Annotated in this window: 51 protein-coding genes and 1 pseudogene (1 of these 52 cut by a window edge); 22 read left to right on the top strand and 30 right to left on the bottom strand. The window is 73.1% G+C overall.

What is annotated here, in order from left to right; genetic code table 11:
• Both sdhA and CXR04_RS12710 read left to right on the top strand, forming a co-directional pair.
• Positions 1–1,514: the 3' portion of a succinate dehydrogenase flavoprotein subunit gene (gene sdhA / locus CXR04_RS12715; protein WP_101422033.1), read on the top strand. 247 nt of this gene lie to the left of the window's left edge; the window shows 1,514 of its 1,761 coding nt (coding positions 248–1,761); its start codon lies off the left edge, out of view; the stop codon is at positions 1,512–1,514.
• A complete protein-coding gene (locus CXR04_RS12710) occupies positions 1,514–2,281 on the top strand; it encodes a succinate dehydrogenase iron-sulfur subunit (RefSeq protein ID WP_101422031.1) in 768 nt (255 codons plus the stop codon). Before sdhA ends, CXR04_RS12710 begins: the two co-directional genes overlap by 1 nt.
• A 56-nt stretch (positions 2,282–2,337) precedes the next feature.
• On the opposite strand, the gene CXR04_RS12705 is transcribed toward CXR04_RS12710, so the two are convergent.
• The 8 genes from CXR04_RS12705 to CXR04_RS12670 form a co-directional block, all read right to left on the bottom strand.
• Positions 2,338–3,237: a hypothetical protein gene (locus CXR04_RS12705; protein ID WP_324841650.1), complete on the bottom strand. Its 900-nt coding sequence runs from the start codon at positions 3,235–3,237 to the stop codon at positions 2,338–2,340.
• Positions 3,238–3,423: 186 nt separating this feature from the next.
• On the bottom strand, positions 3,424–4,701 hold the full coding sequence (locus tag CXR04_RS12700) for a thymidine phosphorylase (protein WP_101422028.1): 1,278 nt from the start codon (positions 4,699–4,701) through the stop codon (positions 3,424–3,426).
• Complete coding sequence (locus CXR04_RS12695) at positions 4,701–5,144, bottom strand: cytidine deaminase (RefSeq protein ID WP_101422026.1); 444 nt, start codon at positions 5,142–5,144, stop codon at positions 4,701–4,703. The genes CXR04_RS12700 and CXR04_RS12695 overlap by 1 nt, the downstream gene beginning before the upstream one ends.
• The gene (locus tag CXR04_RS12690) at positions 5,141–6,424 is read right to left on the bottom strand and encodes an ABC transporter permease (RefSeq protein WP_101422024.1); all 1,284 of its coding nucleotides are present in this window, start codon (positions 6,422–6,424) and stop codon (positions 5,141–5,143) included. Before CXR04_RS12690 ends, CXR04_RS12695 begins: the two co-directional genes overlap by 4 nt.
• A 73-nt stretch (positions 6,425–6,497) precedes the next feature.
• On the bottom strand, positions 6,498–7,601 hold the full coding sequence (locus CXR04_RS12685; protein ID WP_101422022.1) for an ABC transporter permease: 1,104 nt from the start codon (positions 7,599–7,601) through the stop codon (positions 6,498–6,500).
• On the bottom strand, positions 7,598–9,262 hold the full coding sequence (locus tag CXR04_RS12680; protein WP_101422020.1) for an ABC transporter ATP-binding protein: 1,665 nt from the start codon (positions 9,260–9,262) through the stop codon (positions 7,598–7,600). Before CXR04_RS12680 ends, CXR04_RS12685 begins: the two co-directional genes overlap by 4 nt.
• A 179-nt stretch (positions 9,263–9,441) precedes the next feature.
• Entirely contained in the window at positions 9,442–10,461 is a 1,020-nt protein-coding gene (locus tag CXR04_RS12675) for a BMP family lipoprotein (RefSeq protein ID WP_101422018.1), read from the bottom strand.
• A gap of 100 nt (positions 10,462–10,561) precedes the next feature.
• Complete coding sequence (locus tag CXR04_RS12670) at positions 10,562–11,962, bottom strand: MFS transporter (protein ID WP_101422016.1); 1,401 nt, start codon at positions 11,960–11,962, stop codon at positions 10,562–10,564.
• Between the two features lie 182 nt (positions 11,963–12,144).
• On the opposite strand from CXR04_RS12670, the gene CXR04_RS12665 reads away from it, so the two are divergent.
• The gene (locus CXR04_RS12665; protein WP_101422014.1) at positions 12,145–13,032 is read left to right on the top strand and encodes a LysR family transcriptional regulator; all 888 of its coding nucleotides are present in this window, start codon (positions 12,145–12,147) and stop codon (positions 13,030–13,032) included.
• Positions 13,033–13,047: 15 nt separating this feature from the next.
• On the opposite strand, the gene CXR04_RS12660 is transcribed toward CXR04_RS12665, so the two are convergent.
• Positions 13,048–13,788, bottom strand: a complete 741-nt coding sequence (locus CXR04_RS12660) for an alpha/beta hydrolase (RefSeq protein ID WP_101422013.1) — start codon at positions 13,786–13,788, stop codon at positions 13,048–13,050.
• A 545-nt stretch (positions 13,789–14,333) separates the two neighbouring features.
• Here CXR04_RS12660 and CXR04_RS12655 point away from each other — a divergent pair.
• Positions 14,334–15,464, top strand: a complete 1,131-nt coding sequence (locus CXR04_RS12655) for an adenosine deaminase (RefSeq protein WP_101422011.1) — start codon at positions 14,334–14,336, stop codon at positions 15,462–15,464.
• 180 nt (positions 15,465–15,644) lie between these two features.
• Positions 15,645–15,908, top strand: a complete 264-nt coding sequence (locus tag CXR04_RS12650; protein WP_101422009.1) for a hypothetical protein — start codon at positions 15,645–15,647, stop codon at positions 15,906–15,908.
• Positions 15,909–15,984: 76 nt separating this feature from the next.
• Here the strand turns inward: CXR04_RS12650 and CXR04_RS12645 are convergent, their stop codons facing one another.
• From CXR04_RS12645 to CXR04_RS12620, 6 genes are all read right to left on the bottom strand, one after another.
• Positions 15,985–16,188: a PspC domain-containing protein gene (locus CXR04_RS12645; protein ID WP_101422006.1), complete on the bottom strand. Its 204-nt coding sequence runs from the start codon at positions 16,186–16,188 to the stop codon at positions 15,985–15,987.
• Between the two features lie 91 nt (positions 16,189–16,279).
• A complete protein-coding gene (locus CXR04_RS12640) occupies positions 16,280–16,840 on the bottom strand; it encodes a VanZ family protein (protein WP_442802372.1) in 561 nt (186 codons plus the stop codon).
• Between the two features lie 124 nt (positions 16,841–16,964).
• Positions 16,965–17,882, bottom strand: coding sequence for a DUF6891 domain-containing protein (locus CXR04_RS12635; protein WP_101422003.1), 918 nt, complete (start codon positions 17,880–17,882; stop codon positions 16,965–16,967).
• A 74-nt stretch (positions 17,883–17,956) separates the two neighbouring features.
• Positions 17,957–18,481 (bottom strand): hypothetical protein, encoded by a 525-nt coding sequence (locus CXR04_RS12630; protein WP_101426336.1) that lies wholly within the window; start codon positions 18,479–18,481, stop codon positions 17,957–17,959.
• A gap of 65 nt (positions 18,482–18,546) precedes the next feature.
• The gene (locus CXR04_RS12625) at positions 18,547–20,094 is read right to left on the bottom strand and encodes a sensor histidine kinase (protein ID WP_101422001.1); all 1,548 of its coding nucleotides are present in this window, start codon (positions 20,092–20,094) and stop codon (positions 18,547–18,549) included.
• Positions 20,091–20,768 carry a response regulator transcription factor gene (locus CXR04_RS12620; protein ID WP_027771656.1) on the bottom strand — a complete coding sequence of 226 codons (678 nt, stop codon included), beginning with the start codon at positions 20,766–20,768 and terminating at the stop codon, positions 20,091–20,093. The genes CXR04_RS12625 and CXR04_RS12620 overlap by 4 nt, the downstream gene beginning before the upstream one ends.
• A gap of 211 nt (positions 20,769–20,979) precedes the next feature.
• On the opposite strand from CXR04_RS12620, the gene CXR04_RS12615 reads away from it, so the two are divergent.
• The gene (locus CXR04_RS12615; protein ID WP_199850452.1) at positions 20,980–21,849 is read left to right on the top strand and encodes a SigE family RNA polymerase sigma factor; all 870 of its coding nucleotides are present in this window, start codon (positions 20,980–20,982) and stop codon (positions 21,847–21,849) included.
• 221 nt (positions 21,850–22,070) lie between these two features.
• On the opposite strand, the gene CXR04_RS12610 is transcribed toward CXR04_RS12615, so the two are convergent.
• From CXR04_RS12610 to deoC, 3 genes are read right to left on the bottom strand one after another with little or no spacing between them, the layout of a single operon-like run.
• A complete protein-coding gene (locus CXR04_RS12610; RefSeq protein WP_101421997.1) occupies positions 22,071–22,967 on the bottom strand; it encodes an aldehyde dehydrogenase family protein in 897 nt (298 codons plus the stop codon).
• On the bottom strand, positions 22,964–24,406 hold the full coding sequence (locus CXR04_RS12605; protein ID WP_101421995.1) for an aldehyde dehydrogenase family protein: 1,443 nt from the start codon (positions 24,404–24,406) through the stop codon (positions 22,964–22,966). Before CXR04_RS12605 ends, CXR04_RS12610 begins: the two co-directional genes overlap by 4 nt.
• Positions 24,407–24,422: 16 nt before the next feature.
• Positions 24,423–25,391 (bottom strand): deoxyribose-phosphate aldolase, encoded by a 969-nt coding sequence (gene deoC, locus CXR04_RS12600; RefSeq protein ID WP_199850628.1) that lies wholly within the window; start codon positions 25,389–25,391, stop codon positions 24,423–24,425.
• A gap of 128 nt (positions 25,392–25,519) precedes the next feature.
• On the opposite strand from deoC, the gene CXR04_RS12595 reads away from it, so the two are divergent.
• Both CXR04_RS12595 and CXR04_RS12590 read left to right on the top strand, forming a co-directional pair.
• A complete protein-coding gene (locus CXR04_RS12595) occupies positions 25,520–26,203 on the top strand; it encodes a PH domain-containing protein (protein ID WP_101421993.1) in 684 nt (227 codons plus the stop codon).
• 246 nt (positions 26,204–26,449) lie between these two features.
• Positions 26,450–26,736 (top strand): annotated as a pseudogene (locus CXR04_RS12590) (Txe/YoeB family addiction module toxin).
• Positions 26,737–26,775: 39 nt separating this feature from the next.
• Here CXR04_RS12590 and CXR04_RS12585 read toward each other — a convergent pair.
• Both CXR04_RS12585 and CXR04_RS12580 read right to left on the bottom strand, forming a co-directional pair.
• Positions 26,776–28,479 (bottom strand): phospho-sugar mutase, encoded by a 1,704-nt coding sequence (locus CXR04_RS12585; protein ID WP_101421991.1) that lies wholly within the window; start codon positions 28,477–28,479, stop codon positions 26,776–26,778.
• Between the two features lie 116 nt (positions 28,480–28,595).
• Complete coding sequence (locus tag CXR04_RS12580; RefSeq protein ID WP_101421989.1) at positions 28,596–29,402, bottom strand: purine-nucleoside phosphorylase; 807 nt, start codon at positions 29,400–29,402, stop codon at positions 28,596–28,598.
• 99 nt (positions 29,403–29,501) lie between these two features.
• On the opposite strand from CXR04_RS12580, the gene CXR04_RS12575 reads away from it, so the two are divergent.
• Together CXR04_RS12575 and CXR04_RS12570 are read left to right on the top strand one after the other, a co-directional pair.
• Complete coding sequence (locus CXR04_RS12575; protein WP_101421987.1) at positions 29,502–30,953, top strand: NAD(P)H-quinone dehydrogenase; 1,452 nt, start codon at positions 29,502–29,504, stop codon at positions 30,951–30,953.
• 220 nt (positions 30,954–31,173) lie between these two features.
• A complete protein-coding gene (locus CXR04_RS12570) occupies positions 31,174–32,184 on the top strand; it encodes a DeoR/GlpR family DNA-binding transcription regulator (protein ID WP_234380749.1) in 1,011 nt (336 codons plus the stop codon).
• 552 nt (positions 32,185–32,736) lie between these two features.
• On the opposite strand, the gene CXR04_RS12565 is transcribed toward CXR04_RS12570, so the two are convergent.
• Positions 32,737–33,315, bottom strand: a complete 579-nt coding sequence (locus CXR04_RS12565) for a TetR/AcrR family transcriptional regulator (RefSeq protein WP_101421985.1) — start codon at positions 33,313–33,315, stop codon at positions 32,737–32,739.
• A gap of 117 nt (positions 33,316–33,432) precedes the next feature.
• Here CXR04_RS12565 and CXR04_RS12560 point away from each other — a divergent pair, with 117 nt between their 5' ends.
• Entirely contained in the window at positions 33,433–34,863 is a 1,431-nt protein-coding gene (locus tag CXR04_RS12560; RefSeq protein WP_101421983.1) for an MFS transporter, read from the top strand.
• Positions 34,864–34,915: 52 nt separating this feature from the next.
• Here the strand turns inward: CXR04_RS12560 and CXR04_RS12555 are convergent, their stop codons facing one another.
• Positions 34,916–36,673, bottom strand: coding sequence for an acetyl/propionyl/methylcrotonyl-CoA carboxylase subunit alpha (locus tag CXR04_RS12555; RefSeq protein ID WP_101421981.1), 1,758 nt, complete (start codon positions 36,671–36,673; stop codon positions 34,916–34,918).
• 408 nt (positions 36,674–37,081) lie between these two features.
• Here CXR04_RS12555 and CXR04_RS12550 point away from each other — a divergent pair, with 408 nt between their 5' ends.
• Positions 37,082–37,513: a hypothetical protein gene (locus CXR04_RS12550; RefSeq protein ID WP_199850450.1), complete on the top strand. Its 432-nt coding sequence runs from the start codon at positions 37,082–37,084 to the stop codon at positions 37,511–37,513.
• A gap of 55 nt (positions 37,514–37,568) precedes the next feature.
• Here CXR04_RS12550 and CXR04_RS12545 read toward each other — a convergent pair whose 3' ends face one another.
• The 4 genes from CXR04_RS12545 to CXR04_RS12535 all read right to left on the bottom strand — a co-directional run bounded on the left by CXR04_RS12545 (position 37,569) and on the right by CXR04_RS12535 (position 40,358).
• On the bottom strand, positions 37,569–38,177 hold the full coding sequence (locus CXR04_RS12545) for a Maf family protein (RefSeq protein WP_101421979.1): 609 nt from the start codon (positions 38,175–38,177) through the stop codon (positions 37,569–37,571).
• 123 nt (positions 38,178–38,300) lie between these two features.
• Positions 38,301–38,447, bottom strand: coding sequence for a morphogenic membrane protein MmpB (gene mmpB / locus CXR04_RS35185; protein ID WP_199850449.1), 147 nt, complete (start codon positions 38,445–38,447; stop codon positions 38,301–38,303).
• A 72-nt stretch (positions 38,448–38,519) separates the two neighbouring features.
• Positions 38,520–38,732, bottom strand: coding sequence for an acyl-CoA carboxylase epsilon subunit (locus CXR04_RS12540; protein WP_101421977.1), 213 nt, complete (start codon positions 38,730–38,732; stop codon positions 38,520–38,522).
• A 24-nt stretch (positions 38,733–38,756) separates the two neighbouring features.
• Entirely contained in the window at positions 38,757–40,358 is a 1,602-nt protein-coding gene (locus CXR04_RS12535; protein ID WP_101426333.1) for an acyl-CoA carboxylase subunit beta, read from the bottom strand.
• A gap of 235 nt (positions 40,359–40,593) precedes the next feature.
• On the opposite strand from CXR04_RS12535, the gene CXR04_RS12530 reads away from it, so the two are divergent.
• Both CXR04_RS12530 and CXR04_RS12525 read left to right on the top strand, forming a co-directional pair.
• Positions 40,594–41,460 (top strand): biotin--[acetyl-CoA-carboxylase] ligase, encoded by an 867-nt coding sequence (locus CXR04_RS12530; protein ID WP_101421975.1) that lies wholly within the window; start codon positions 40,594–40,596, stop codon positions 41,458–41,460.
• A gap of 189 nt (positions 41,461–41,649) precedes the next feature.
• Entirely contained in the window at positions 41,650–42,777 is a 1,128-nt protein-coding gene (locus CXR04_RS12525) for an adenylate/guanylate cyclase domain-containing protein (protein ID WP_442802371.1), read from the top strand.
• Positions 42,778–42,872: 95 nt separating this feature from the next.
• On the opposite strand, the gene CXR04_RS12520 is transcribed toward CXR04_RS12525, so the two are convergent.
• Complete coding sequence (locus CXR04_RS12520; RefSeq protein WP_101421971.1) at positions 42,873–43,976, bottom strand: GGDEF domain-containing protein; 1,104 nt, start codon at positions 43,974–43,976, stop codon at positions 42,873–42,875.
• Between the two features lie 81 nt (positions 43,977–44,057).
• A complete protein-coding gene (locus tag CXR04_RS12515; RefSeq protein WP_101421967.1) occupies positions 44,058–44,837 on the bottom strand; it encodes an enoyl-CoA hydratase/isomerase family protein in 780 nt (259 codons plus the stop codon).
• Between the two features lie 174 nt (positions 44,838–45,011).
• Between CXR04_RS12515 and hutH the strand changes: the two genes are divergently transcribed.
• From hutH to CXR04_RS12495, 4 genes are all read left to right on the top strand, one after another.
• On the top strand, positions 45,012–46,577 hold the full coding sequence (hutH, locus tag CXR04_RS12510) for a histidine ammonia-lyase (RefSeq protein WP_101421965.1): 1,566 nt from the start codon (positions 45,012–45,014) through the stop codon (positions 46,575–46,577).
• A gap of 177 nt (positions 46,578–46,754) precedes the next feature.
• Positions 46,755–48,026, top strand: a complete 1,272-nt coding sequence (locus tag CXR04_RS12505; RefSeq protein ID WP_101421963.1) for a L,D-transpeptidase — start codon at positions 46,755–46,757, stop codon at positions 48,024–48,026.
• Between the two features lie 273 nt (positions 48,027–48,299).
• The gene (locus CXR04_RS12500; protein WP_101421960.1) at positions 48,300–49,760 is read left to right on the top strand and encodes an ABC transporter permease; all 1,461 of its coding nucleotides are present in this window, start codon (positions 48,300–48,302) and stop codon (positions 49,758–49,760) included.
• 48 nt (positions 49,761–49,808) lie between these two features.
• The gene (locus CXR04_RS12495; RefSeq protein ID WP_047017729.1) at positions 49,809–50,492 is read left to right on the top strand and encodes an ABC transporter ATP-binding protein; all 684 of its coding nucleotides are present in this window, start codon (positions 49,809–49,811) and stop codon (positions 50,490–50,492) included.
• 117 nt (positions 50,493–50,609) lie between these two features.
• On the opposite strand, the gene CXR04_RS12490 is transcribed toward CXR04_RS12495, so the two are convergent.
• Positions 50,610–51,287 carry a hypothetical protein gene (locus CXR04_RS12490; protein WP_101421958.1) on the bottom strand — a complete coding sequence of 226 codons (678 nt, stop codon included), beginning with the start codon at positions 51,285–51,287 and terminating at the stop codon, positions 50,610–50,612.
• Positions 51,288–51,487: 200 nt separating this feature from the next.
• Between CXR04_RS12490 and CXR04_RS12485 the strand changes: the two genes are divergently transcribed.
• Entirely contained in the window at positions 51,488–52,387 is a 900-nt protein-coding gene (locus CXR04_RS12485; RefSeq protein ID WP_101421956.1) for a TIGR03560 family F420-dependent LLM class oxidoreductase, read from the top strand.
• Between the two features lie 60 nt (positions 52,388–52,447).
• On the opposite strand, the gene CXR04_RS12480 is transcribed toward CXR04_RS12485, so the two are convergent.
• Positions 52,448–53,209 carry a class I SAM-dependent methyltransferase gene (locus CXR04_RS12480; RefSeq protein ID WP_101421954.1) on the bottom strand — a complete coding sequence of 254 codons (762 nt, stop codon included), beginning with the start codon at positions 53,207–53,209 and terminating at the stop codon, positions 52,448–52,450.
• 99 nt (positions 53,210–53,308) lie between these two features.
• Between CXR04_RS12480 and CXR04_RS12475 the strand changes: the two genes are divergently transcribed.
• From CXR04_RS12475 to gap, 3 genes are all read left to right on the top strand, one after another.
• Positions 53,309–54,133: an AraC family transcriptional regulator gene (locus CXR04_RS12475; protein WP_234380200.1), complete on the top strand. Its 825-nt coding sequence runs from the start codon at positions 53,309–53,311 to the stop codon at positions 54,131–54,133.
• A gap of 32 nt (positions 54,134–54,165) precedes the next feature.
• The gene (locus tag CXR04_RS12470) at positions 54,166–55,122 is read left to right on the top strand and encodes a GlxA family transcriptional regulator (protein ID WP_101421953.1); all 957 of its coding nucleotides are present in this window, start codon (positions 54,166–54,168) and stop codon (positions 55,120–55,122) included.
• 140 nt (positions 55,123–55,262) lie between these two features.
• A complete protein-coding gene (gene gap / locus CXR04_RS12465) occupies positions 55,263–56,261 on the top strand; it encodes a type I glyceraldehyde-3-phosphate dehydrogenase (RefSeq protein ID WP_101421951.1) in 999 nt (332 codons plus the stop codon).
• Positions 56,262–56,270: the final 9 nt, after the last annotated feature.

Here is a 56,270-nt window from a genome sequence, read left to right as displayed (position 1 = left end):
AGATCCTGGCGAAGGAGGCCATCGACGCGGTCCTCGACCTGGAGAAGATGGGTCTGCCCTTCAACCGCACCCCGCAGGGCCGCATCGACCAGCGGCGCTTCGGCGGCCACTCGCGCAACCACGGCGAGGCGCCGGTGCGGCGCGCGTGCTACGCGGCGGACCGTACCGGCCACATGATCCTCCAGACGCTCTACCAGAACTGTGTGAAGGAAGGCGTGGAGTTCTTCAACGAGTTCTACGTCCTCGACCAGCTCATCGTCGAGGATCCCGAGACCGGACTGAAGCGGTCCGCGGGCGTGGTCGCGTACGAGCTGGCGACCGGCGAGATCCACGTCTTCCAGGCCAAGGCCGTCGTCTACGCCTCGGGCGGCAACGGCAAGTTCTTCAAGGTCACCTCCAACGCCCACACCCTGACCGGCGACGGGCAGGCGTCGGTGTTCCGGCGCGGGCTGCCGCTGGAGGACATGGAGTTCTTCCAGTTCCACCCGACGGGCATCTGGCGCATGGGCATCCTCCTCACCGAGGGCGCGCGCGGCGAGGGCGGCATCCTGCGCAACAAGGACGGCGAGCGCTTCATGGAGAAGTACGCGCCCGTCATGAAGGACCTCGCCTCGCGCGACGTCGTCTCCCGCGCGATCTACACCGAGATCCGCGAGGGCCGCGGCTGCGGCCCCGGGGGCGACCACGTCTATCTGGACCTCACGCACCTGCCGCCGGAGCAACTGGACGCGAAGCTCCCGGACATCACGGAGTTCGCGCGTACGTACCTGGGGATCGAGCCGTACACCGACCCGATCCCGATCCAGCCGACCGCGCACTACGCGATGGGCGGCATCCCCACCAACGTCCGCGGCGAGGTGCTGGCGGACAACACCACGGTCGTCCCCGGGCTGTACGCGGCCGGGGAGGTCGCCTGCGTCTCCGTACACGGCGCCAACCGGCTGGGCACCAACTCGCTGCTCGACATCAACGTCTTCGGCCGCCGCGCCGGCATCGCCGCGGCGGAGTACGCGGCCACCGCGGACCACGTCGAACTCCCGGAGGACCCGGAGGTGTTCGTGGTCGGCGAGGTGGAGCGGCTGCGCGACTCGGCGGGCAAGGAGCGGGTGGCGGAACTGCGGCGCGAGCTGCAGGAGACGATGGACAAGAACGTGATGGTCTTCCGCACGGAGCAGACCATCAAGGAGGCCGTCGAGAAGCTCGCGGAGCTGCGGGCGCGCTACAAGAACGTGGGCATCCAGGACAAGGGCCGGCGGTTCAACACCGACCTGCTGGAGGCGATCGAGCTGGGCAACCTGCTCGACCTGGCCGAGGTCATGGCGATCTCCGCGCTCGCCCGCAAGGAGTCCCGCGGTGGCCACTACCGCGAGGACTACCCGAACCGCGACGACGTCAACTTCATGCGCCACACCATGGCGTACCGCGAGGTCGGTGACGACGGCGCGGAGACCGTCCGGCTCGACTACAAGCCGGTCGTGCAGACCCGCTACCAGCCCATGGAGCGTAAGTACTGATGGCAACACCCGTGTTGGACAAGGTCGAAGACGAGTCCCCCGAGCCGGCGGCCTCCCCGTACATCACCGCGACGTTCCGCATCCGCAGGTTCAACCCGGAGGCGGCGGCGGAGTCGTACTGGGAGGACTTCCAGGTCGAGATCGACCCGAAGGAGCGGGTCCTCGACGCGCTGCACAAGATCAAGTGGGACATGGACGGCACCCTGACCTTCCGCCGCTCCTGCGCCCACGGCATCTGCGGCTCCGACGCGATGCGCATCAACGGCCGCAACCGGCTGGCGTGCAAGACCCTGATCAAGGACCTCGCGCCCGAGAAGCCGATCCTGGTGGAGCCGATAAAGGGCCTGACGGTGCAGAAGGACCTGATCGTCGACATGGAGCCCTTCTTCCAGGCGTACCGCGACGTGATGCCCTTCCTGGTCACCCACGGCAACGAACCCACCCGCGAGCGCCTCCAGTCGGCGGCGGACCGCGAGCGCTTCGACGACACCACGAAGTGCATCCTGTGCGCGGCCTGCACCAGCTCCTGCCCGGTGTTCTGGAACGACGGCCAGTACTTCGGCCCGGCGGCGATCGTGAACGCCCACCGCTTCATCTTCGACAGCCGGGACGAGGCGGGCGAGCAGCGCCTGGAGATCCTCAACGACAAGGACGGCGTGTGGCGCTGCCGCACGACGTTCAACTGCACGGACGCGTGCCCCCGCGGCATCGAGGTGACGAAGGCGATCGCGGAGGTCAAGCGCGCCCTGATCACCCGCCGCTTCTAGCCGGCACGGGAGGCCGGTGTCCGTAACGGACGGCACGGCCTCCCGCGGGTACGGCGTCAGTCAGGCTGCGGGTCGGCGAAGACTTCGTCGGCGGTGGCGGCGGTGATGCCACGGTCGAACCAGAGGTCGAGGAGTTCCGGCTCGTCGCAGGCGGTGATGCGCAGGCGGGCGTCGTCGGACAGGGGAATGCCCCGTACCTCCAGCAGCCGGATCAGCTTCTCCGTCCCCTCTGCCACCCGGCCCTGCCTGTGGCCTTCCTCGAGCCCGACCGAACGGCCTTCCTCCCGGCCCCGCTTCCGCCCTTGCGCACGGCCTTCCACCCGGCCTTCTTCGCGGCCTTCGACGCGGCCCTCCTCACGCAGGCCCTCGGCGACGAAGCCGCGGAAGGAAAACAGACCGGTCTCCATCAGGTTCCTCCAGATTCCGGCGGCCGGGGTGCCCCCCAGTCCGCTGGCAGCCAGTTCGGCGCAGATCGTGCGGCTCTCGTCATCGGTCTTGTGCAGGGCTTCTGCCAGGACCTTCAGTATGGCACCCGCATCCGGGTCATTGCTGTGCGTAATGGCTGAGAAGACCGCGAACGGCACGTCTGCCGCCGCCCGTTCGTACTCGGTGATCTTCGGGACGTTGTGCGGCCCCAGCACCAGTGGGGTGAGCGTGAGGTTCGGGTGGGTCGGGTGGCCGATGCGGAAGGGGCGGGAGGCCCAGTGGGCGGTGGCGCGGTCGCGGCAGACGACGAGGAGGATCGGCTGGCAGCCGTATCTGTTGCGGAGGTAGCTGAGGTAGTACGCCCAGCTATCCGGCTTGTCCGGGTCCCGCTTCGTCTGTGCCTCGACCAGCAGCAGGTACGGATCGCCGTCGGGGAACTCCAGCCGTAGCAGCGTGTCCACGTGGCGTTCTACCGGGCGTACCTCCGTGAGGTCGCTGTCGATCGCCGTGACCACCGCCTCGTCCGGCACCGGGAGATCCAGCAACCTGAAGGCGCTCGTGAATAACTCCGGGATCTGCTGGAAGGCCCGGTGGTGCGTCTCGTGTGGGGAGTTGACCATGGGCGTGACGCTAGTCGGGCTTGTCGAATATGCCATAGGCATATCTGTTATTTCACTCACGCGAGTGAGTGACCCCAGGTCTGTTGACGCCCCGGGTCAGTCCAGCCGGTCCAGGATCAGGGGGCTGCGCTCCACCGTCGCTCCCGGAGGGGCCACGTCGTACGCGGACTCCAGGGCCTCCAGGGCGTCCGGGAAGCGGTCCGGGGTGTCCGTGTGCAGGGTCAGCACGGGCTGGCCCGCCGTCACCACCGTGCCCGGCTTCGCGTGGAGTTCCACGCCCGCGCCCGCCTGCACCGGGTCCTCCTTGCGGGCCCGGCCCGCGCCCAGGCGCCAGGCCGCCAGGCCCACCGCATAGGCGTCGAGGCGGGTGAGGACCCCCGTCGCCGGGGCCGTGATCTGGTGGGTCTCGCGGGCGGTGGGCAGCGGGGCCGACGCGTCGCCGCCCTGGGCGGCGATCATGCGGCGCCACACGTCCATCGCCGAGCCGTCCGCCAGCGCCGCCGCCGGGTCCGCGTCCGGCAGGCCCGCCGCCGTCAGCATCTCCCTGGCCAGCGCCAGCGTCAGCTCCACCACGTCCGCGGGACCGCCGCCCGCCAGCACCTCCACCGACTCGCGGACCTCCAGCGCGTTGCCCGCCGTCAGCCCCAGCGGCGTCGACATGTCGGTGAGCAGCGCCACGGTGCGCAGCCCGTGGTCGTTGCCCAGGCCGACCATCGTCGCGGCCAGTTCGCGCGCCCGGTCCAGGTCCTTCATGAACGCGCCCGAGCCGACCTTCACGTCCAGCACCAGCGCGCCCGTGCCCTCGGCGATCTTCTTCGACATGATCGAGGACGCGATGAGCGGGATGGACTCCACCGTCCCGGTCACGTCCCGCAGCGCGTACAGCTTGCGGTCCGCCGGCGCCAGGCCCGTGCCCGGGGCGCAGATCACCGCGCCGACGTCGCGCAGGGTCGCCATCATCTCGTCGTTCGACAGCGAGGCCCGCCAGCCCGGGACGGACTCCAGCTTGTCGAGCGTGCCGCCGGTGTGCCCGAGGCCCCGTCCCGACAACTGCGGCACCGCCGCCCCGCAGGCGGCGACAAGCGGTGCCAGCGGCAGCGTGATCTTGTCGCCGATGCCGCCCGTCGAGTGCTTGTCGGCCGTCGGGCGCGGCAGCGCGGTGAAGTCCATCCGCTCGCCGGAGGCGATCATCGCCGCGGTCCAGCGGGCGATCTCGTCCCGGTCCATGCCGTTGAGCAGTATCGCCATGGCCAGCGCGGACATCTGCTCGTCGGCGACCTCGCCGCGGGTGTACGCCGCCACGACCCAGTCGATCTGCTCGTCGGAGAGCCGTTCGCGGTCGCGCTTGGCGCGGATGACGGAGATGGCGTCCATCAGTTCTGCGATCCTCCGCTCTCGGAGTGCTGGGAACCGTTCATCCTGCTCAGCTCGAACGGACCGAAGGCGTCCGGCAGCAGTTCGGCCAGCGGCCGGATGCCGGCCGGGGTGTCGAGCAGCAGGTCGGGCCCGCCGTGCTCGCTGAGCAACTGGCGGCAGCGGCCGCACGGCAGGATGAGCTGCTCCTCACCGTTGACGCAGGTGAAGTGGGTGAGCCGGCCGCCCCCGCCGGCGTGCAGCGCGGACACCAGGCCGCACTCGGCGCACAGCGTGACACCGTAGGAGGCGTTCTCCACGTTGCAGCCGACCACCGTACGGCCGTCGTCCACGAGCGCCGCGGCGCCCACGGGGTACCGCGAGTACGGGGCGTACGCCCGGGACATCGCGTCCCGCGCCGCGCGCCGCAGCGCCTCCCACCGCTCGTCGTCCTGCGACGTCACGTGCTCTCTCCCTTTCGGTAGCGCTTGCCGATCCACTTCGGCACCCGCAGCCGCTGTGCGAACACCGCCAGCACCACCAGTGTGGTCACGTACGGCGTGGCTTCCACGACCTCGCGCGGCACCGTGTCGGTCGTCGCGTACAGCAGCCCGAGGAGCACCGCCGCGACCCCGGCGGCTATGGCGGCCCGGGCGCTGCCGCGCACGTACTTCCACACCGCGTACGCCGCCAGCAGCACCGCCAGCAGCAGGAACAGCGCGTGCACGGCCTCGCCGCCGCCGCGCAGTTGCAGGCTGTCGGTGAAGCCGAAGAGCCCGGCCGCCATCGCCGTACCGCCCGGGCGCCAGTTGCCGAAGATCATCGACGCCAGGCCGATGTAGCCGCGGCCGCCGGTCTGGCCCTCCAGATAGATGTGGGTGAACGTGACCAGGAACGCCCCGCCGAGCCCGGCGAGCGCGCCGGAGACGGCCAGCGCCGCGTACTTGTACAGGTAGACGTTCACGCCCAGCGACTCCGCGGCCACCGGGTTCTCGCCGCAGGACCGCAGCCGCAGCCCGAACGCCGAGCGCCACAGCACGTAGTACGTGAGCACGAAGAGCGCGGCCGCGATGAGGATCAGGTACGACACGTCGTGGGTGAGCCCGCGCAGGATCCCGGCGGTGTCGGAGAGGAAGAACCAGTGTTTGTCCTCCAGATCCCCGAGCCAGTCGGAGAGTCCTGGGACCGAGAACGTATGCATGTCGTCGACTTGGGGCGACTGCTTGTCCGTGCCGCCCGCCGACAGCGCGTCCCCGTCGGCGAAGAAGATCTTCGCCATGTACTGGGTGGTGCCCAGCGCGAGGATGTTGATCGCGACACCCGACACGATGTGGTCGACGCCGAACGTGACCGTCGCCATCGCGTGCACGAGGCCGCCCAGCGCCCCGCCGATCACCCCGGCCAGTGCGCCCGCCCACGGGCCGTGCTGCCAGCCGATCCAGCCGGCGAAGAACGTGCCGAGGATCATCATGCCTTCGAGGCCGATGTTGATCACACCGGACCGCTCCGCCCACAGCCCGCCGAGGCCGGCCAGGCCGATCGGCACGGCCAGCGCGAGCGCGCCGCCGATCTGCGCGGAGGCGGTGAGGTTGGTGGTGTCGGTGATGGCGCGTACCGCGGACAGCAGCAGCAGTCCGGCGGCGACGAGCAGGAGGACCTGCGGCATGCCGAGCCGCCGCTTGCCGCCGTCCTTCGGCGGGCGCTTCGCGGGCGCGGCGGCGCCCGTCCTGGTCACCGTGCTCATGCGCCAGCCTCGCTTCGCTCGGCGGGCCGTGAGCACAGCGCGCACCTTTGAATGATTCGCTCGCTCCGCTCGTTCATGCGCCCACCTCCGCCTTCTCGGTCTTACGTGCCTGGGCCAGCTCCTCGCCGACGCGGCGCTGCTGGTCCCGCAGCGCCCAGCGGCGGACCACCTCGTAGGCGATGACGACGCAGAGCACGATGATGCCCTTGATGACCTCGACGATCTTCTGGTCGTAGCCCTCGAATTCGAGCTGCGTGCCGGTGCGCTCCAGGAAGGCCCACAGCAGCGCGCCGAGCGCGATGCCGACGGGGTGGTTGCGGCCGAGGAGGGCGATGGCGATGCCGGTGAAGCCGACGCCGAGCGGGAAGTCGGTGCCGTAGTTGTACGACTCGCCGAGCAGCGTCGGCATCCCGACCAGCCCCGCGACGGCACCGGAGAGCACCATGCTCGTGACGATCATGCGCTTGACGTCCACGCCGCTCGCGGCGGCGGCCGTCTCCGACTGGCCGACGCTGCGCAGGTCGAAGCCGAAGCGGGTGCGGTTGAGGACGAACCAGTAGAGGAAGCCGGCGAGCACGGCGAAGACCACGAAGCCGTTGATGTCCCCGACCGAGGTCTCGATCATGAAGATGTGGCTGGAGGACGGGATGTCGGGGGTGTGGGTGAGGTTCCCGTCCTTCTCGCCGAGGCGGCCCGCGGTGAGGTAGTAGCCGATGACGGCGCCGGCGATCGAGTTGAGCATGATCGTCGTGATGACCTCGCTGACGCCGCGGGTGGTGCGCAGCACGCCCGCGATGCCGGCCCAGATCGCGCCGACGCCCATGGCGACCAGGATGATCAGCGGGATCTGGATGATGCCGGGCAGCGACAGCGCGCCGCCGACGGCCGCGGCGAAGAAGGCCGCGATGCGGTACTGGCCGTCGACGCCGATGTTGAAGAGGTTCATCCGGAAGCCGATGGCCACGGCCAGCGCGGAGAGGAAGAACATCGTCGACTTGTTGACGATGTAGATGGCGCTCCGGTCGGTCGTGCCGAACTCGATCATGACCTGGTAGGCCCGGAACGGGTCCTTCCCGGAGATCAGGATGATCAGCGAGGTCAGCACCAGCGCGGCGAAGACCGCGAGCACCGGGGCGCCGACCGCCGTGATCAGCTTGTCCCTGTCGAGCCGTTTCATCGCGTACGGCCTCCGCCCTGCCCGTCGTCGCTGCCGCTCCCGGTGCCCCGCGGGTGCGGCACGGCGTCCCGTACCGCCGTGTCGTCCTCCAGGTGCCCGCTCGCCGCGCCCGTCATCGCACTGCCCAGCTCCTCCGGCGTGATCGCCGCCGGGTCCGCGTCGGCCACCAGCCGCCCGCGGTACATCACCCGCAGCGTGTCCGACAGACCGATCAACTCGTCCAGGTCCGCGGAGATCAGCAGCACCGCGAGCCCCTCGCGGCGGGCCGCGCGGATCTGCTCCCAGATGTCCGCCTGCGCGCCCACGTCCACGCCGCGCGTGGGGTGGGCGGCGATGAGCAGCTTGGGCGAGTGGCTCATCTCCCGGCCGACGATCAGCTTCTGCTGGTTGCCGCCGGAGAGCGAGGCGGCGGTCACGTCGATGCCGGGGGTGCGGACGTCGTACTCCTCGACGATCCGCTTGGTGTCCTTGCGGGCCGCGGCGGCGTCGATGAGCACGCCGCGGCTGTTGGGGGGTTCCGTGGTGTGGCCGAGGATGCGGTTCTCCCACAGCGGGGCCTCCAGCAGCAGGCCGTGCCGCTGGCGGTCCTCGGGGATGTAGCCGATGCCGCCCTCGCGGCGCTTGCGGGTGGCGGCGTGGCTGATGTCCGCGCCGTCCAGCACGATGCTGCCGGTGTCCGGGTGGCGCAGCCCCATGATGGCCTCGACCAGCTCGGACTGGCCGTTGCCCTCCACGCCGGCGATGCCCAGCACCTCGCCCTTGTGGATGGTGAAGGAGATGCGGTCCAGCACCTCGCGCGGTACGCCGTCGGCGTCGACGGCCGACAGGTGCAGGTCGCTGACCCGCAGCATGGGTATGTCCGTGACCGTTGACTCGCGGGTCTCGGGGGTCGGCAGCTCGCTGCCCACCATCAGCTCCGCGAGCTGCTTGGACGTGACGTCCGCGGGCTTCACGGCGGCGACCGTCGTGCCGCGGCGGATGACGGTGATGTCGTCGGCGACGGCGAGGACTTCGCCGAGCTTGTGCGAGATGAACAGCACGGTCAGGCCCTCGGCCTTCAGCCCGCGCAGGTTGTCGAAGAGCGCGTCGACCTCCTGCGGGACGAGGACCGCGGTGGGCTCGTCGAGGATGAGCGTACGGGCGCCGCGGTAGAGGACCTTGAGGATCTCGACCCGCTGCCGGTCGGCGACGCCGAGGTCCTCGACCAGGACGTCGGGGCGGATGCCGAGGCCGTACGCGTCCGACAGCTCCTTGATCTTCGCCCGCGCCCGGTCGCCGATGCCGTGCAGCTTCTCGCTGCCCAGGACGGTGTTCTCCAGCACGGTGAGGTTGTCGGCGAGCATGAAGTGCTGGTGCACCATGCCGATGCCGCGCGCGATGGCGTCGGCGGGGCTGGCGAACGCGACCTCCGTGCCGTCGAGCGTGATGGTGCCCTCGTCCGGCTTCTGCATGCCGTAGAGGATCTTCATCAGGGTCGACTTGCCCGCGCCGTTCTCGCCGACGAGGGCGTGCACGGTGCCGCGGCGCACGGTGATGTCGATGTCGTGGTTGGCGACGACGCCGGGAAAGCGTTTCGTGATGCCGTGGAGTTCGACGGCGGCGGCGCCGGCGGGTGGGTCCGCTGCCGTGGAGCTGCTGCTGGGGGCTGTGATGGCGCACACTCCTCGTCGAGGGCGGTGGATGCGGGGCGGCGGACGTACCGAAGCGCCGTGCGGACGGCGCGAGTTACGTGACGCGAGTTACGCATATCACGCTACGCGCGTAGTCCGGAGGCAGATGCGCGGGGTCCGGTGGACGGCCGACTCGCACCGCCCTCCGGACCCCGTCACACGTACCGTGCTCAGGGAGTGTCGCTGACCTTGATCTCGCCGTCGGCGATCTTCTGCTTGGCCGCGTCGATGTCGGCCTTGATGTCGTCTATGAACCCGCCGGAGGTGGCCAGGCTCACACCGTCGTCCTTGAGCGCGAAGGTCTGGTCGCCGGTGAGCGGCTTCTCGTCCTGGACGCTCTTGATCACGTCGTAGACGGCCACGTCGACGTTCTTGACCACGGACGTCATGATCGCGTCCTTGTAGTCCGCCAGGGCCTTGTCGCGGTGCTGGTCGGAGTCGACGCCTATCGCCCACGCGCCGTCCTGCGCGGCCACGGCCTCGATCGAGCCCGTGCCCGACAGGCCCGCGGCGCTGTAGATGACGTCCGCGTCGGAGTCGAGCATGCCCTCGGCGATGCCCTTGGCGCGCAGCGGGTCCTGGAAGCCCTTGAGGTCGCTCTCGTAGAGGTACTTCACGTCGATCTCGACGTCCGGCTTGGTTTCCTTGACGCCCTGGACGAAGCCGGCCTCGAACTTCTTGATCAGGTTGTTGTGCACGCCGCCTATGAAGCCGACCTTGCCGGTCTTGCTCTTCGTGGCGGCGGCCACGCCCGCCAGGTACGAGCCCTCGTGCTCGGCGAAGGTGACGCCGGCCACGTTCTTCCCCTGGGACGCCTCGTCGATCACGGCGAAGGTGGTGTCGGGGAAGTCCTTGGCGACCTTGTTGACCGACTTGCCGTAGGCGAAGCCGACCCCGATCACCGGGTTGTAGCCGGCCTCGGCGAGGGAGGTGAGCCGCTGCTCGCGGTCGGCCTCGGTCTCACCGTCGCGGGCGGTCAGCTCCTTGCCGCCGAGGTCGAACTCCTTCTTGGCCTTGTCGTACCCGCGGGCCGCCGACTCGTTGAAGGAGGCGTCACTGCGGCCGCCGACGTCGAAGGCGAGACCGACGCCCTTGTCGCTGCTGCCGCTGTCGCTGCTGCACGCAGCACTGGTGAAAGCGAGGGCCGCGGTTGCCACGCCCGCGGCGGCGATCTTGGTTACCCGGCGCAAGAGGACTTCCCCTTCGTCTTGGCGAAGCGCCTCTTTCCGGCGCTGCTTCGGGGGCATCGTAACGCGCGTAGAACAAGCTGAACCTCCGGCAACGAACCCGTTACCGGATCGTCTCCGCGCCGGTGCTTTCGACGGTGCGCGCGAGCCCGGCACGTATCGGCTGACCTGTCGGTTCACGGGGTACGGGGCGGGTTGCGGGGGCCGGTGCGCGCCCGCTTGCGCGGGGCTCCTGCCGGGCCCGCTCGCGCGCTGCCGTGCGGGTCGCCGCGGTGGCCAGCAGGGTGGCGCGAATGGTGATGCCCGTGACGCCGGTGAGGGCCGCGAGACCGAGGACGACGACCCCGCCCCAGCCGACCGCGTGGAAGGCGATCGCGCCGGCGGTGGCGCCCGCGCTGTTCCCGACGTAGTACGCGACCTGGTAGAGCGCCGACGCCTGCGCCTTGCCGGTCTTCGCCGCGTGGCTGACGGACGCGGAGGCGACCGCGTGCCCGGCGAAGAAGCCCGCGGTGAGCAGCACCAGACCGGTCAGCACGGCGGCCAGGGAGTCGCCGATCGTCAGCAGCAGTCCCGCGGCGGTGGTGCCGGCGGCGGCGTACAGGGTGCCGCGGCGGCCGAGGCGGGCGACGAGCCGGCCGGCGGCGGCCGAGGAGCCGGTGCCGACGAGGTAGATGACGAAGACCGAGCCGATGAGGCCCGCGGACAGGCCGAAGGGCTCGCCCGCCAGCCGGTAGCCGATCATCGTGTACACCGAGCCGAAGACGGTCATGAACAGCAGCCCGATCGCGTACAGCCGGCGCATCAGCCCGTCGGACAGATGGCCGCGTACGGTGCGCGCGAGCGCCCGCGGCGCCAGCGGCGCGGCGGTGAAGTGCCGGGCGCGCGGCAGGAGTACGCGGAACGCGACCGCGCAGAGCAGCGAGAGCGCGGCGACGGTGGCCAGCGCCGCGCGCCAGCCCCAGGCATCCGCCGTCCAGCCGGTGAGGATCCGGCCGGCCATGCCGCCGATGCTGTTGCCCGCGACGAAGAGCCCCACGGCGCCGATCACCGCCCGGGCCCGTACCTCGTCGGCGATGAAGGCGATGGCCGACGCCGGGATCCCGGCGATCGCCACGCCCTGGAGCGTACGCAGCGCGATGAGCGCACCGAGGTCGGGCGCGAAGGGCATCGCCAGACCCAGCAGCACGGCCGCCGCCAGCGACCAGGTCATCGTGCGCTGCCGGCCGAACCGCTCGGAGACGGCGCTCAGCGGCAGCACGGCGAGCGCCAGGGCGGCGGTGGTGGCGGAGACGGTCCAACTGGCCGCGCCCGGGCTGACGCCGAGGTCGGCGGAGATGGCGGGCAGCAGGGCCTGGGTGGAGAAGAGGAGGGTGAAGGTGGCGACGCCGGCGGCGAACAGGGCGAGGAGCACGCGGCGGTAGCCGCGCTCGCCGGGGGCGTGCTTGGCGGGCACGTGGGTGGGGGCGCTCACATGGGGCGTAAGCGCCCCGGTATCGGAGGGCATGCGTCGAACGTACGGCGGGCACGCTCATGCGTCCAATGCGGAAAACAGCGATAATCGATGCTGTGGTGAATGAGCAGAGGTCGCGGGGGTCGTTGTCACGGTCCCGTCATCAGGAAGACATCTCGGCCACGGCTGGCCCCGGTGCCGCGGGCGCGCCGGGGGCGCCGGGGGAGTGGGGCGCGGTGCTCGCGCCCCGGCTCGCGCAGTTCGCCGCGGTCGCGCGCGAGGAGCACGTCACGCGCGCCGCCCGCGCGCTCGGCGTCCCGCAGCCGACGCTGAGCCGCGCGATGGTACGGCTCGAAGCGGACCTGGGCGTCGCGCTTTTCGCCCGCCGCGGCCGCACGCTGTCGCTGACGACCGCGGGCCGCGACTTCCTCGCGTACGCGGAGCGCGCGCTGGCGGAGGTGGCCCGCGGCGCCGAGGCCGTACGCGCCGACGCGCACCCCGAGACGGGCAAGGTCGCCTTCGGCTTCCTGCACACGCTCGGCTCGGAGACCGTGCCGGGGCTGCTGCGGGAGTTCCGCAAGGACCACCCGCGGGTGCGCTTCGCACTGGTGCAGAACTACGGCGAGTGGATGCTGCAGCGGCTGCGGGCGGGCGAGCTGGATCTGTGCCTGACCTCGCCGGTGCCGGACGCGCCGGACCTGGAGGCGCGGCGGCTCGACGAGCAGCGGCTGCGGATCGTGGTGCCGGACGACCACCGGCTCGCGGGGCGGCGGCGGATCCGGCTGGTGGAGGTGGCGGAGGACCCGTTCGTGACGCTGGAACCGGGCTACGGGATGCGGCGGATGCTGGAGGAACTGTGCACGGAGGCGGGGTTCGTGCCGCGGATCGCGTTCGAGGGAGAGGAGGCGGAGACGATCCGCGGGCTGGTGGCGGCGGGTCTGGGGGTGGCGCTGCTGCCGCCGCCCGCGGTGCCGCGGCCGGGGGTGGTGGAGGTGGACGTCACGGCGCCGCGGGCGGTGCGGGAGATCGGCGTGGCGTGGGTGGCGGGACAGCAGGAGACGCCGCCGGTGGGGGCGTTCCGGCGGTTCCTGCTGGGACGGCGGGGGCAGTTGCTGGCGGGGTAGGGACTGTCTCGCGGCTTACGCCGGGGCGAAGCCGGCGGCCAGCGGCATGCGCAGGCCGATCGGCGGGGGTGCGGCGAGGGCGTCGGCGAGGGGTCTGCTGTACGGCCGGCCGAAGAGCGAGCCCATGACGAAGTCGGCGCTCAGGGCGAGGACTTCGGGGCGGTGCTGGTGCAGCCCGTGCCCGTCGGAGTGCACCTCGAAGCGGCACACGTCGCGGTTGGCCTTCTTCGCCCGTACCGCCAGCCGGTACGACAGGTCGGGGTCGGTGCGGGCGTCGTCGGTGCCGTGTACGAGGAGCACGGTGCGCCCGCTCAACTGCCGTACGGGCTCGGCGTCCGCCGCCTGCGCGTCCGGCAGCCACGGCGCCAGCGCCAGCACGGAGACGACCGCCTCGTGCCCGGCGGCGCGCAGCGCGGCCCGGCCGCCGACGTCGGTGCCGACCAGCGCCACGGGCACGTCCCCGTACCGCCGTACGACCTCCTCCAGCGCCCACTCCGCATCCTGCGCGGCGTCCGCCGCGGCGCCGTTCCAGCCCCGGTAGCGGTAGTGCACGGTGTGCGCGACGAGCCCGTCACCGCGCCCGGCGCGCCCGAGCCGGCGGGCCAGCGACCACACGGAGGCGGCGGCGAGCCGCGACGGCCGCCGGCTGCTGACGCCCTCCCCGGCGGGCAGCAGCAACGCCACCGCCTGCGCGGAGGCCGCCCCGGTGGCACGTCCGAGCCGGGCGGGGCGGGTCGCGCTGATCTCCTGTGCCATGGCAGCACGATGGCAGATCCGTCCCCCCATGCCCAGTGGTCTGCACCACTCCGACACCCCCTGACAGCCCACCAGTTGCGCGGGTCAGCACGGAGGCGGCACCCCGATCCGGCCGCACCCCCACGAAGCGACGGCAACCACGAGCGTCTCCACCCGGCGCCTCGCCCGGAGTACGCCCACCAGCGTCACACCCCGGGCCCCCGGCGGCGGTTGTGCACAGGTCCCGGTCCGCGAGGCCACGCCCGGGCCGGCCCCGCACGCCGCGCAGCCGCCGGCCGCCGCGCGACCGGCGGTCGCGCCGCCGCCTGGCGCGCTGCCTCCCCCCGCCATCACGCGCTGCCCGCCCGGATTCCGCTCGCCACCACCACGCTCCGGCCCACAGCACACACGTCCCCGCCCCCTCCGCCCCCCGCGCACCCAACACCCCCACACCCCCCACACCCCCCGCCCCTCCCGCGCCGCCGGGCCCCGCTGTCGGCGCCCGCCGCCGGGCACCGCTCTACGCGCGTAGGATGGCGCAAATCGTGACGAGAGAGAGGTGCCGCATGGCGGAGGACAACAGAGGCGCGCCGGCCGGGAACGTGCCCGACCTGGAGCGGATTCGGCGGGCGCCCAAGGTGCTGCTCCACGACCACCTCGACGGCGGTCTCCGTCCCGGCACCATCGTCGACATCGCCCGCGAGACCGGCTACGACGGGCTGCCCGAGACCGATCCCGCGCGGCTCGGCGTCTGGTTCCGGGAGGCCGCCGACTCCGGGTCGCTGGAGCGGTATCTGGAGACCTTCGCCCACACCTGCGCCGTCATGCAGACCCGCGACGCGCTCGTGCGGGTCGCCGCCGAGTGCGCCGAGGACCTCGGCGCCGACGGCGTCGTGTACGCCGAGGTGCGCTACGCCCCCGAGCAGCACCTCCAGGGCGGGCTCAGTCTGGAGCAGGTGGTCGAGGCGGTCAACGAGGGCTTCCGCGAGGGCGAGCGGCGCGCGCACGCCGCCGGGCACCGCATCCGCGTCGGCGCCCTCCTCACCGCCATGCGGCACGCCGCCCGCTCGCTGGAGATCGCCGAACTCGCCAACCGCTACCGCGACCTCGGCGTCGTCGGCTTCGACATCGCCGGCGCCGAGGCCGGCTTCCCGCCCACCCGCCACCTCGACGCCTTCGAGTATCTGAAGCGCGAGAACAACCACTTCACCATCCACGCCGGCGAGGCATTCGGCCTGCCGTCGATCTGGCAGGCGCTGCAGTGGTGCGGCGCCGACCGGCTCGGCCACGGCGTACGGATCATCGACGACATCCACGTCGCCGAGGACGGCACCGTCAAGCTCGGCCGGCTGGCGGCGTACGTGCGCGACAAGCGGATCCCGCTGGAGCTGTGCCCGACGTCCAACCTCCAGACCGGCGCCGCCCCCTCGTACGCCGAGCACCCCATCGGGCTGCTGCGCCGGCTCTACTTCCGCGCCACGGTCAACACCGACAACCGGCTCATGAGCGGCACGAGCATGAGTCGTGAGTTCGAGGAGCTGGTGCGCACGTTCCACTACACGCTGGACGACATGCAGTGGTTCACCGTCAATGCGATGAAGTCGGCATTCATTCCTTTCGATGAAAGGCTGGCGATGATCAACGACGTCATCAAGCCCGGATACGCCGGGCTGAAGTCGGAGTGGCTTTTTCGCTGACCTGCTCTGACCTGCGAGTTCGGACGTCCGCCGGTTCGCGGGGCGATGGTCCTACGATCCGCGGATGGGGCCGTACGGACCAATTTCGGGACCGGCGGGGCGGTCTTTGCCGCCGCGATATCCGGCTGGCTACGTTTCTCATTGCCGCTGGATATCCGCAAGGACGAGGATCTGAATTCGATGAAGACCCGCAAGATCGTCGGTACCGCACTGCTCGGCGCCGCCTTCGCCGCCGCCGCGGCGGGCACCGCCTCCGCCGCGCCCGTCCCCGGCCTGCCCGACCCGGTCGGTCAGTTGACCTCGCCGCTGGAGTCGGTCACCGGCTCGGAGGTGGCGGGCAACAACGGCACCCCGAACGGTGCCGCCAACGCCCAGCCGCCGTCCCTCGGCCAGCTCGGCGCCCTGACCAACGTGCTTCCCGTGGGCGACGCGCTGCCGCTCTGAGGCCCGTACGCAGCGAAGCCGGGGCCGGCATCCCTCATGGATGCCGGCCCCGGCTCCGTGTCGTCGGAGTCCGTTCTCACCAGGCCGGGTGCTGCACCTTCTCCTCGCTGGGCATCAGCGCCCACAGCGCCAGGTAGAGCAGGAACTGCGGGCCCGGCAGCAGGCACGACACCAGGAAGATGACCCGCACCGTCGTGGGGGTGGTGTCGAAGCGCCGGGCCAGGCCGGCGCACACTCCGGCGATCATCCGGTCGTCGCGCGGTCTCATCGGCATGGCCATGGCTGCGTCACTCCTCGGGTCGGCGTTCGCGGCCCGCCGTGTGTGGGCCGGTGATTCCACCGTAGGCACACAAGCCGGACGAAACGTCGCCCTACGGGGCGATCTCCACCCTGGTGATTCTCGGGGTCGTGCCCTGAGCCTTCCCGTCCGCCGTACGCTCCGCCGCTTCCGCTGCCGGCTCTTCCGTCCCGGCCGCCTCCTCCGCGTGCGCCGCGCCCGCCGCGCGGCCCGCGGGGTGCCGCCGGCGCAGCCGCGCGCGCGTGGCCGGGACCACCGCCAGATGCGCCAGCGCGATCCCCAGGATGTAGAGCAGCATCGTGTCCACGTTCGCGACCTGCCCGGGCACCGTGGTCTTCAGCAGCTCGACGACCAGCGCCAGCATCGAGCCCGCGAAGACGGTCCGCGCGAACGACCCCGCCACCGACGCGTTGACCCGGCCGCCGATCAGCGGCAGCAGCACCCCCGCGGGGGCCAGCACGAGCAGCGACTCGACGGCGTACCGCAGCGCCGACCACGGGTCATCGCCGAACTCCGCCCGGATCGTCGTGAGCGGTCGCAGATTCGCCGCGTCAACCCACGGCACGGCGTTGGGGCGGAGCGTAAACCACCAGACTGCGGTCAGATGCAGGACTAGGAGGACAACGCCGGCCACCCGGAATCTCAGGGCGGCCGTTCCGCCCGTCGCATGGCGCTGCACGCAGGCAAGGACGCCGCTACCGACCCGTACGGTTCCCGCCCTCCGCCGGCCGTGTGGTGATCTTCGGTACGGAGCCTCCTCAGCCGACCAGCCGGCGGCGCCAGTCGAGCCCCGTGACGGGTATCGACCGGCCCGGATCGCCGTCCCACTCGGTCCGCAGACCGGCATCCGCGAGGGCGGCGACCACCTCGTGCCCGACGGCCGCGGTCGTCTCGGACGAGCCGTCGAACCCGCCGTAGTTGAGCGTGAGCCCGCCGTCCGCCGCCGCGGACTCCGACGACTGATGGAGGAAGTAGACGAAGCCGCGCGCGTCCCGCTCGCCCGCTCCGCCTATCCCGGCATTGCCGCAACTGCGGCAGCAGGCGAAGTGCTCACGCGCGGTGATGCCCGCCTCCCGCAGGGTCGCGAAGGCGCGGGTGAGCCGCTCGGGGTCCGTCTCGCCGTGCCAGCCGGCCTGCTCGGCGGCCCGCTCCAGCCACAGCCGGTCGGCCAGCGCCCTGGCCTGCGGGGCGGAGACGGGCCTGCGGTCCACGGTGACGAGGAACTCCTCGGCGCACTCGGCCAGTTCCGCACGGGTCGCGTACCCCGCGGCCAGCATCTCCCGGACCCGCCGCTCCAGCTCCGTACGCTCCCCTTCGCCGAGGTCGAGCGGCGGCACCCCGGGCGCGGGGGTGATGTCCGCGCGGGACCAGGACAGCCCCGCCGCCCAGCCGGCCTCCTCGCGCGCCCAGCCGGTCAGCGCCGTGATCACGGCCTCCGGGCCGCCGGCCGTCGCGGCGAAGTGCCGGTCGGCGCCGCCGTCGCGGTGCTCCACCGCGTACTCCCCGCCGGCGTCGTGCCAGACCTGGGCGAAGACGTCGGGCAGGTCGGGGATCCGCTGGAGCACGAGGAAGTGGTCGCCGGCGCCGCCGATCCGCCGGACCAGCCCCGCCAACTCCGCCGCGGACACGCGCACATGCCGCTCCCCGCGCTCCGTCTTCACCACGATCCCGAGCATGCGGACACTGTGGCACACGCCACTGACACCGCCCCCCGCACGGCCGCCGACACCGGGCCCGCGCGCCGGAAGGCTCAGGCCGCGGGCTCGCCCACGGTGTTCTCCGGCGCCCGCAGCGCGTCGTCGGTGCAGCGGTACGTGTACGGCGGGTCGCCCGCCTCCGGCCCCGCCAGCACCGCCGTACGCTCCTCGCCCGCCGCGTACGTGCACACGAGCTGCGCCAGCATCGGCGACCCCAGCCCCTGCGGGTCCCGGCTCAGCCGCACCGTGCCCGCCGGATCCCCGGACAGCCCGTCCGCGACCCGCAGCCCGGAGACGGCGGTGGAGTAGCCGGCCTGCTTCTCGTCCTCGCCCGGCTCCCGCTCCAGCTCCGCCAGCATCCGCGCCGCCAGCTCCGTACCCGCCAGGTCGTCGGGGACGGACCGGGGCACCGGGGCCAACTGCGTACCGCACACCAGATACACCGCCCGCACCGTCTCGCCGTCCGCCGACCTCGCCGCCGGCGAAGGACCGCCCGGCGCGCACTCCGCCCGCGACGGCGCGCTGCCGGCGTCCACCGGCACGGACGTGGGCCGGATCCCGCACCCGGTGGCCAGCACCGCGACGGCGACCGCGGCAACCGCCGCCAGGGCGGGGAAGACCCGCCGGTTCGAGGCTGCCGCCCTCACTCGTCCTCCTGCTCCAGGGCCTCCGCCGCCGCCGACGAGTCCCGCGGCAGCCGCAGCGTGAACACCGCCCCGCCCGCCGGGTCGTTGGCCGCGGTGATCGTACCGCCGTGGATCCGGGCGCTCTCCACCGCGATGGACAGCCCGAGGCCGCTGCCGTCGGAGCGCGGGCGCGCGGTGTCCGCCTTGTAGAACCGGTCGAAGACGTGCGGCAGTACCTCGGCGGGGATGCCGGGCCCGTTGTCCTTGACCTCGATGACCAGATCGCCGGCGCCGGGCGCGTCCGCCGTGGTGCGCACCGATACCCGCACGGGGGAGCCGCCGTGCTTGAGCGCGTTGCCGATGAGGTTGGCGAGGATCACGTCCAGGCGCCGCGGGTCGAGGCGGGCGACGATGCCGCGGTCGGCGTCCAGCTCCACCGCGTCCAGCCAGGCGCGGGCGTCGATGCAGGCGGTGACCAGGTCGGCGACGTCCACGTCGTCGAGTACGAGCCGGGCGGTGCCCGCGTCGAAGCGGGTCACCTCCATCAGGTTCTCCACCAGGTCGTTGAGCCGCCGGGTCTCCTGCACCACGAGCTGCACCGCGGGCGCGATCATCGGGTCCAGGTTCTCCTGCTCCTCCTCCAGCACCTCCGACACCGCGGTCATCGCCGTCAGCGGCGTGCGCAGTTCGTGCGACATGTCCGCCACGAACCGCCGGCTGGACTTCTCCCGCTCGCTCAGCTCCTCCACCCGCTGCTGGAGCCGCTCCGCGGTCTGGTTGAACGTCCGCGAGAGGTCGGCCAGTTCGTCCGTGCCGGTCACCCGCAGCCGGGTGTCGAGCTTGCCCTCGCCGAGCCGCCGCGCCGCGTCGCCGAGCCGCTGCACGGGCCGCAGCACGGTGGACGCGGCGCCCTGCGCGAGCAGCGCGGAGCCGATCAGGGACAGTCCGGTGGCGATGCCCAGCGACCAGGCAAGCGAGTTGAGGTCCCGGCGCTCGGAGTCCAGGGACTTGAACATGTAGCCGGTCCAGTCGGTGCCGATCACCCGGGCGCCGCCGACGAGATACGGCGTGCCGTCCATCGTCACCCGCTGCCAGTACAGGTGGTACGGCCACTTGCCGTCGTCGCGCCGCTGGTCGACCGCCGTCTTCAGCGTCTTCGGCACGTCGTGCAGGGTGAACGACGGGTCGGAGCGCTCCACGCAGCCGGGCTCGCCGCCGCTGCCCCCGCCGCCGGAGATGAGTATGACGTCGAAGTTCTGGGTGGTGCTCGACAGCCGCCGCGCGGCCTTGGCGAGGTCCGTACAGCCGGCCCGCAGGTCCAGCTCGCCGCTCTCGTCCTGGAGCGACTCCCGGAAGTCCTTCAGCGAGGCGTCCTGGGTGCGGGTGAGCACCGAGTCCCGGTTGAGCCAGTACGCGATGCCGGCGACCGACACCGCCGAGACCAGGGCCACCAGTGCGAACACGATGACAAGACGCAGTCGCAGGCTGATCCAGCGCAGCAGCCCCGCCGCCCAGCCGCGTACGAGCCCCTGCCGCCCCTGCGCGTCGGCGGGGCCCGGACTCACGAGGGCGGATCCAGCCGGTAGCCCACTCCGCGTACGGTTTTGATCAGTGTCGGCGCGGACGGCACGTCCTCGACCTTCGCGCGCAGCCGCTGTACGCACGCGTCGACCAGCCGGGAGTCGCCCAGGTAGTCGTGCTCCCAGACCAACTGCAGCAACTGCTGGCGCGACAGCGCCTGGCCGGGCCTGCGGCTCAGCTCCAGCAGCAACCGCAGCTCCGTCGGCGTCAGTTGCAGATGCTCGCCGTCCTTGGTGACGGTCATCGCGGAGCGGTCGATGACGACGTTGCCGAAGGTGGCCGAGTCGGTGGTCTCCCGCTCGCCGCGGCGCAGCACCGCGCGGATCCGGGCGTCCAGCACCCGGCCCTGCACGGGCTTGACGACGTAGTCGTCGGCGCCCGACTCCAGGCCGACCACCACGTCGATGTCGTCGCTGCGCGCGGTCAGCAGGATGATCGGCAACTGATCGGTGCGGCGGATGCGCCGGCACACCTCGAAGCCGTCGATGCCCGGCAGCATCACATCCAGCACGATCAGGTCGGGCCGCTGCTCGCGCAGCAGCTTGAGCCCGTCCTCACCGGTCGCCGCGGTGGTCACGCGGTGGCCCTGGCGGGAGAGGGACATCTCCAGCGCGGTGCGGATGGCGTCGTCGTCCTCGATCAGCAACAGAGAAGGCACGCGGGTCATTCTGGCAGGGCGCGCCGGAAGGGGCGAGTTCGCTGTCATCACGGCCTCCGGAAGGGCCCGTGTAAGGGGCATCAGCCCCTGTTGCACGCCTGTGACAGTCGGCGGACAGCGCGATGAAGTCGGGACGACAGGATTCTGGGCGTCGGGCAAGCCCGGCATGACAGGACCGACCGAAGCAGACTCCACCGGCGGGGGGCGTGAGATGAACGCACTGCACGACAGCACCACCAGCGCAGCGGTTCACACACGCCTGCACGCCAAGGGGGGGAGTGCTGAGGGGATGGCTCCCGCCCGCGCCTCGCGCGGTGCGGGGGAGTCCGGTGCCGCAGCCGCGCGGGGGTGCGGTCGCGGCGCCGGGCGTCGTCCTCCTTACATGGTCGCGATCGCGGGCAGTGCGGGCCCCGGGGGGACCGGCGTCACGCCGGCGGGGACCGGACCGGCCGCGGACCCGGGGGGGAACACCAGGGGGGACGACGGGGGGAAGAAGGCGTACGGAGAGGTGCCGGGGGAAACGGTCGGCACGCAGGCCGGGACCGCCGCGGAGGCTGACAGCACCGCGGCGTTCACCGCCTACGTGGCCGAGCGCCGCGCCTCTCTGTACGCCACCGCCTACCACCTGACCGGTGACCGGTTCGAGGCGGAGGACCTGCTGCAGAGCGCACTGTTCTCCACCTACCGGGCCTGGGACCGGATCAGCGACAAGGCGGCGCTGGGGGGCTACCTCCGCCGCACCATGACGAACCTGCACATCAGTGCCTGGCGCCGACGCAAGCTCGCGGAGTACCCGACCGAGGAACTCCCCGAGGCGCCGGGGGAGTCGGACGCCATGCGCGGCACGGAGCTGCGCACGGTGCTCTGGCAGGCGCTGGCGCGGCTGCCCGAGATGCAGCGCACGATGCTCGTGCTGCGCTACTACGAGGGCAGGACCGACCCGGAGATCGCCGACGTACTGGGGATCAGCGTGGGGACCGTCAAGAGCAGTATCTGGCGCTCGCTGCGCCGGCTGCGCGACGACGAGGCGCTGAGCTTCGGGCGGGACCGGGAGGAGTCGTTCGAGGAGCTCGTGGCCTGAAGGGGCCGATGACCGGGACGGGGGGACCCGGGGCCACGGGAGGGGAAAAACGGGGGGAAATCGGGGGATAACGGGGGAACGGGGGGAGGACCGCGAGACCGTACGGGGCCGGGGGGTGCCCGTGGGGGCTCGGGGGGAACGGGGGATCGGGGGACGAGCCGGGGCCGGACGCGCGGGGGGTGCGTCCGGCCCCGGCTCGTTACCAGGGCCGGGGCGGCCGGCTAGTAGGCCGAGCCGCTCACGCCCAGGCTGCCCGTCGGGTGCCAGACCGTCTTCGTCTCCAGGAACGCCGTCAGCCGGCCCGTCCCCGGGTCCGCCGTCCAGTCGTACGGCGGCCGCGGGCGCAGCACCCGCTTCAGGTTGTCCGCCGCCGCGACCTCCAGCTCGCGCGCCAGCTCCGCGTCCGCGCCCGTCAGGTCGATGGCGTTGACGTCCTGGTGCGCGGCCAGCGTCGGCGCGATCTCCGCGGTACGCCCCGAGAGCACGTTGACGACCCCCCCGGGTACGTCCGACGTGGCCAGCACCTCCGCCAGCGACAGCGCCGGCAGCGGCCGCTCCTCCGCGGCGACGACCACCGCCGCGTTGCCCGTGGCGATCACCGGCGCCAGCACCGACACCAGTCCCAGCAGCGCCGACTCCTGCGGCGCCACGACGGCGACGACGCCCGTCGGCTCCGGCGCGGAGAGGTTGAAGTACGGTCCGGCGACCGGGTTTCCGCCGCCGGCGACCTGGGCGATCTTGTCGGTCCAGCCCGCGTACCAGACCCAGCGGTCGATCGCCGCGTCCACCTGCGCCGCCGACTTGGCCTTCGACAGGCCCTCGGCGTCGGCGACCTCCGCGACGTACTGCTCGCGCCGCCCCTGGAGCATCTCCGCCACCCGGTAGAGCACCTGGCCGCGGTTGTACGCCGTGGCGCCCGACCAGCCGGCGACGGCCTTGCGGGCGGCGACCACCGCGTCCCGGGCGTCCTTGCGGGAGGCGCGGGGCGCGTTGGCGAGCCAGCGGCCCTTCGCGTCGGTCACCTCGTACACCCGCCCGCTCTCCGAGCGGGGGAACTTCCCGCCCACGTACAGCTTGTAGGTCTTGAGGACCGACAGCCTCGCATCCGCCTGTGTCATCGCAGGTACGCCTCCAGCCCGTGGCGGCCGCCCTCGCGGCCGAAGCCCGACTCCTTGTAGCCGCCGAACGGCGAGGTCGGATCGAACTTGTTGAACGTGTTCGCCCACACGACGCCCGCCCGCAGCCGGTCGGCCACCGCCAGGATCCGCGAGCCCTTCTCCGTCCACACCCCGGCGGACAGCCCGTACGGCGTGTTGTTGGCCTTCGCGACCGCTTCCGCGGGGGTACGGAACGTCAGCACCGACAGCACCGGGCCGAAGATCTCGTCGCGCGCGATGCGGTGCGCCTGCGTGACGCCGGTGAAGAGCGTCGGCGCGAACCAGTAGCCGCTGCCGGGCAGTTCGCAGGGCGCCGTCCAGCGCTGCGCGCCCTCCGCGTCGCCGGCGTCCGCCAGCTCCGTGATCCGGGCGAGCTGCTCGGCGGAGTTGATGGCGCCGATGTCGGTGTTCTTGTCCAGCGGGTCGCCCAGCCGCAGCGTGGTGAGCCGCCGCTTCAGCGACTCCAGCAGCTCGTCGGCCACCGACTCCTGCACCAGCAGCCGGGAGCCCGCGCAGCAGACCTGGCCCTGGTTGAAGAAGATGCCGCCGACGATGCCCTCGACGGCCTGGTCGATGGGCGCGTCGTCGAAGACGATGTTGGCGCCCTTGCCGCCCAGCTCCAGCGTGAGCCGCTTGTCCGTGCCGGCGACGGACCTGGCGATCTCCTTGCCGACGGCCGTGGAGCCGGTGAACGCGACCTTGTCGACGTCCGGGTGCGCGACGAGCGCGGCGCCCGCGTCCCCGTAGCCCGGCAGGATGTTGACCACCCCGCGGGGCAGGCCGGCCTGGCGGCAGATGTCGGCGAAGAACAGCGCGGACAGCGGGGTGGTCTCGGCGGGCTTGAGCACCACGGTGTTGCCGCAGGCCAGTGCCGGGGCGATCTTCCAGGCGAGCATCAGCAGCGGGAAGTTCCACGGGATGACCTGGCCCGCGACGCCCAGCGGCTTCGGCTCGGGGCCGAAGCCGGCATGGCCGAGCTTGTCCGCCCAGCCCGCGTAGTAGAAGAAGTGCGCGGCGACCAGCGGCAGGTCGGCGTCCCGGGTCTCCCGGATCGGCTTGCCGTTGTCCAGCGTCTCCAGCACCGCCAGCTCGCGCGAGCGCTCCTGGATGATGCGGGCGATACGGAACAGGTACTTGCCGCGCTCCGCGCCCGGCAGCGCCGACCAGGAGGTGAACGCCCGCCGGGCGGCGGCGACCGCCCGCTCGACGTCCGCCTCGCCGGCCCGCGCGACCTCGGAGAGCACCTCCTCGGTCGCCGGGGCGACGGACTTGAAGACCTTGCCGTCGGCGGCCTCGGCGAACTCGCCGTCGACGAACAGGCCGTAACTGGGCGCGATGTCGACGACCGAGCGGGACTCGGGCGCGGGCGCGTAGGCGAAGAGCTTGTGTTCTGCGGTCATGCGGCTCGGACCCCCTCTAGTCCACGGTCACGTAGTCGGGGCCGGAGTAGCGGCCGGTGCGCAGCTTCTGGCGCTGCATGAGCAGGTCGTTGAGCAGGCTGGAGGCGCCGAAGCGGAACCAGCGGTTGTCCAGCCAGTCGTCCCCGGCGGTCTCGTTGACCAGCACCAGGAACTTCACCGCGTCCTTGGCCGTGCGGATGCCGCCCGCGGGCTTCACGCCGACCTGCACGCCGGTGGCCGCGCGGTAGTCCCGGACGGCTTCGAGCAGGACCAGGGTGTTGGCGGGGGTGGCGTTCACGCCGACCTTGCCGGTCGAGGTCTTGATGAAGTCGGCGCCCGCCAGCATGCCGAGCCAGCTCGCCCGGCGGATGTTGTCGTACGTGGACAGCTCGCCGGTCTCGAAGATCACCTTCAGCCGGGCGCCGGCGGCGGCCTGCCGCACCGCGCGGATCTGCTCGTAGACCTCCAGATAGCGGCCGGCGAGGAACGCGCCGCGGTCGATGACCATGTCGATCTCGTCGGCGCCCGCGGCCAGCGCCGCCCGGGTGTCGGCGAGCTTCACCTCCAGCGCCGCCCGCCCGGAGGGGAAGGCGGTGGCCACCGAGGCGACCTTGACGCCGGAGCCGGCCAGCGCCTCGGCGGCGACGGCGGCCAGGTCCGGGTAGACGCAGACGGCCGCGACCTCGGGCGTCGTCCGGTCCGTGGGGTCGGGGGTACGGGCCTTGGCGCACAGCGCGCGCACCTTGCCGGGGGTGTCGGAGCCCTCCAGCGTGGTCAGGTCGATCATCGAGACCGCCAGGTCCAGCGCGTACGCCTTGGCGGTCGTCTTGATGGAGCGGGTGCCCAGGGCGGCGGCGCGGGCCTCCAGGCCGACCGGGTCGACGCCGGGCAGACCGTGCAGGAAGCGGCGGAGCGCGCCGTCGGAGGCCGTCACGTCCGCGAGGGACGCCGGTGGGCCCGCGGCTGCGGTGGGTATGCGGGGCATGGTCACCACACGAGCATATCTACCCGCGTAGCGTCCCGGGAGTGGGCATACGGTCCTGGCGGATCGATGCGCGACCGCAATGCCGGCGCGATGTCCGGATTCCGGAGCCGTCGGGCACAATCGGCGGCATGAGCAAGGACACCCCGGACACCCGGCCGAAGTACGCCGACCGCGCCTACCGCTCCGTCGCGGGCATCGCCGCCGGTGTGCTGCTGCTCGTCCTCGGCGGCTGGCTCGGCGCGGACGCCCTGGTCCGCGGCAGCGGGCAGGCGCGGGCGATCGCGGTGGCGGCGCTGGTCGCCGGGGTGCCGATGGTGGTGTCGCTGACGCTGCGCCCCGTGGTGTACGCGGGCGAGGAGCGGCTGCGGGTGCGCAACCCGTTCCGCACGATCGTGGTGCCGTGGGGCCGGGTCGAGGAGATCCGGGCGGGCTACTCCAGCGAGGTCGTCACCGAGGACGCCAAGTACCAGATGTGGGCCATCCCCGTCTCGCTGCGCGCCCGCAAGCGGGCCAACCGCCGCCGGGACCGCGCGGCCGGCGGCGGCGGGCTCTTCAGCCCGTCCAGCCGCACGGCCCTGTCCGACCCGGCGATGCGCCGCCCCGGCGGCACGGGCGCCGGGGACCTGGACCCCTCGGCGGGCGACCTGACGCCGATGGCCGACAAGTCGATCCGCGAGCTGCGCGAGCTGGCGCACACGTACGCCGACCGCGAAGGCGCGCAGGGGCCGGTCTCGGTGCGCTGGGCGTACGAGATCCTGGGTCCCGCCATCGCGGGCAGCCTGGCCCTGATCATCGCCATCGCCGTGGGCTAGCGCAGCCTCCGCCGCTCATGACGTCCCGTGACCCAGGGGCAACTTCGTCGTGAGAGGTCGCCGCTGTACCCCCTGATTTCTCCTTGCGCCGCCCGCATCTCCATAGATTGTGCTTGCGGCGGCATGACCGGCCGCGTCAGTGGGGGCCTTGGCGGCGGCGGATACGGGGAGACGGGGCGGGAAACGGGATGGCACGGGCTCGTGTCGAGCCGACCTCCGGCGACGCCGGCCTGCCGGTTCAGCTCGTTGACCCGGTCCCGTACGTCAGCAGCCCGCTGCGCGGCATCCCCGACTGACGGGTGGGAGGACTTCCTGTTCTGGCTGGCCTCGGACCGTAAGAAGGCCCGGAGGATCACCCGCCTCATCGCCGGGATCCAGCGCACCCCCTTCGAAGGTATCGGCAAACCCGAACCTCTCAAGGCAGACCTTTCGGGCTACTGGTCCCGTCGCATCGACGACGAACACCGCCTCGTCTATCGCGCCGACGACAGGAAGTGAAGATCCTCAAAGCCCGCTACCACTACAGCGACTGAGCGCATGCCGCGGTGGTGCCCCGGCGTCCGGCCGGGGTGTCAGAGGCCGGCTGCCGTGGACAGGTCCGTCTTGAGTTCCGCCAGGACCGCCGTCGCGGTCGCCCGTGCCGCCGGGAGGCCCGGGTGGCCGGCCGGGACCGGGATCACGGCCTCCAGGTAGCACTTCAGCTTCGGCTCCGTGCCGCTCGGGCGGACGATCACCCGCGCCGCTGCCACGCCCCGGGCCTCGTCGCCCCCCAGGGTGTAGCGGAGGCCGTCCGTCGGGGGCAGCGCCGGGGTGCCCTTCGACAGGTCCTCGGCCAGCGTCACCCGCAGGCCCGCCGCCGAGCGGGGCGGGGCCGTGCGGAGGCGCCGCATCGCCGTCGCGATCACGTCCAGGTCCTCCACGCGGACGGAGAGCTGGTCCGTGGCGTGCAGCCCGTGCTCCACCGCGATGTCGTCCAGCAGGTCCTGGAGCGTACGGCCCGCCGCCTTCAGCTCCGCCGCCAGCTCCGCGACGAGCAGGGCCGCGGTGATGCCGTCCTTGTCGCGGACGCCGGCCGGGTCGACGCAGTAGCCGAGGGCCTCCTCGTAGGCGTAGCGCAGGCCGTCGACCCGGGCCAGCCACTTGAAGCCGGTCAGCGTCTCCTCGTACGGCAGGCCCGCGGCCCGCGCGATCCGGCCCATGAGCGACGAGGAGACGATGGACGCGGCGAAGGTGCCCGCGGCCCCTTTCCGTACGAGGTGCGTGGCCAGCAGGGCGCCGACCTCGTCGCCGCGCAGCATCCGCCAGCCCGCGCCGCCGTCCGCCGCCGCGTCCGGTACGGCCACCGCGCAGCGGTCCGCGTCGGGGTCGTTGGCGATGATCGCGTCGACGTCCCCGTCCCCCGCCGCGCGGGCCGTGGCGAACGCCAGGTCCATCGCGCCCGGCTCCTCCGGGTTGGGGAACGCGACGGTCGGGAAGTCCGGGTCCGGCTCCGCCTGCGCCGCGACCTGCACCGGGGCCGGGAAGCCGGCGCGGGTGAAGGCGGCGGCGAGGGTGGCGCCGCCGACGCCGTGCAGCGCGGTGTGCACGGTCCGTACGTCACGGGGGCCGCCCGCGGTGACGACCGCGGCGGCCCGGTCGAGGTACGCCTCCACGACCTCCTCGCCCAGCAGCTCCCAGCCGTCCGCCGGACGGGGCACGTCCGCGAGCGGGCCCACCGCCGCGATGGCCTCGGCGATCCCGGCGTCCGCGGGCGGGACGATCTGCGAGCCGCCGCCGAGGTAGACCTTGTAGCCGTTGTCCCGCGGCGGGTTGTGGCTGGCGGTGACGGTGACGCCGGCGACCGCGCCGAGGTGCCGGATCGCGAAGGCCAGCACCGGCGTCGGCAGCGGGCGGGGCAGGACCGCGGCCCGGAAGCCGGCGCCGGTCATGACGGCCGCGGTGTCCTCGGCGAAGGCGTGGCTCTTGTGCCGGGCGTCGTAACCGACGACCACCAGGCCGCCGCCCGCGCCCTGCTCGTTCAGGTACGCGGCCAGCCCCGCGGCGGCGCGGATGACGACGGCCCGGTTCATCCGCATCGGCCCCGCGCCCAGCTCACCGCGGAGCCCGGCGGTGCCGAACTGCAGCGTGCCGGCGAAGCGGTCCGCCAGGGCGGCGGTGTCGCCGGCCCGCAGCAGGGCCGCCAGCTCGGCGCGGGTGTCGGGGTCGGGGTCCTCGGCGAGCCAGGCCCCGGCCCGGGCGGCGAGCGCGGCGGGTTCGCCGGCAGCGTCTGTAGTCACCGGTTGCCGTCCTCAGTCACTGTCGTCTTCTCCGTCCGTCCCGGCTGGTCGTCCCCGGCCCGTCGCGGCGTACGCCCCGGCGCGTACCGCCTGAAGCTGCACGCCCGGCGCAAGCTTCACACCCGGCGCAGCACCTCGGCCAGCAGCCCGCCCATCCGCGCCGCCGAGTCGCGCCCCGCCTGAAGTACCTCCTCGTGGCTCAGCGGCTCGCCGGTCATGCCCGCCGCCAGGTTCGTCACCAGCGAGATCCCCAGCACCTCGGCGCCCGCCTCGCGGGCCGCGATGGCCTCCAGGACCGTCGACATGCCCACCAGGTCGGCGCCGAGGCGGCGGAGCATCTCGATCTCGGCCGGCGTCTCGTAGTGAGGTCCTGGCAACTGGGCGTAGACGCCCTCTTCCAGGCTGGGGTCCACCTGCTTGCACAGCGCCCGCAGCCGCGGCGAGTACAGATCCGTCAGGTCGACGAAGTGCGCGCCCTCGATCGGCGAGGACGCGGTGAGGTTGATGTGGTCCCCGATCAGCACCGGCTGGCCCGGCCGCATGCCCTCGCGCAGCCCGCCGCAGCCGTTGGTGAGCACCACGGTCTTGCAGCCCGCCGCCGCGGCCGTGCGCACGCCGTGCGCCACGGCGGCGACGCCGTGGCCCTCGTAGTAGTGCGTACGGCCGAGGAAGACCAGCACCCGTTTGTCGCCCAGCCGGTACGAGCGGATCCGCCCGGCGTGGCCCTCCACCGCGGGCGGCGGGAAGCCGGGCAGGTCGGTGATGCGCAGCTCGTGCTCTGGCGCGCCCAGCGCTTCCGCCGCCGGTACCCAGCCGGAGCCCATCACGAGGGCGACGTCGTGGGTTTCGGCCCCGGTGAGCTCGCGGAGGCGGTCGGCGGCGGCCGCCGCGTCGGGGGCGGCGTGCGGAGTGGATGCGTTCACGCGGACGAGCCTAGCCCGTCACCCCCTACGCGCGTAGAAGCGGCCCCCCACTGGACGCCCGCCGCCCCGCGCGGGAGCCGCCGGCCGCGGCGGGGGACAATGGGGTACGTGACTCGGATCGTGATCATCGGTGGAGGCCCCGGCGGGTACGAGGCGGCGCTCGTCGCCGCGCAGCTCGGCGCGGAGGTGACGGTCGTCGACTGCGGCGGCCTGGGCGGTGCGTCGGTGCTCACCGACTGCGTGCCGTCGAAGACGCTGATCGCCACCGCGGAGGTGATGACGACCTTCGACTCCTCGTACGAGGAGCTGGGCATCATCGTCGCGGACGACACGCCTCCGGAGAAGCAGGCCGCCCGCGTCGTCGGCGTGGACCTGGGCAAGGTCAACGCCCGGGTGAAGCGGCTGGCGCTGGCCCAGTCCGAGGACATCACCACGAGCGTGACGCGCGCCGGCGGCCGGGTCGTACGGGGCCGCGCGAGCGTCTCGCCGCAGCAGGCCCCGGACGGCTCGCGCACGGTCCGGGTGACCGGGGCCGCCGCGGGCGAGCCGGCGGAGCTGGTCGCGGACGCGGTGCTGGTCGCCACCGGCGGCAGCCCGCGCGAGCTGCCCGACGCGCAGCCCGACGGCGAGCGGATCCTGAACTGGAAGCAGGTCTACGACCTCGACGAGCTGCCCGAGGAGCTGATCGTCGTCGGCTCCGGCGTCACCGGCGCGGAGTTCGCGGGCGCGTACCAGGCGCTCGGCTCGCGGGTCACGCTGGTCTCCAGCCGGGACCGGGTGCTGCCGGGCGAGGACCCGGACGCGGCGGCGGTGCTGGAGGACGTCTTCCGGCGCCGCGGCATGAACGTGATGAGCCGCTCCCGCGCGCAGGGCGCCAAGCGCGTCGGCGACCGGGTCGAGGTGACGCTCAACGACGGCCGGGTGATCACCGGTTCGCACTGCCTGATGGCGGTCGGCGCGGTGCCCAACACCCGCGGCATCGGCCTGGAGGAGGCCGGGGTGCGGCTGACGGACTCCGGGCACATCTGGACCGACAAGGTGTCGCGCACGAGCGCGCCGGGCATCTACGCGGCGGGCGACTGCACGGGGATCTTCGCGCTCGCCTCGGTGGCGGCGATGCAGGGCCGGATCGCGATGTACCACTTCCTCGGCGAGACCGTCGCGCCGCTGCGGCTGAAGACGGTCTCCGCGAATGTCTTCACGGACCCCGAGATTGCCACGGTGGGTTACCAGCAGTCGGATGTGGACGAGGGGCGCATTGATGCACGGGTGATGAAACTGCCGCTGCTGCGCAACCCGCGGGCCAAGATGCAGGGGGTGCGGGACGGATTCGTGAAGCTGATCTGTCGCCCCGGCACCGGGATCGTGGTAGGGGGCGTGGTGGTCGCACCGCGGGCCAGCGAGCTGATCCACCCCATCTCGATCGCCGTCGACAACAATCTGACCGTGGAACAGATCGCGAAGGCGTTTACCGTCTATCCCTCGCTGTCGGGGTCGATCGCCGAGGTCGCGCGGCAGCTCCAGGCCAGCAAGCCGGGCGGCGACGAGTAGGCCGGGACCTGGTCGGGCCCCGGTCGGAACTCCGTCGGGACCCGGTCGGGACCCGGTCCGGCCCGGAGGGTCTGGAGGGAGCAACCGAGCGCCCATACCACCTTCGGATGTCGCCAAGGAGCATTTTCTTCTCATCGACGCAAGCGGCTGAAAGAACACGGTCTTTGGCGTTACTGTCGGTTTCGTGTTCGCTGCAGAACGTCGTCAGTTGATCCTGGAAATGGTACGGGCCAATGGGGCCGTATCCCTCCGAGAGCTTGCCCGAGTCGTACAGACCTCCGAGGTGACCGTACGCCGAGACGTACGGGCCCTGGAAGCAGAAGGGTTGCTGGACCGAAGGCACGGAGGGGCGGTCCTTCCGGGCGGTTTCACCCGTGAGTCCGGCTTCCCGCAGAAATCACATCTTGCGACCGCGGAGAAGACCGCGATCGCCGATCTGGCCGCCGGATTCGTCGAGGAGGGCGAGGCCGTCGTCGTCGGTGCCGGTACGACCACGCAGGAGCTGGCCCGCCGGCTCGCGCGCATCCCCGGCCTGACGGTCGTGACCAACTCCCTGCTCGTCGCCCAGGCGCTGGCGCACGCGAACCGGGTGGAAGTCGTCATGACCGGCGGCACCCTGCGCGGCAGCAACTACGCGCTGGTGGGCAGCGGCGCCGAGCAGTCCCTCCAGGGGCTGCGCGTCTCGCGCGCGTTCCTCTCCGGCAGCGGGCTGACCGCAGAGCGGGGGCTGTCGACGTCCAACATGCTGTCGGCGAGCGTCGACCGGGCGCTGGTGCAGGCCGCGGCGGAGGTCGTGGTGCTCGCGGACCACTCCAAGCTGGGCACCGACACGATGTTCCAGACGGTGCCCACCGACGTGATCACGCGGCTGGTCACGGACGACCCGCCGCCGAACGACGAGCGGGCGGCGACGGAGCTGCAGGCCCTGGCGGACCAGGGGGTGCAGATCGCGGTGGCGGGCCCGGAGCAGCCGGCGGGCGGTGACAGCGGCCCCCCGGCATCCCGCCGGCACCCCCGGCACGGGGGTGAGCGGCGCCGCACCGAGGACAGCGTCCCCCTCCCAGGCCAGCGCCGCACCCCCCAACCCAGCACCACCAGCATGCGCCCAGCCACCCCCCTCCCCGACCAGGGCAGGGTCGCCGACCTGGCCCCCGCCGCCGCTAGCCCCGGGCGGGGGCCACACTCCGCGACCCCGCCGCCCAGGGCTGCCGCCGTCACGCCCGGTACGTGACCGAGTGCCCGCCCCACCGGGCCACGCCGCAAGGAGCCGACCTGGCGCCTCCCGCCCGTAGCCACCCCACGGGGCGAAGCCCTCGCCCCGGCTGCCGCCGTCAGGTGCCGTTGCGCGACCTAGCCGCAGCGGCCTCGCGGGGCGAAGCCCTCGTGGCTCCGGGCATTGCCGGGGACGGTGGCGCAACCTGCGCCCGTCAAGCGGGCGATGCGCCTGCTGTCGCCGTCGCACCCCGGTACGTGCCCTCCCGGCCGGACCCCAGGGGGCAGCCACAAGCGGTCGACCCGGTGCCCCGGCCCGCCGCACCCAGGCCGTAGCCCGGGCCTGCCGCCCAGCAACCCGCCGCCGCAGTCGCCGCGGGGCGCAGCCCTCGCGCCCCCGGCGCGGAGCGCCGCGGCCGGCGGCCCTGCCTTCGCACCCCGCGGTGCGTGCCCGCCCCCTTGCGCCCCGGGTGCGCGCCGCAGGGCGTCGGTCACGTGGCCGCGCCCCCCGGTCCTGCGCCCCCGGTCCCGCGGCCCCCGGGGGCCGCGCCCGCGTCCCCCGTACCCGCCGTCAGGCGTTTCGCGTGCGTAGGCCGTCCAGGGCCAAGCCCAGGAGGCGGTCCGCGATCTCCGTGTCCTCCGGGTTCTTCGCCGACGCCTTCTCCGCCGCGTACGCGATCGCGCTCGTCAGCCGCAGGAGGTCGTCCGGTGCGACGTCCGCCCGCAGTTCGCCGGACCGGCGCGCGCGCGACGCCAGCAGTTCGACCGTCTCCCGCAACTGCTCCTTGCAGTTGACCATCAGCCCCTCGTCCATCAGCGTCGCCGCGATCCCGCGGATCGTCGACGACACGTCCACGTACCGCCGCATCCACGCCGCCAGCGCCCCCATCGGCGTCCCGGCCTCCGCCGCCAGCGCCCGCGCCGCCGCGTCCAGCTCGTCCACCCGCGTCTGGAACACCTCGCCCATGAGCGCGAAGCGGTCAGGGAAGTGCCGGTACAGCGTGCCGATCCCGACGCCCGCGCGGCGCGCGATCTCCTCCAGCGAGGCATCCGCGCCGCGTTCCGCGAACGCCACCGCGGCCTCGCCGAGCAGCCGCTCGTAGTTGCGGCGCGCGTCCGCGCGCATCGGCCGGCCCTGCACCGTTCCCATGGGCACCACCCTTCGTCGTCCCCGCTGCCGCCCAGAATGCCATTGCGAAAACGGAGGCAGCCTCCGTATAGTCAAGCGGAGCTACCCTCCACTTCATTCTCTGCCGGAGGCACATCTGTGTCCACATCCCTGCGCACGCCCGCCGGCCACGGCATCCGCGGTCACAGCCGAAAGGCCCGCGGCGCCCGCCCGGGGCTCGCCCTCACCGCGATCGTCGCCACCCAGCTCATGTTCCTGGTCGACGCCACGGTGGTGAACGTCGCACTCCCCGACATCGCGCTCGACCTCGGCTTCTCCCCGACCCGCATGTCCTGGATCCTCAACCTCTACACTCTCGCCTTCGGCGGCCTGCTGCTCCTCGGCAGCCGCATAGGCGACCGCATAGGCCGCCGCCGCGCCCTCGTCACCGGCGTGCTCGCCTTCACCGCCGCCTCCCTCCTCGCCGGCCTCGCGCCCAGCAGCGGCTGGCTCCTCTTCGCCCGTACCGCCCAGGGCGTCGCCGCCGCCCTCGCCGCCCCCAGCACCCTCGCCCTGATCGCCACCACCTTCCCCGAAGGCCGCCAACGCGCCCGCGCGCTCGCCGTCTTCGCCTCCATCAGCGGCGCGGGCTCCGCGCTCGGCCTGGTCCTCGGCGGCGCGCTCACCGACCTCGCGTCCTGGCACTGGGTCTTCCTCATCAACCTGCCCGTCGGCCTCGCCATCGCCTGGCTCGCCCCCCGCCACCTCGACGAAACCCCGCGCCAGCGCGGCCCGTTCGACGCCCTCGGCGCGCTGCTCGGCACCCTGGGCATGACCTCGCTCGTCTACGCCTTCATCCGCACCGCCGAGCAGGGCTGGAGCGACGGGCTCGCCCTCGGCGCCTTCGCCGCCGCCGCGGCGCTGCTCGGCAGCTTCCTCGCCGTCGAACTCCGCGTCCGCCGCCCGCTCGTGGTCCTGTCGCTCTTCGCCGACCGCAACCGCTCGGTCTCGTACGGCACGATGCTGATGGTCCCCGCCGGGATGTTCGGCGTCTTCTACTTCACCACCCAGTACCTGCAGCGGTTCCTCGACTACAGCCCGTTCCGCGCCGGCCTGGCCTTCCTCGCGCTCACCGTGCCGCTCTTCGCCGCCTCGCGCTTCGCGCCGCGCGCCCAGGCCAGGTTCGGGCCGAAGCGCACCGCGCTGGCGGGGCTGACCCTCAACACCGCCGGCATCCTGTGGCTCACCCGCCTCGACGCCTCCTCCGGCTACGTCGACGGGCTGCTGGGCCCGCTGCTGCTCATGGGCGTCGGGGTCGGGCTGACGATGATGCAGCTCACCACGCTCATCCTCAGCGGCGTCGAGCCCGAGGACGCGGGCTCCGCCTCCGGGCTGCTGCAGACGATGCAGTACGTCGGCGGCAGCCTGGGCCTGTCCGTCCTGGTCTCCGTCTTCGACGTGGGCCTGCGGCACTCGTCGGGGCACACGTTCTTCGACGGTACGGGCGCCGCCTTCACCGCCGCGGCGGCGTTCTCCGCGGTCGCGCTGCTGCTGATGGCCGGGGCCCGGAACGTGACCCGTACGCCCTGAGAACGCGTCGGGGGCGGGCCCGCGGGCCCGCCCCCGACCGCGTCTGTCCGTGTCAGTCCTTGATCTCGCAGATGACGGCGCCGGATGTGAGCGTCGCGCCCATCTCCGCCGCGAGATCCTTCACCGTGCCCGCGCGATGCGCGTTGATGGGCTGCTCCATCTTCATCGCCTCCAGCACGATCACCAGATCGCCCTCCGCGACCTGCTGGCCCTCCTCGACCGCCACCTTCACGATCGTGCCCTGCATGGGCGAGGCCAGCGCGTCGCCCGAGACCGCCGAGCCGGACTTCTTCGCCGCCCGCCGCTTCGGCTTCGACCGCCCGGCCGCCGCCGAGGCGACCACGCTCAGCGACGACGGCAGCGACACCTCCAGCCGCTTGCCGCCCACCTCCACGACCAGCGTCTCGCGGGTCTCCTCCGCCGCGTCGGCGTCCGCGCCGCCGGCGAACCGGGGGATGCCGCCCGCGAACTCCGTCTCGATCCAGCGGGTGTGGACGGCGAACGGCTCGAGCACCGAGGCCGGCGCGAACGCCGGATCACGTACCACCGCGCGGTGGAACGGCAGCGCCGTCGCCATCCCGTCGACCGTGAACTCGTCCAGCGCGCGCGCCGCGCGCTGCAGCGCCTGCTGCCGGGTCGCGCCCGTGATGATGAGCTTGGCCAGCAGCGAGTCCCACGCCGGGCCGATCACGCTGCCGGCCTCCACGCCCGCGTCCAGCCGCACACCGGGCCCGGCCGGCGGCTCGAAGGCCGTCACGGTGCCGGGCGCGGGCAGGAAGTTGCGCCCCGGGTCCTCGCCGTTGATACGGAACTCGAAGGAGTGACCCCGCACCGGCGGGTCGTCATAGCCCAGTTCCTCGCCGTCGGCGATACGGAACATCTCCCGCACCAGGTCGATGCCCGTGACCTCCTCGGTCACCGGGTGCTCCACCTGGAGCCGGGTGTTGACCTCCAGGAAGGAGATCGTGCCGTCCTGGCCGACGAGGAACTCGCAGGTGCCCGCGCCCTCGTAGCGCGCCTCCCGCAGGATCGCCTTCGACGCCCGGTACAGCTCGGCGTTCTGCTTCGGCGACAGGAACGGCGCCGGCGCCTCCTCCACCAGCTTCTGGTGGCGGCGCTGCAGCGAGCAGTCCCGGGTGGAGACCACGACCACGTTCCCGTGCTTGTCCGCGAGGCACTGCGTCTCCACGTGCCGCGGGCGGTCGAGATAGCGCTCGACGAAGCACTCGCCGCGGCCGAACGCGGCGATCGCCTCGCGCACCGCCGACTCGTACAGCTCGGGGACCTCTTCGAGGGTGCGGGCGACCTTCAGCCCGCGACCGCCGCCGCCGAAGGCGGCCTTGATGGCGATCGGCAGCCCGTGCTCCTCGGCGAACGCCGTGACCTCCTCGACGCCCGCGACCGGGTCCTTCGTGCCGGCCACCAGCGGCGCGCCGGCCCGCTGGGCGATGTGCCGGGCGGACACCTTGTCGCCGAGGTCGCGGATCGCCTGCGGCGGCGGGCCGATCCACGTCAGCCCCGCGTCGAGGACGGCCTGGGCGAACTCGGCGTTCTCCGACAGGAACCCGTACCCCGGGTGCACGGCGTCGGCGCCGGAGTCCTCGGCGGCCTGGAGCACCTTGCCGATGTCGAGGTAGCTCGTGGCCGGGGTGTCGCCGCCGAGCGCGAATGCCTCGTCGGCCACGCGGACGTGGAGTGCGTCCCGGTCCGGCGCGGCGTAGACGGCCACGCTGGCGATACCGGCGTCCCGGCAGGCGCGGGCGACCCGGACGGCGATTTCGCCACGGTTGGCGATGAGCACCTTGCGCACGTTGGCTCCCTTCTCGGAACACCGAGATTTTAGGTAATGGCGACACCTCTGCGCTGCGGGATCCCGGAGGTGAGTTTTCCCACACAGAGGGTGATCCGCGCCGCCGCACTCGGGCGCGTAGCCCTGAGTTCCCAAGGTACGCCGCATCCCGGGCCGTGCGCGCGAAACCGGCGTGTGGCCAAGGTCTCGCGCCCATTGAGCAGATGGACGGCGCATCTTTTTGTGGGAACCATACGAAGGCGAGACGGAATCTTTTCGGGTCGCCCGTCCGGTCGGATCCATGGCGCAAGCCTGTCGTGTGCCCGTCGCGTGTCCCTCGCGTGTCCATCGTGCGCGTACCCTTGCCGCCCCGGACTACCCATCAGTAGCGTGAAAGGGCCGTACGGACCTGGGTCAGGGGGTGCCGCCATGCGCAGAACCGCCGCCGCGGTGGCGGCCGCCGCGCTGTTCGCCGACGCCGTCGCGCTGGCTGTCGTGCACTTCGTCCTGGGCTCGGTCGTCGACCGCCAGGACATGTCCCTCGCCGGCCTCGACTCCGGTCTCATGTCCGCCTCCACACGCGCGGCGGGCGTCGCGATCGGGCTCTATCTGCTCTGCTGCGGCGCGGTCGCGCTGCGCATCGCGGTACGGGACCGGGCCCCCGGCCGCGCCGGGCGGACCCTGCTGGTGAGCTGCGCGGTGCTGCACGCGGTGCTGGCGGCGGTGGCCGTCGGGCTCGTGGGCTGGGCGGCGTTCGCGGGGCTGATGGTGCTCTTCGGGCTGATCGTGCTGACGTTGACCGCCGAGGACGTCCCCGTACCCCGGCCGGAAGGCGGCGCCGAGCCGGCGCCGGCGGCCTGAGCCGCTTCGTATCCACCGCCGCCCGCGCGGCATCCCGTACGGTCCGGACGGCGCCCTACGCCCACAGATCCGTGATCTGCACCCCCACCTCCGCGAGCAGCCGGCGCAGCAGCGGCAGCGAGATCCCCACGACGTTCCCGTGGTCGCCGTCGATGCCGTCGATGAACGCCGACGAGCGGCCGTCGATGGTGAACGCCCCGGCCACGTACAGCGGTTCGCCCGTCGCCACATACGCCGCGATCTCCGCGTCGCTCGGCTCGCCGAACCGGACCACCGTCCCCGCGGTCGCGCTCGACCGCCGCCCCGACGCCGTGTCGATCACGCAGTGCCCCGTCTGCAGCACCCCCGAACGGCCCCGCATGGCCTTCCACCGCGCCGTGGCGTCCTCGGCGTCCACCGGCTTGCCCAGCGCCCTGCCGTCCAGCTCCAGCACCGAGTCGCAGCCGACGACCAGCGCCCCCGCCGCCTCCGGCCGCGCGGCCACGGCACCGGCCTTCGCCTCGGCGAGCACCAGCGCCAGCTCCGCCGGGGTCGCGGCGGTGACGGCGTCCTCGTCGACACCGCTGACGACGACCTCGGGCGCGAGCCCCGCCTGCCGGAGCAGGGCGAGCCGGGCGGGGGACTGCGACGCGAGCACGAGCGTGCGGGCGGGATGGTGGGTCATGGGCGTCATCGTAGGCGGCGGCGGTGACATCGCCGCCGGGCACGGACACCGGTGCACAAGTCGTCATGCACGCACGACGACTTGTGCATGCGGCACAGGGCCGCGGCGCCCGTACGCCGGCGGCTACGTGTGCAGCATGTCGGGTCCCGCCGCCCCCAGCGCCATCGTCACCACGGCCGCCAGCGCAAGCAGCCAGCCGGCGCGGCGCAGCCGCCGTTCCGCTGCCCGCAACTCCGCGTCGGGCTCGTCTGGAGGGTCGGACCAGAGCATCTTCCGATGGTGCCGGTCCCGCGCCCCCGCACGCCTGAGTACGGGTACTCAATTACGGGCGGCGCGGCCCTCCTACGACGGCCAGTACGTCGTACGCCACGCCTGCGGCCCCGGCTGCGGCGTCCGCCGGGCCAGCACCCGCCGCGCCGGATCCGCCCACTCACCGGCCGGCCCGCCGCGCGCGCCCGAAGCGGACGACGCCGCCCGCGCCTGGACCACCGCCAGCGCCGCCGCCAGTTCCTCCGCCGTCGGGTTGCCCCGGACGACCTTGATCTCCTCGGACATCGGCCCTCCTCGACACCCGCCGCGCTACAGCGGGATGTTCCCGTGCTTCTTCGGCGGCAGCGTCTCCCGCTTGGTGCGCAGGACCCGCAGCCCCTTCGCCACCTGCCGCCGCGTCTCCGACGGCATGATGACGGCGTCCACATACCCGCGTTCTGCCGCCGCATACGGGTTCAGCAGCGCGTCCTCGTACTCCCTGATCAGCTCCGCGCGGCGCGCCTCCCGCTCCTGCTCGTCCTCGATGGCGGCGAGCGTACGGCGGTACAGGATGTTGACCGCGCCCTGCGCGCCCATGACGGCGATCCGCGCGGTGGGCCACGCCAGGTTCAGGTCCGCGCCGAGGTGCTTGGAGCCCATGACGTCGTACGCGCCGCCGAACGCCTTGCGGGTGATCACCGTGATCAGCGGCACGGTGGCCTCGGCGTAGGCGTAGATGAGCTTGGCGCCGCGGCGGATGATGCCGTCGTACTCCTGGTCCGTGCCGGGCAGGAAGCCGGGGACGTCGACGAAGGTGAGCACGGGGACGTTGAACGCGTCGCAGGTGCGCACGAAGCGGGCGGCCTTCTCGCTGGCCTTGATGTCCAGGCAGCCGGCGAACTGCATCGGCTGGTTGGCGACGACGCCGACGGGGTGGCCCTCGACGCGGCCGAACCCGGTGATGATGTTCGGCGCGTACAGCGCCTGGGTCTCCAGGAACTCGCGGTCGTCCAGCACGTGTTCGATGGCGGCGTGCATGTCGTACGGCTGGCTCGCCGAGTCCGGGATGAGGGTGTCCAGCTCCCGGTCCTCGCCGGTGACCGACGCCTCGCCCTCCTCGGGGAAGGCGGGCGGGTCGCTGAGGTTGTTCGACGGCAGGTACGACAGCAGCGCCTTGACGTACTCGAAGGCGTCCTTCTCGTCACCCGCCATGTGGTGGGCGACACCGGAGGTGGTGTTGTGCGTACGGGCGCCGCCCAGCTCCTCGAAGCCGACGTCCTCGCCGGTGACGGTCTTGATGACGTCGGGGCCCGTGATGAACATGTGCGAGATGCCGTCCACCATGACCGTGAAGTCCGTGATGGCGGGGGAGTACACCGCTCCGCCCGCGCACGGGCCGACGATGACGCTGATCTGCGGGACGACACCCGAGCCGTGCACGTTGCGGCGGAAGATCTCCGCGAAGAGCCCCAGCGCGACGACGCCCTCCTGGATGCGTGCGCCGCCGCCGTCGTTGATGCCGATGATCGGGCAGCCGGTCTTCATGGCGAAGTCCATCGCCTTGACGATCTTCTCGCCGTAGACCTCGCCGAGGGAGCCGCCGAAGACCGTGAAGTCCTGCGAATACACCACGACGGGGCGGCCGTCGACGGTCCCGTAGCCGGTTACCACGCCGTCGCCGTACGGGCGGTTCGCCTCGATGCCGAAGTTCGTCGCACGGTGCCGGGCGAACTCGTCCAGCTCCGTGAACGACCCGTCGTCCAGCAGCAGGTCGACCCGTTCGCGCGCGGTCAGCTTGCCCTTCGCGTGCTGCTTCTCCACCGCGCGCGCCGACCCGGCGTGCGTGGCCTCCTCGATCCGCCGGCTCAGATCGGCGAGCCGGCCGCCCGTCGTGTGGCTGTCCGCCATCTCGGCGGGGGGCTCCTGGGCCATGGCCATCGCGGTTGCAGCTCCTGCTCGTCGGGGGCACCTCCGGGCGGGGGACCCGGGGGAGTGCGGGACTTACCGCTACGTAGGCTATCGGCGCGGGGCCGCCCTACGGGTGCGGCGTTGGCCACACCCGCAGGCGTGGCGCCGCCGGGGCGGTGTTGACGCCGGCGCGCGACGGGCGTAAGGGCCCCGTGGCGTCGGCGGCGGTGGGGCCGTCGTCTGGCCGTAGGGTGGCCGTATGAGTGCAGATCGGGGAAGTCGCTGGTCCGACCTCGACCGTCCGCCGCTGAACGCCGACGCGCTGCGCCGGGCGCTCGTACGGACCGGGGGGCTGTGGACGTCGCTCGACGTCGTCGAGGCCACCGGCTCCACGAACGCCGACCTCGCCGCGCGCGCCCGCGAGGGAGCGGCCGAGGGCGCGGTGCTGGTCGCCGAGGAGCAGACGGCGGGGCGCGGGCGGCTGGAGCGCCGGTGGTCGGCACCGCCCCGGTCCGGGCTCTTCTTCTCCGTACTGCTGCGCCCCGAGGGCGTACCCGTCAGCCGGTGGGGCTGGCTGCCGCTGCTCGCGGGCGTTGCCGTGGCGACCGCGCTGCCGCGGGCCGCGGGCGTGGACACGGCGCTGAAGTGGCCGAACGACGTGCTCGTGACCGTCGAAGGCGAGGAGCGCAAGGCCGGCGGCATCCTCGTGGAGCGCCCCGACGCCACGAGCGAGTCCGTGGTCCTCGGCATCGGCATCAACGTCACCCTGCGCGCCGGCGAACTGCCCGTCCCGCAGGCCGGCTCGCTGGCCCTGGCGGGCGCGAAGGTCACTGACCGCGACCCGCTGCTGCGCGCGATGCTGCGGTCGCTGGAGCGGTGGTACGGAAACTGGCGTACCGCCGGCGGCGACCCGGCCGGCGCCCGGCTGCAGGAGACGTACGCGGCGGGCTGCGCGACGCTCGGCCGGCAGGTCCGCGCGGAGCTGCCGGGGGGCACTGCGGTGACGGGGGAGGCCGTCGCGGTGGACGGCGACGGCCGGCTGGTGCTGGCGACGGCGGCGGGGCTGGCGGAGCCGGTCAGCGCGGGGGACGTGGTGCACCTGCGGTCCGCGGCCGAAGCGGAGTGAGCTGGGCCACAATTCCCGTATCGTTGAGACCGCAAGGGCGGTGGCCAGGGAACGGACGGGGGGAGGGGGCAGCCGGTGAGTGAGGTTGCGGGCTCCTCCGGTGCGGAGGAGCCGAGGGACCCGGGCTCGGAAGGCGCCTCAGGCGCCGCGGGCGCTTCCGGCACTTCGGGCGCCGATGACCCGGCCGGCGTGGCAGACGCGGAGGGTCCTGAAGGCCCGGCGGCCCCGGAAGGGCCGGACGATGCGGAGGAGCCGGTCGATCCGGAGAGCGAAGACGACCCGATCGCGATCCGCATCGAGCAGCTCATCCTGGGCTCCGACCGCCAGTACACGCCCTTCCAGGCCGCCCGCGCCGCGGGCGTGCCGATGGAGCTGGCGGCCCGCTTCTGGCGCGCCATGGGCTTCGCCGACATCGGCCAGGCCAAGGCGCTCACCGAGGCCGACGTCCTCGCCCTGCGCCGGCTGGCCGGCCTGGTGGAGGCCGGGCTGCTGAGCGAGGGCATGGCGGTGCAGGTGGCGCGCTCCACCGGGCAGACCACGGCCCGGCTGGCGGACTGGCAGATCGACTCCTTCCTCGAAGGGCTCACCGAGCCGCAGGAGGGCATGTCCCGTACGGAGATCGCCTACCCGCTGGTCGAGCTGCTGCTGCCGGAGCTGGAGGAGTTCCTCGTCTACGTCTGGCGCCGCCAGCTCGCCGCGGCCACCGGCCGCGTCGTCCAGGCGCAGGACGACGACGAGATGGTCGACCGCCGCCTCGCGGTGGGCTTCGCCGACCTGGTGGGCTTCACCCGGCTGACCCGGCGGCTGGAGGAGGAGGAGCTGGGCGAGCTGGTCGAGGCGTTCGAGACCACCGCCGCCGACCTGGTCGCCGCCCACGGCGGCCGGCTCATCAAGACCCTGGGCGACGAGGTGCTGTTCTCCGCGGACGACGCGGGCACGGCGGCGGAGATCGGCATCCGGCTGATCGAGACCCTCGCCCACGACGAGACGATGCCGGAGCTGCGGGTGGGCATCGCGTTCGGCACGGTGACGACGCGGATGGGCGACGTGTTCGGCACGACGGTCAACCTGGCGTCGCGGCTGACGTCGATCGCGCCGAAGGACACGGTGCTGGTCCACAGCGACTTCGCCGAGGAGCTGATACGGGACGGCGACGCCCCGGAGTCGGAGGCGGCGGCCACGGCCGCGGAGAAGGCGGCGGCGGAGGGCGGCACGGGGGAAGCCCCCTCGTACCGCTTCGCGCTCCAGCCGATGTGGCAGCGTCCGGTGCGGGGTCTTGGCGTGGTGGAGCCCTGGCTGCTGAGCCGCCGCGGCTGAGGCCGCGGGCCCGCTTTCCCCCGTGCCGGTGTCCCGAGGGCGCGTTGACGCCGTAGACCGTGGCCGAACTCCCGGCACACACGGGGATGGTCCTCCTACCCCTGGCTCCCCGCCTGCCGCCCCCTGAACGCCCTCCGGCTCCGCCCCCGCGGTGGGTCGTCCGCCAGCCTCGTCACCTCCCTGTCCCGGCCTGCCACCACCGGGCCCTCCGCCCCCGCCGCCTTCGCCGCGTACTGCGCCGCGTCCGCCAGCCGCAGCAGCCGCCGTCCCGACAGCACCGGGCCGATCGGGTCCCCCGTCGACGCCACCCCGCACGCGACCCCCCGGCCCGGCTCCAGGGTCGCCGCCCGCGCGCACAACTCCGTCGCCGTGCGCACCACGTCGTCCGCCGGGGGGCCCGCCGAGAGCAGGCAGAACTCGTCGCCGCCCAGCCGGGCGGCCAGCGTGTCCGGCAGCGCCGCCCCGTGCAGCGACAGCAGCGAGCCGAATCGTTCCAGCAGGCGGTCGCCGCCCGCGTGGCCGAAGGAGTCGTTGACCTCCTTGAGGCCGTTGACGTCGCAGACCACCAGGCTGACCACCGTGCCCTCCGCCCGGTGCTGCTCCACCGCCTCGTCCAGCCGCGGGTCCAGCGCCCGGCGGTTGGCCAGCCCCGTCAGCGGGTCCGTGAACGCCAGCCGCCGCGCCTCCTCCAGCCGCTCCGTCTGCGCCAGCCCCGCCGCCACCACCGCGCTCAGCGCCGCCGCGAAGCTCTCGTCGTACGCGGTGAAGGCAGCCGCGCCGCGCGGGCGGGCCACGTACAGCTCACCCCACGCCCGCCCGTGCACCAGGATCGGCGCGAACAGGCAACTGCCCCGCCCGTGCCGCCGCAGCATCTCCCCCCGCGGTCCCGGAGAGCCGGACGTCGCCGTCCGGGGGCCGCCGGGCGAGGCCAGGTCGGGGAAGTCGCGCAGGGGGTACGACTCGTCCGGCGGGAACTCCTCCTCGTCGGGCGCCCGCTCGCCGTCGTTCACCAGCACCCGCAGCCGCCCGCGCTCCCGCTCCCAGACGGACACCGCCGCGAACGATCCGGCCAGCGCGTGCCTGGCACCCGCCGCCGCCGCACGCACCGTGTCGCGGGGCGTGACCGCGTCCGCCAGCGCCCGGGCCAGTTCGACCACGGCGCGCAGCGGTTCGTCCGGGGGCCGGTCGTTGCCCGTCACGGCTCCAGAGTAGGCAATCAATCCCCAATTGCGGGATTTAGGCCGATTGCCCACTATGGGGGAAATGACCCCCTTCGCCCCTCACGTCCCCGGCCACTCCGGCTTGCGCTTCTCGTTGAACGCGGCCACGCCTTCCTTCCGGTCCGCCGACAGCGCCGTCCGGTGCCAGGCAGCGTCCTCGATCTCCAGCCCCGCCCGCAGCTCCCGCCCGTAGCCCAGCCGCAGCGCCCGCTTCGCGGCCCGTACGCCCACCGGCGAGTTGCCCGCGATCCGCCGGGCCAGCTCCAGCGCCGTCGAGCGGGCCTCGCCCGCCGGCACCAGCCGGTCGACCAGGCCCAGCGCGTGGGCCTCCGCCGCCTCCACCCGGCGCGCGGTGAAGATCAGCTCCGCGGCGCGCGCGGAGCCCACCCGGCGGGGCAGCAACTGTGTCCCGCCGCCGCCGGGCACCACCCCGACCGACACCTCCGGCAGCCCGACGACCGCCGTCTCGTCGGCGACGATGAAGTCGCAGGACAGCGCCAGCTCGTACCCCCCGCCGAGCGCGAAGCCGTGCACCGCCGCGATGGCCGGCATCGGCAGCTCCAGCACCCCCGTGTACGCGGCGCGCGACGTGGGGCGGTGGCGGTGCATGTCGGCGTCGGTGAAGGCGTTGCGCTCCTTGAGGTCCGCGCCGACGCAGAACGCGCGCTCGTGGCTGGAGGTGAGGACCACGGCCCGTACGGAGGCGTCGGCGGCCAGCCGCGCGGTGGTCTCGGTGAGCGCGCGGGCCAGCTCGGTGGAGACGGCGTTCATGGCCTCCGGCCGGTCGAGGACCAGCTCGGCGACGTGCTCGTGCGTGCGGACGGTGATGCCCTCGCCCATGCGAATCTGCCTCCGGCGGCTCGTGGCGTTAACGCTCGCTAACGTAGTGCGCGCGGCCGCGCCGCGCCAGAGCCGACCAAGTGTGTTTTCTGATCAGTTGGACGTCCCGCGAGGGGCTTCGCGCAGCGCCCGTGACAGCTCAGGATTCACTTCGTAAGGTTCCTGAATATGAATATGCACTCCCGCCCCGCGCCCGTCGTCCTCGGGCCCGCCGGCACCACCGCGGACGACGTCTTGGCCGTCGCCCGCCGCGGCGCCCCCGTCGAGCTGTCCGTACGCGCCCTCGACGCGCTCGCCGCCGCGCGCCGCGTCGTGGACGACCTCGCCGCCAAGCCCGACCCGGTGTACGGGGTCTCGACCGGCTTCGGCGCGCTCGCCGTCCGGCACATCAGCCCCGATCTGCGCGTGCAGCTCCAGCGCAACATCGTCCGCTCGCACGCGGCCGGCATGGGCCCGCGGGTGGAGCGCGAGGTGGTACGGGCGCTGATGTTCCTGCGCCTGAAGACCCTGGCCTCCGGCCACACCGGCGTACGCCCCGAGGTCGCCCAGGCGATGGCCGGGATGCTCAACGCCGGCATCACCCCCGTCGTCCACGAGTACGGCTCCCTCGGCTGCTCCGGCGACCTCGCCCCCCTCTCGCACTGCGCGCTGGCGCTGATGGGCGAGGGCGACGCCGAAGGCCCCGACGGCACCGTGCACCCCGCCGCGGACCTGCTCGCGGCGCACGGCCTCGCGCCCGTGACCCTGCGCGAGAAGGAGGGCCTCGCGCTGCTCAACGGCACCGACGGGATGCTCGGCATGCTGCTCATGGCCTGCGCCGACCTCGCCGCGCTGCTCACCGCCGCCGACGTCACCGCCGCGCTCACCCTGGAGGCCCTGCTCGGCACGGACCGGGTGCTCGCGCCCGAGCTGCACGCCGTACGCCCCCACCCCGGCCAGGCGGCCAGCGCCGCCAACATGCTCAAGGTGCTCGACGGCTCGGGCCTCACCGGCCACCACCAGACCGGACACGACGGCCTGCCCGCGGCGCCCCGGGTGCAGGATGCGTACTCCGTGCGCTGCGCGCCGCAGGTCGCGGGCGCCGGCCGGGACACCCTCGCCCACGCCCGTACGGTCGCGGAGCGCGAACTGGCCGCCGCCGTCGACAACCCGGTGGTGATCGGCGGCCGGGTCGAGTCCAACGGCAACTTCCACGGCGCCCCCGTCGCGTACGTCCTGGACTTCCTCGCCGTCGCCGCCGCCGACCTCGGCTCCATCGCGGAGCGCCGCACCGACCGGCTGCTGGACAAGAACCGCAGCCACGGCCTGCCCGCCTTCCTGGCCGGCGACCCCGGCGTGGACTCGGGCCTGATGATCGCCCAGTACACGCAGGCCGCGCTGGTCAGCGAGTTGAAGCGGCTGGCCGTGCCGGCCTCGGCGGACTCCATCCCGTCGTCGGCGATGCAGGAGGACCACGTCTCCATGGGCTGGTCCGCGGCCCGCAAGCTGCGTACCGCGATTGATCATCTGACCAAGGTGCTGGCCGTGGAGATGTACGCGGCCACCCGCGCCGTCGAGTTGCGCGCCGGACTCACGCCGGCGCCCGCCACGCAGGCCGTGCTGCGCGCCGTGCGCGACGCGGGGGTCGCGGGGCCGGGGGACGACCGGTTCCTGTCGCCGGATCTGGCCGCGGCGGAGGGTTTCGTCCGTTCCGGGCGGCTCGTCGCGGCGGTGGAGTCCGTCACAGGGCCTCTTTCCTGATTCGTCGCAATCTGATCGAATGGGCGCTGACCTGCGCCGTTCCCCCTCCTTCCGGGCGGATGTGTTGCGGTGTGCCCGACCGCCGGTCAGGAGCGTCCGTGGCGTGTGCCACAGTGGGGTGGCAGGACGGAACGGACTAGTGGGGACTGGGCGTCCTCCTCCGTGAGGTAGGGCATCGTGCCCTTCGCGGTGAAGGGGAGTTACGACGTGAGGGTGTACGGCAAGGGGCGGCGCGGGGTGGCGCTGACCGCGGTGGCGATGAGCGCCGTGCTGGGACTGACGGCGTGCGGCGGAGACAGCAAGGCGGAGGGCTCCGGGGATCAGAAGGATTCCACCTCGGATCAGCAGAAGAACGTGCCGGACGCCCGAATATCCATAGCGCCCAAGGACGGCACGGAGAACGTCGGGATCAACTCCGACACCAAGGTCACGGTGAAGGGCGGCAAGCTCACCGAGGTCGTGCTGACCGCGGCCGGCAGCACCGACCAGATCGCCGGGACCATCGCGGACGACGGTGCCTCCTGGACCCCGGACGCGGCGCTGGAGCGCGGCACGGAGTACCGGCTCACGGCCAAGGCCAAGGACGGCGACGGCCAGGTGTCCACGTCCAACGCGAACTTCTCCACGGTCTCTGCCGAGAACAGCGTGATCGGCTACTTCACCCCGGAGGACGGCACCGAGGTCGGCGTCGGCATGCCCGTGTCGCTCAACTTCGACAAGCCGGTCGAGGACAAGGCGGCGGTCGAGTCGAAGATCGCGGTCGAGACGAGCAGCGGCCAGGAGGTCGTGGGCCACTGGTTCAACGACACCCGGCTCGACTTCCGCCCGGAGGACTACTGGGAGGCGGGCTCCACCGTCACCATGGACATGAACCTCGACGGGGTCGAGGCGTCGCCCGGCGTCTTCGGCGTGCAGGACCGCGAGATGAGCTTCACCGTGGGCCGCTCGCAGGTCACCACCGTCGACGTCAAGGCCATGACGATGGAGGTCGTGCGGGACGGCAAGAAGGTCAAGACCATCCCGATCTCCGCGGGTTCGCCCGAGAACCCCACATACAACGGCCAGATGGTGATCTCCGAGAAGCACAAGGAGACCCGGATGGACGGCTCGACGGTGGGCTTCACCGACAAGAAGGGCGAGAGCGAGTACGACATCCCGGACGTGCCGCACGCCATGCGGCTGTCCACCTCCGGCACGTTCATCCACGGCAACTACTGGGGCGGCCGGGGCGTGTTCGGCAGCGCCAACACCAGCCACGGCTGCGTCGGCCTGTTCGACAAGCAGGGCGCGAACGACTCCGGGACGGACGGCGCCTGGTTCTACGACCAGTCGCTGGTCGGTGACGTCGTGATCGTCCAGAACTCGCCGGACGAGACCATCGCCCCGGACAACGGTCTCAACGGCTGGAACATGGACTGGGCCGCCTGGCAGGAGGGCAGCGCGCTCTGAGCCGCTGATCCGCTCAGCCGTGGCGCGGCGCCGCCGAGGCGACGCGGGGCGCCGGGGGCGTACGGAGTTCATGCCCCGTACGCCTCGGCGTACCGCAGCGCGCGGGGGCGCGGTGGGCCTTCCTCCGGCGGGCGCCGCGGGCGGGCGCCGTAGCACCGGCACAGGGCCGGGACCTGGACCGTACGACGTACGTACGGCGAGGCCCGGCCCTTTCTCATGGCACTCTCACGGTGACCTCAGCCTTTCCCCAACCTCGCGCCATAACTTCGCCGCATGTTCCTCACCTACCTCCGGCGCGAGTTGCGCCGGCGCAGAAAGGCCGCACTGGTCGTCGCCCTCGGCCTGGCGCTCGGGATCGGCCTCGTCATCACCGTGTCGTCCGTGGCCGCCGGCATGCGCGACGCCCAGGACGAAGTCCTGCACTCCCTCTACGGCGTGGGCACCGACCTCACCGTCAGCAAGGAGGCGGACGAGAGCGGCGGCGGGCCGCAGAGCTTCCGTATCGGACCCGGCGAGGATGGTGAGGACGCCACCAAGACCGACGACCGGCTGATGCCGCTCGGCGGCTTCGACCACCTCGACGACTCGGTCGTCGCCGAGGTCGAGGCCCAGGACGGCGTCGACACGGCGGTGGGCGCGCTGGCGCTCAACGACATCGAGTTCAAGGGCGACTTCCAGCAGGGGAAGATCGAGGGCGGCGCCACCGAGCAGGCCGCTCCCGGCCAGGGCGGGTCCGGCGGCGGAGGCGGCGGGGGCGGCCCGCGGATCGAGGGCGGCGGCGCCGACATCGACGTCGACTCCTTCACCGTCACCGGCCTCGACGTCACCCAGCAGGACGTCGGCCCGCTCTCCTCGTCCAAGATCAGCGACGGCGCGGCCTTCGGCAAGAACGACACCGACGCCCTCAAGGCGGTCGTCGACAGCGCATACGCCAAGGACGAGGACCTGAAGGTCGGCGACGAGGTCACCATCAAGGGCAAGAAGTTCGAGATCGTCGGCGTCGCCACCGCCGACACCGGCGCCGCCACCGCCAACGTCTACATCCCGCTCAAGCGCGCCCAGGAGCTGTCCGACGCCGACCTGGAGAACAAGGTCTCCACCATCTACGTCAAGGCCGACAGCTCCGAGGACATCCCCGCGGTCAAGGACGCCATCGACGAGAACGTGTCCGGCGCCAGCGTCACCTCCGCCTCCGACCTCGCCGAGCAGGTCTCCGGCAATCTCTCCACCGCCTCCAACCTGGCCACCAACATCGGCAAGTGGCTCTCCGTCGTCGTGCTGGTCGCCGCTTTCCTGCTCGCCGGGCTGCTCACGATGTCCGCCGTGGGCCGGCGGGTGCGGGAGTTCGGCACCCTCAAGGCGCTCGGCTGGCGCAGCGGGCGCGTCGTCCGGCAGGTGATGGGCGAGGCGTTCGTCAACGGGATCCTCGGCGGTGTCCTCGGCATCGCGCTCGGCGTCGCCGGTGCGTACCTCGTCACGGCGGTCGCCCCGACGCTCGACGCCTCGGTGGGCCCGGGCTCCGACATGCCCGAGGGCGCCGTGATGCGCGGGCCGAAGGAGATGGTGGACGCGGCCAACTCCACCGTGGAGGTCGCGCTCCAGGCGCCCGTGACGTTCTCCGTGATCGCCCTGGCCGTCGCGCTCGCGGTCGCCGGCGGGCTGATCGCCGGCCTCTTCGGCGGCTGGCGGGCGGCGCGGCTGCGGCCGGCGGACGCGCTCCGGCGCGTCGAGTAGCCCCACCCCCCGACCACCTCACCCGCGGCAATCCAGGAGTTGACCACGATGTACCAGCTCACCGGCGTCACCAAGCGCTACCAGCGCGGCAAGGAGGCCATCGACGCCCTGGCCGGCGTCGACCTCACCATCGCCGACGGCGACCAGCTCGTCGTCCGCGGCCCCACCGGCGGCGGCAAGTCGACGCTGCTGCAACTGCTCGGCGGCCTCGACCGCGCGACCTCCGGCACCGTCAGCCTCGACGGCACCGACCTCGGCGGCCTCAGCGAGGCCGCGCTCACGCGGGTACGCGCCGCGACCATCGGCTTCGTCTTCCAGAGCTTCAACCTCATCCCCACCCTCAGCGCCCAGGAGAACGTCGAGACCGCGCTCGTGCCGCTCGGCGTGAAGGCCACCGAACGTGCCAAGCGGGCGGCCGAGGCGCTGGAGTCCGTGGGGCTCGCGGAGCGGCTGACCCACCTGCCTGGCGAGCTGTCCGGCGGCCAGCAGCAGCGCGTGGCCATCGCGCGGGCGCTGGTGAAGCAGCCGAAGGTGCTGCTGGCCGACGAGCCGACCGGCAACCTCGACGAGGACACCCGGGACGACATCGTGGCGCTGCTCGAAGGGCTGTGGAAGGAGCTGGGGTTGACGTACGTGCTGGTCACGCACGACAGCGCGATCGCCAGGCGGGCGCCGCGGCTGGCGGTCATCAAGAAGGGCCGGCTGAAGGTCACGGAGCGGGAGGCGGCGTAGCGCCGTAAAGGCACAGGGGGCTCGGGGGTCTCGGGGGAAGGGCGCGTACGGGCGCGGAGGCGTCCGTACGCGCCCCTGCGCGCCCCGGTGTCGTACGGCACCGGGGCGCCGGCCTGTTCAGCGGCGGCGCGGTGAGGCCAGCAGGTACATCCCGCCGTCGCGCTCAGGGTGTTCGGAGACCTGCCACCCCGCCGCCTCCAGCACCCCCGCGCCCCGTACCAGTTCCCGCAGCGCCGGTCCCGGCCGCCAGTCGACCCGTACCGCCTCCGGCTGGTGCGCGGCGGGCGTGACGACGTAGCCGCCGGTCACGTCCGTGGCCGGGGGCAGGCCGCCGGCCTCCAGCGCGAGGGCGACGGCGGACGCCAGGTGCCTACGCTCCCAGGCGCAGGGCACGTCGGTGGCGCCGTCGGCGTTGGTGAGCCGGCGCAGCTCGGCGAGGCCCTCCCAGGCGCTGCGCACCTCGCGGGTGCGCGCGGCGGCGTCGGGCGGGGCGGGCTCGCCACCGGTACGGGCCGCGAACACCCCGGGCTCCGCCGGGTCCTGGCCGCCCGCCGGCTCGGCGGCGGTGTGGGCGCCCGCTTCGGCTGCGGCCGCGGCTTCGGCGAGCAGCCGGTCGCGCAGCCCGCGCCCCGCGGGGGTGAGGTAGTGCCGGTGCGGCGGGCGCGGATGCCGTACCGCGAAACCGCCGTCCACCAGACCTTCCAGCACGCGCTCGCTCGCGCGCACCAGCCCGGTCGCGGCGTCGGCCCCGGCCACGGCCCGGCGCCGGGCGGGCGTCAACTTGACGGTGCTCATGGCACCACGGTACGCAGTCGCCGCGCACCCCCTTCCGCGTACCGTCCCGGCTCCTTCCGCGACGGGCCCCTGCCGCCCCGGGAAGACCGCCTGAACGCCCGTTACTCCCCTGGGAGTAAGAAAGTTGACTCCTGTGGACGGACGACCGGCACACGCCTTCACAGGCAGACTGCGTGTAAGCGACGAGGAGGCCGCCCACCATGCGCATCAGCATCAACGTCACCGACTTCTCCTGGCCCGGCGGTCCCACGGCCCTCGCGCCCGCGCTCGCCGAGGTCGTCGGCGCAGCGGACGCGGCGGGCGTGGACACCGTCTGGGTCGGTGACCACCTGCTGCAGGCCGACCCCACGTGCACGCCGGACGAGCCGGTGCTGGAGGCGTACACCACCCTCGGCTACCTGGCAGCGCGCACCGAGCACGTCCGCATCGGCACGATGGTCACCGGCGTCAACTACCGCCCGCCCGCGCTGCTCGTCAAGGCCGTCACCACCCTCGACGTGCTCTCCGGCGGCCGCGCCTGGCTCGGCCTCGGCGCCGGCTACCGCGAGGACGAGGCGTATGCGATGGGGCTGACCCTGCCGCCCGCGGTCGAGCGGGTCGAGCGGCTGGAGGAGACGCTGCGGCTGGCGCAGCAGATGTGGGCGGGCGACACCGGCGCGTTCGACGGGCGGCACTTCGCGCTGGACTACCCCGTGTGCAGCCCGCAGCCGGTGCAGCGGCCGCGGCCCGCCGTGCTCGTCGGCGGCGTGGGCGACGGGCCGATGCTGCGGCTGGCGGCGCAGTACGCGGACGCGTGCAACTTCTTCGACGTACCGGACGGCGGCCTGACGCTCCGCCGCGAGCTGGACGTGCTCGCGGACCACTGCGCCTCTGCGGGGCGGCCGTTCTGGGAGGTGGAGAAGACGGTCACCGCCCGGATGGAGCTGGGGGAGCCGGCGGAGTCGGTGGCGGAGCGGTGCGAGTCGTTCGCGGAGTTCGGGATCGAGCACGTGGTGTTCGTCGCGGTCGGGCCGTGGTCGGTGGAGGCAGTCGAGGCCGTGGGCGAGGCCGTGCCGGTGGTGGCGCAGATCAAGCCGAACAGCGAGGTGGGCGTCTGGTGAGCCCCGCGGCTGGTGAGCCCCGCGGCTGGTGAGTCCCGCGTCTGGTGAGCCCCGCGGCCCTCACGCGCGGCGGAAGGTGACCACCGTCCCCGGCGTCACCGGCGCGGGCGCCTGCGGCGCCGTGGCCACCCGGCGCTCCAACTCCGCGAAGCCCGCCTCGATATCGGCTTCCGGCATGTGCTCGAAGATCGAGAACGCGCGCGTACGCAACCGGGCCAGCGCCCCCGCCCACGTCCCGGGCGCCGGCAGCCCGACCTCTCCCACCCCCTTCAGTTCCCATCCCGCCGTCTCGAACGTATCGCGCAGCACTGACAGCGGCTCGTAGAGCGCGGCGAGGACGTCGCGCCCGCGCGGGAAGGCGTCGAGGTACCACAAGTCGGGCAGCGAGTCGGTGAGTTCGGTACGCAGCATCAGGGTGCCGCCGGGCCGTACGACGCGGTGCAGCTCGCGGGCGCCGGCGTGTTTGTCCCGTACGTGATGCCAGACCAGGAAGCCGAGCGCGAAATCGACCGACGCGTCCGGCAGCGGCAGCGCCTCGGCGCGCCCCGGGACGTACGCGACCCGCGGATGCGCGGCGCCGGCGACGGCCTGCTCGCGCATCCGCGCCGACGGCTCGACCCCGGTGACCGGACCGCCGAACTCCGCGGCGAGCAGCGGCGTGAACCGCCCGGTGCCGGACCCGACGTCCAGCCCGCGCAGCGGCCGGGCCGCTGGCAGGCGGGCGGCGAAGGCGCGGGACCAGGCGGTGCGCTGGGCGTCGGTGAGGGCGCGGCCTGCGGCATAGGTGCGGTGGAGGCGGTCGTCGTAGTCCACGGGGCGCATGCCCGATTCCTACCCGGCGCCCGTCCGTTCGTGCGCTTCCGCTTCGCCCGGTGGACGGGCGGGGTGGGGAGTGGCCGCCACGCGCTAGTCTGGCCAGCCATGTCGCTGAACGGCCCCGCACCGCCTACCGATTCCGCTTCCGCTTCCGCCCACGGGGGCGGTGCGGTGCTCGTGGCGGGCCTCGTGGCGGCGGGCGGCGGCTGGACCGACCGCCACCGCCACCCGGTGCCGCAACTGGCGTGGGCGCGCAGCGGGGTCCTGATGGTGCGGGCGCTGGGCCGCACGTGGGTGCTGCCGGCGACGACAGCGCTGTGGATCCCCCCGGGCGTACGCCACGCGACGGGTACGGCGGGCACGACGGAGCCGCGGGCGCTCTACGTCCGGCATCCGGGCCCGGCGGCCGCTGACCACCCGCTCCGTACGCGCGCGCCGGCGACCGGGCCAGGCTGGGCCGAGCCGACCGTCGTGGCCGTGACCCCCCTGCTGCGGGCCCTCTTCGACCACCTCGCCGGCGACGCCCCCGCCCCGGCCGCCCGCGCCCGCGCGGAGGCCGTGCTCCTCGACCAGCTCACGCCCGTCGCCGCGGCGTCCGTCCTGGCGCCCATGCCCCACGATCCGCGCCCCCGCGCCGTCGCCGAGGCCCTGCGCGACACCCCGGCGGACGCCCGTACGCTCGCGGAGTGGTCCCCGTACGCCGGCGCGGCGCCCCGTACGCTGGCGCGCCTCTTCGTCGCCGAGACGGGCATGCCCTTCGGCCGCTGGCGTACGCACCTGCGCCTCCAGGCGTCCCTGCCGCTGCTCGCCTCCGGCGCAACGGTGGCCACCGCCGCCCGCCACGTCGGCTACGCCTCGTCGAGCGCCTTCGTGGCGGCGTTCCACCGCACCGTGGGGGCACCGCCGGGCACGTACTTCCCGCGCGACTGAGGATCCGCGGACCCGGCACGTACCGTGTCCCCGTGCCAGCCTCCCGCCTCCGCCGCGCCGCCGTCCTCGTACTCGAAGGCGCCAAACCCCTCGACGCCGGCATCCCCGCGCAGGTCTTCAGCACCCGCCGGAGCATGCCGTACGAGGTCCGCGTCTGCGGCGCCGCACCGGGTCTTGTGGCCGGCGGCGACGGGCTCTCGTACCACGTCGCGCACGGACTGGACGCGCTGACCTGGGCCGACATCGTCTTCGTACCCGGCTACCGGTTCCCCGACCGCGACGACCCGCCGCCCGCCGTCACCGGGGCCCTGATCACCGCCCACCGCCGCGGCGCCCGCCTCGCCGCCATCTCGACCGGCGCCTTCGCCCTCGCCGCCACCGGCCTCCTCGACGGCCGCCGCGCCACCACCCACTGGCACTACACGCGCGCGCTCGCCGCGAAGCACCCGGAGGTGCGGGTCGACGAGAACGTGCTCTTCGTCGACGAAGGCAGCGTCCTGACCTCCGCGGGCGCCGCCTCCGGCATCGACCTGTGCCTGCACATCCTCCGCGGCGACCTCGGCGTGGCCGCGTCCAACCACGCCGCGCGGCGCCTGGTGGCGGCCCCGTACCGCAGCGGCGGCCAGGCGCAGTACGTGCCGCGCAGCGTGCCGGAGCCGCTCGGCGAGCGGTTCGCCGCGACCCGGGAGTGGGCGCTGCACCGGCTCTTCGAGCCGCTGACGCTGGAGGCGCTGGCGCGGCACGCGGGGGTGTCGACGCGCACGTTCTCGCGGCGCTTCGTGGACGACACCGGGTACACGCCGATGCAGTGGATCATGCGGGCGCGCATCGACGTGGCGCGCGAGTTGCTGGAGCGGTCCGAGCAGAGCGTGGAGCAGATCGCGGACCGCGTCGGCCTCGGCACGGGCGCGAACCTGCGGCTGCACTTCCAGCAGATTCTGGGGACGACGCCGAGCGAATACCGGCGCACGTTCGCGCGGGGCGAGTAGCTGGCGAAATCCTTGCGGAGGATGGCACCCAGGCCGCTGTCGAGGGCCGGCACGGCGGGCGAACCTGCTGGAAAGGGCAGAAACCCGGGGCCCGGGGGACCCCCGTGGGAAGCCGCAGACACCCGGAAGGCAGGAAGCCCATGACCCGCATCGCCATCAACGGATTCGGCCGCATCGGCCGCAACGTGCTGCGCGCGCTGCTGGAACGCGACAGCAGCCTCGACGTCGTCGCCGTCAACGACCTCGCCGAGCCCGCCACCCTCGCGCGGCTCCTCGCCTACGACACCACCGCCGGCCGCCTCGGCCGCCCGGTCACGGCGGACGGCGACACCCTCGTCGTCGACGGCCGCCGCATCAAGGTGCTCGCCGAGCGGGAGCCGGCGAAGCTGCCGTGGGCCGAACTCGATGTCGACGTGGTCCTCGAAGCCACCGGCCGCTTCACCGCGGCCACGGCCGCCCGCGCGCACCTCGACGCAGGCGCGCGCAAGGTCCTCGTCAGCGCCCCCTCCGCCGGCGCCGACGTCACCCTCGCGCCCGGCGTGAACACCGAGGCGTACGACCCGCAGGCCCACACCATCGTCTCGAACGCCTCCTGCACCACCAACGCGCTCGCCCCCCTGGCCGCCGTACTGGACGAACTCGCCGGTATCGAGCACGGCTTCATGACCACCGTGCACGCCTACACCCAGGAGCAGAACCTCCAGGACGGCCCCCACCGCGACGCCCGCCGCGCCCGCGCCGCGGCCGTCAACATCGTCCCGACCACCACGGGCGCCGCCAAGGCCATCGGCCTCGTACTCCCCGGCCTGGACGGCAAACTGTCCGGCGACTCGATCCGGGTCCCGGTCCCGGTCGGCTCGATCGTCGAACTCAACACCACCGTCACCCGCGACGTCACCCGCGAAGACGTCCTCGCCGCCTACCGCACAGCAGCGGAAGGCCCCCTGGCCGGCATCCTCGAATACTCCGAAGACCCCCTCGTCTCCGCCGACATCACCGGCAACCCGGCCTCCGCCGTCTTCGACTCGGCTCTCACCCGCGTCGACGGCCGCCACATCAAGGTGGTCGCCTGGTACGACAACGAATGGGGCTTCTCCCACCGAGTCATAGACACCCTCGAACTCCTCACCACCACCTGACGCCCACCC

The sequence above is a fragment of the Streptomyces sp. CMB-StM0423 genome (assembly GCF_002847285.1).
Taxonomy (GTDB): domain Bacteria; phylum Actinomycetota; class Actinomycetes; order Streptomycetales; family Streptomycetaceae; genus Streptomyces.
The sequence above is the reverse complement of the archived record's forward strand: the minus strand, read 5'-3'. Positions and strand labels throughout refer to the sequence as shown.

Bases quoted from the DNA above. Each gene is read 5' to 3' on its own strand.
- CXR04_RS12710 (WP_101422031.1), top strand. From the start codon at position 1,514: ATGGCAACACCCGTGTTGGACAAGGTCGAAGACGAGTCCCCCGAGCCG.
- CXR04_RS12700 (WP_101422028.1), bottom strand. From the start codon at position 4,701: ATGGACGCCATCTCCGTCATCCGCGCCAAGCGCGACCGCGAACGGCTC.
- CXR04_RS12690 (WP_101422024.1), bottom strand. From the start codon at position 6,424: ATGAGCACGGTGACCAGGACGGGCGCCGCCGCGCCCGCGAAGCGCCCG.
- CXR04_RS12685 (WP_101422022.1), bottom strand. From the start codon at position 7,601: ATGAAACGGCTCGACAGGGACAAGCTGATCACGGCGGTCGGCGCCCCG.
- CXR04_RS12670 (WP_101422016.1), bottom strand. From the start codon at position 11,962: ATGCCCTCCGATACCGGGGCGCTTACGCCCCATGTGAGCGCCCCCACC.
- CXR04_RS12660 (WP_101422013.1), bottom strand. From the start codon at position 13,788: ATGGCACAGGAGATCAGCGCGACCCGCCCCGCCCGGCTCGGACGTGCC.
- CXR04_RS12655 (WP_101422011.1), top strand. From the start codon at position 14,334: ATGGCGGAGGACAACAGAGGCGCGCCGGCCGGGAACGTGCCCGACCTG.
- CXR04_RS12650 (WP_101422009.1), top strand. From the start codon at position 15,645: ATGAAGACCCGCAAGATCGTCGGTACCGCACTGCTCGGCGCCGCCTTC.
- CXR04_RS12645 (WP_101422006.1), bottom strand. From the start codon at position 16,188: ATGGCCATGCCGATGAGACCGCGCGACGACCGGATGATCGCCGGAGTG.
- CXR04_RS12635 (WP_101422003.1), bottom strand. From the start codon at position 17,882: ATGCTCGGGATCGTGGTGAAGACGGAGCGCGGGGAGCGGCATGTGCGC.
- CXR04_RS12615 (WP_199850452.1), top strand. From the start codon at position 20,980: ATGAACGCACTGCACGACAGCACCACCAGCGCAGCGGTTCACACACGC.
- CXR04_RS12610 (WP_101421997.1), bottom strand. From the start codon at position 22,967: ATGACACAGGCGGATGCGAGGCTGTCGGTCCTCAAGACCTACAAGCTG.
- CXR04_RS12605 (WP_101421995.1), bottom strand. From the start codon at position 24,406: ATGACCGCAGAACACAAGCTCTTCGCCTACGCGCCCGCGCCCGAGTCC.
- deoC (WP_199850628.1), bottom strand. From the start codon at position 25,391: ATGCCCCGCATACCCACCGCAGCCGCGGGCCCACCGGCGTCCCTCGCG.
- CXR04_RS12595 (WP_101421993.1), top strand. From the start codon at position 25,520: ATGAGCAAGGACACCCCGGACACCCGGCCGAAGTACGCCGACCGCGCC.
- CXR04_RS12575 (WP_101421987.1), top strand. From the start codon at position 29,502: ATGGGGTACGTGACTCGGATCGTGATCATCGGTGGAGGCCCCGGCGGG.
- CXR04_RS12570 (WP_234380749.1), top strand. From the start codon at position 31,174: ATGGTACGGGCCAATGGGGCCGTATCCCTCCGAGAGCTTGCCCGAGTC.
- CXR04_RS12565 (WP_101421985.1), bottom strand. From the start codon at position 33,315: ATGGGAACGGTGCAGGGCCGGCCGATGCGCGCGGACGCGCGCCGCAAC.
- CXR04_RS12550 (WP_199850450.1), top strand. From the start codon at position 37,082: ATGCGCAGAACCGCCGCCGCGGTGGCGGCCGCCGCGCTGTTCGCCGAC.
- CXR04_RS12545 (WP_101421979.1), bottom strand. From the start codon at position 38,177: ATGACCCACCATCCCGCCCGCACGCTCGTGCTCGCGTCGCAGTCCCCC.
- mmpB (WP_199850449.1), bottom strand. From the start codon at position 38,447: ATGCTCTGGTCCGACCCTCCAGACGAGCCCGACGCGGAGTTGCGGGCA.
- CXR04_RS12540 (WP_101421977.1), bottom strand. From the start codon at position 38,732: ATGTCCGAGGAGATCAAGGTCGTCCGGGGCAACCCGACGGCGGAGGAA.
- CXR04_RS12535 (WP_101426333.1), bottom strand. From the start codon at position 40,358: ATGGCCCAGGAGCCCCCCGCCGAGATGGCGGACAGCCACACGACGGGC.
- CXR04_RS12530 (WP_101421975.1), top strand. From the start codon at position 40,594: ATGAGTGCAGATCGGGGAAGTCGCTGGTCCGACCTCGACCGTCCGCCG.
- CXR04_RS12515 (WP_101421967.1), bottom strand. From the start codon at position 44,837: ATGGGCGAGGGCATCACCGTCCGCACGCACGAGCACGTCGCCGAGCTG.
- hutH (WP_101421965.1), top strand. From the start codon at position 45,012: ATGCACTCCCGCCCCGCGCCCGTCGTCCTCGGGCCCGCCGGCACCACC.
- CXR04_RS12500 (WP_101421960.1), top strand. From the start codon at position 48,300: ATGTTCCTCACCTACCTCCGGCGCGAGTTGCGCCGGCGCAGAAAGGCC.
- CXR04_RS12495 (WP_047017729.1), top strand. From the start codon at position 49,809: ATGTACCAGCTCACCGGCGTCACCAAGCGCTACCAGCGCGGCAAGGAG.
- CXR04_RS12490 (WP_101421958.1), bottom strand. From the start codon at position 51,287: ATGAGCACCGTCAAGTTGACGCCCGCCCGGCGCCGGGCCGTGGCCGGG.
- CXR04_RS12485 (WP_101421956.1), top strand. From the start codon at position 51,488: ATGCGCATCAGCATCAACGTCACCGACTTCTCCTGGCCCGGCGGTCCC.
- CXR04_RS12480 (WP_101421954.1), bottom strand. From the start codon at position 53,209: ATGCGCCCCGTGGACTACGACGACCGCCTCCACCGCACCTATGCCGCA.
- CXR04_RS12475 (WP_234380200.1), top strand. From the start codon at position 53,309: ATGTCGCTGAACGGCCCCGCACCGCCTACCGATTCCGCTTCCGCTTCC.
- gap (WP_101421951.1), top strand. From the start codon at position 55,263: ATGACCCGCATCGCCATCAACGGATTCGGCCGCATCGGCCGCAACGTG.